Source organism: Pediococcus ethanolidurans (assembly GCF_964062635.1).
GTDB classification, from domain to species: Bacteria; Bacillota; Bacilli; order Lactobacillales; family Lactobacillaceae; genus Pediococcus; species Pediococcus ethanolidurans.
On the sequence record NZ_OZ061250.1, the window covers coordinates 865,074 to 922,744 of the forward strand.

The window sequence follows — 57,671 nt, forward strand, 5'->3', positions numbered from 1 at the left end:
AATGTGATTGGCTCAGCAGTAGGTAGTGCAATTGCGGTTGGACTTGGAGCTGTTAACCGAGCACCAATTTCAGGATTTTATGGCTGGTTTGCTGTTGAAAAATGGTGGGTTTATATCTTTGCAATTTTAGTTGGAACCTTAATTGTTACAGGGTTAACACTCCTATTCCGTAAGGATATTAAGGAAGAACAACCAGAAGAAACTGAAGAAACAAGTGATGATAACGATAGTGAGTACTTTTCTGAAGATCAGTGGGAGAATTAGTTAAAATGTCTAAGAATATACCAACAGTTTACCTTGTTAATCATACTCATTGGGATCGCGAATGGTATTTTTCTGGTCAAGATTCGATAATTTTAAGTGATCTACTTTTTACCAGTGCGATTAAAGAATTAGAGGCACATCCCAAGATGAAGTTTGTACTCGATGGTCAAATTTCTATTCTTGATGATTATCTGAATGTACGACCAGAGCTGCTGTCCAAAATCAAACAATTAGTTGCGGATGATCAGTTACAAATTGGGCCTTGGTATACGCAATCCGATGCACTGCATGTAAAAGGAGAATCTTTACTTCGAAACGGTATTATTGGTCAATTGAAAACTCAAAAATATGGTTCGCGAATGAAAGTAGGCTACTTACCTGATACATTTGGATTTAATAGTCAGTTACCAGTGATTTTGAATGAATTGGGGCTTGATAATTTCGTTTTTTGGCGAGGAATCGATCCAAATAAAACTGATGGCTTCTATTTTAACTGGCAAAGTCTGAGTGGCTCGAAAAATGTGACCGCAATTAATATGCCACAGGGATACGGAACGGGGATGTTGTTAGAACCTAGTCATCATTATGTGGATTATCGATTAGACCCGGCAGTCAATTTTATTGAAAAACATTCAGCTAATTTTGAAAAAGATGTCTTAATTCCAACTGGCAACGATCAAATGGATATTATTCATGATTTTGAGTCTAAAGTAGCCCAAATCAATAAAATCGGTAAGTATAAATATAAAATTGATGACTATGCCGGATTTGTCAAAAAAATTCAGCGTAAAGATCTTTCAAACTATGTTGGTGAATTTCTAGATCCAATTTTTGCACGCATTCACCGTAGTTGTGGATCAAGTCGCATGAATATTAAATTAGCCGTAAGTCATTTAGAAACTAAACTCATTCATGAAGTGGAACCAGTTATGGTGATTGGCAAAGCTTGCGGTATTGATTTGAGTACTGGTGTTTTAGTAGCAGCTTGGGAAAAACTATTAAAAAGTCAAGCACATGATAGCTTAGCAGGTAGTGTGGTTGATTCGGTTGCTGATGACATTATGCACCGTTTAAAAGAAGGCGAGGAGCTTGCTGACAGTATTATCAATACAGTGCAGCGAATGATTAGTCGTCAATTAAAATTAACCACTAACCAAGTTCTATTACTAAATCCTTTGCCCGAAAAAAGAGTGGACTTCCAAAAAGTACACGTAATTACTTCTCAAAAATATATAGAGTTTGATGACGTTCAAGAGTGTTATCAATTGAAACAAAGCTATGTAAAAGAGCGTAAGAATGTACTAAAAGAAGTTCCAGGAGGTACAGAAGAAGTTACAGAAGCTGGCTATTACGTGACGGATTATTTAATTAAAACGGAACTGCCATCAATGGGATATAAGATTATTAGTTTTCATAGTGTAGAAAATGAATTAAAACCCGAAATTCAGGATGAATTAAAGATTAGTGATTCGAAAGTTGAAATTTCATTTAGAAATCAAAATCTAATTTTGAGTCGATCGCACGGAGAAAAAATTGAAAACTTCCTGTTCTTAGAAGATCGAGGTAATGCGGGTGATACCTATGATTTTTCGCCTTTACCTAAAGATGAAAAAATTACTTTACATTTTGAATCAGGAAAAGTGGTTAAAAATAACCATTTTCAACAGTTGATTCTAAAGGGAAGTACATTATTACCTTTCTCGTTAGAAGACCGTCGTTTACACAAATACAATAAACAATTTAGGTACACGGTTAAGTTAACATTGCTAGAACTAGGGCAAATTGATGTTCAAATTAATTTTGATAATACAATCGAAGATCATCAACTTACGTTAGGAATTAACACAGGTGCGAAGGAAAATGCAAGAGCCTCTGTACCATTTGGATATTTGACGCGTAATTCTGAGAAAAATGTAAGTTGGCAAAAGAAATATGCAGAACGTCCTATAAATTATTGGCCACTAGATAATAATGTTTCGGTAACTGATGAACCAAATCAGAACATATCGGTTTTTACAGATGATGTGAAAGAATATCGTCAACATAATGGACAATTATTGTTTACAATGTTAGCCACAACTGATCAACTAGGGAAACCCAATTTAGTTAATCGACCTGGTCGTGCATCGGGGGATACAACTAAATTGGGACATCCATTAATTGCAGCGCCAAAAGCGGAACTGTTCCAAGAATTTCAATTTAATTTTCATATTTGTTTGACCGATCATTTTGATGAACTAGCAACCGCTAAAAAATCAGTTCAATTTTTAAGTAGCGTGTTGAGTTATCAGGTTCAAGAATTAAACCTTTTTGAAAATCGATTAGATAATAAATTACAAGACAGTTTAGTTCCAGATAAAAAATTACCTGTAAAACTTAGCTTGTTAAAAATTCCAAATGACTTAGTGATAAGTGCTTGTTATCCTGATTATTTCGATGAGGATGCAGTAATTGTGCGAGTAACCAATCCAACTAAAGATACGGTATCTTTTAATTTACCTAGAGGAGTAAAAGTCGTTGATGCGGTTGATGAACCAAAAGAATTTGAAGGAAAAGTAGACCCATATGATATTTTAACTTTGAAATATGTTACTACAGATAAGTTGATGAATATGGAATAGAAGCATAAATTTTATCAAGATATCGTTGAGTTATTTTGACGCAACGATATCTTTTTTTGTGAGGTTTTTATGATGACAATACTTATTGGATTAATTCCAGCTATTATTTGGGGAATAATGCCAACAATTTTATATTATGTCAAAGGTAGTGCAATCGAACAGTTACTTGGAACTACATTTGGAACGTTGATCGTGTCGATTATAGTGTTTGTTTACTTTAAACCGCAAATAAATTTGACGACAGGGATGTTCAGCTTAGTTTCTGGAATAGGATGGAGCATTGGTCAGTATGGTCAGTATTGGGCTTATCAACGTATTGGGGTGAGCAGAACCTTTCCTATTTCGGCAGGATTACAGATTATTGGAAATACTTTAATCGGTGGGTTGGTGTTTGGCGAATGGCAAGGTAGTGAGCAATTTGTATTCGGCGTTATCGGTATAACTACTACTGTTGTAGGATTGATTATTGGTAATATGACGCGATCTAATAAATTGGAAACGGACGGCAATTCCCATAAAATCGACTATTTAATTTTAATTCTCACAACCGTCGGTTATTGGAGTTATTCAGCTTTCCCCAAATTAATTCAAAATGGCAATGCAGTTGCAGAGCTGTTACCTCAAGCAGTTGGGATGACATTAATGGCAAGTATCCTTGCGGTAATGTTTAATCGAAATACTGGCTTACATTTCAATAAAATTCGATTAAATACACTAGTGGGAACATTGTTTGGTGTTGCTGCAGGGACTTATCTTTTGTCAATGTCGTTGAATGGGTTGGTTAATGCTTTTTTACTGTCCCAAATGAATATGGTCATTGCGACTTTACTGGGAATTGGTTGGCTTAAAGAAAAGCTGGTAGTTGGCATGCTGCGTGTTCTTCTGGGGTTGGCATTTATTTTTGTTGGGAGTGTTGTGGTGATTGTTATGACGGGTTAGATGGTAATTTGATTAAACTTATTTACTATGGTGTTCAGGACACTTAATTTAGAAATAAAAAAGCTCTTAATATATATTGTTGATCCATATCAATTAATGGAAAGCAAAATATGATTATGAGCTTTTTAAATTATGCTAACAATGATTCTGAAATCTGAAGTTTAACCGGTAAACTGTAAAGCTTGTCTAAAGTTATGGCAGGATCATCAATTTGTTTTAATAGAAGGTCAATTAATAAAGCCGAGATTTCAGCAATTGGTTGGATCACGGTAGCCAGTTTTGGATAATATTGCTGAATAAATTGCGTACCATCATAACCAATCAATTTTAATTGTTGAGGAATTTTAATGTGCTCCTCTGTTGCAATATCGGAAACCAAAATAGCATTTAAATCATCAGTACAAAAAATAGCATCAGGATGTTCATTCATTAAAAGATCCTTAATAGCTACACGTTTTAACTGAGGGGTCATACTAAAAGGCAACTCTAATTCATTTGTTGATAATTTATTTTTTTTAAGAATATCAAGATATCCCTGTAATCGTTCATTAGTTGGATTCTCGGGCGAATTAGCACCAGTTATGATAGTGATTTTTTTACTGCCAGTATTAACGAGACTGGTTGTTGCTAATCGTCCACCTTGATAATTATTTGAAGTTACAATTGGAATATGATCACCTAAATGTCGATCAGAAGAAACAATAGGTACGGAAACTTTTTCGTATTCTTCTATGCCGAGGTTATGAGTTCCCGTAATAATTCCATCAACCTGATTAGCTGACAGCATACGTAAATAAGCACGTTCCTTTTCAGCATTATTTGCCGAATTACATAAAATGACTCGATAGCCCTTGTCAAAAAGTTGGTTCTCTAGTGTTTGAACCAGTTCACCAAAGAAGGGGTTACTGACGCCAGGAAAAATTAAACCAATTAATTGAGTTTTTTTTCCTTGTAGTGACCGTGCTAAGTTATTAGGCTGATAATTTAACTCGTTGATTGCAGACCAAACTTTATCCTTTGTTTTTTGAGATAATGATCCATAGTTGTTAATGACACGTGACACCGTTGTAACAGAGACTTTTGCAAGATCTGCAACATCAGATAATTTAACCATGCTTTTTCCTCCATACTTAGATGGATTTCAAACGCCATCCTTGTACATCAAATTTTTGAGATTTTAGATGAGAAGTATCTAAGTGATAAGTATCAGCTTGATCAGGAAAATATCTGCCAGTCAAAGCTGTTGAACCACCGTTTAAGTATAGCTCAAAAATAGATTTATCTAAATAAAGAGTGAAATCAAGTTTTGTTTTTGAAGTTAATTTTACCGTTCTTGTGGTACCAAATTTACTGCCAATCTTTTTGCCAAACTTGTCTCGATCAACTTTAACAGTTGCGTTTGTGGAATCAAAAAAAATTGTTAAACGATTATCAGAATGATCAGCCTGTAATATTAATTTACCATTTGGGAAATTCTTAAAGCTAAAAGATACTTTTTCCTGTAAATCAAGTGATTCATTGATTGGATCAAAGCTAGTATCAATCAAATCAGTTGTAATAGGAGATTGAATTAAGTGAGTGCCTTGAAGTGATAGCTTTCGAACAAGACTCAAGCTACCTTGCCAGTTTTCTTGATCAGAAGGATACTTTGTTTCTGGAAGTCCGGCCCAGCCAATGGCGTATGTCTCTCCATTTGCGGTGTTAAATGCCTGCGTTGCATATAAATCAAACCCTGAATCAAAATTGTGCAAGGAACTGGGGTTAACAATAGTAAGTGTATCCCAATTGAAACTGTCTCCAACAATATAAGTATTTGGATAAATATTTTCATATGATAATTTCTGTTTTGAAAGGCCTTGAGGACAAAAAATAAAAACAGGATGTTGATTAATAAAAACTAAGTTAGGACATTCGATCATATAACCTAAGCTTGAAGATCCAAAATGAAGTTCATCAACATATGACCACGGTCCAGTAACTTTTGGGGCTTTGTAAACCAGTACATGACCAGTATCATCAGAACGACGAGCACCTAAAAAAGCAAAGTAGTTATTGCCATGATGAATAATTTTAGGATCACGAAAATGTTGAGTGAAATTAGTAAGAGGTTGATTTATTAAAGGAACTGGTAGTTTGTAAAAATCCCCCTCCTTATCCATCCAAGCCCCCAACTGATAGGCGTGACGTCCCCAATTAGCCGTTCGAACATTCCCTGTGTACATCAAAAAAAGTTGATCACCCATTGGTAGTGCGGAGCCAGAGTACGCGCCATGAGTTTCGTATTGAGTGTCTGGTAATAATGAAGTTTTCTCGTGTTTCCAGTGAGTTAGATCTGTAGAAGTCAGATGAACCCAGCTGCGAAGACCGTTTACAGCACCATATGGAAATGATTGATAAAACAGGTGCCACTTATTATTGAAAAAGGAGAAACCATTGGGATCATTCAGGAGTCCACTTTTAGGCTGAATATGATAGGCAAGATGCCAGATGGAATCTTGTTGTTGCTTTTCAAGTTTAGTTAATAAATGTTGACTATAGTGTGCATAAGGTTGATATCGTTCAATTGCTGTCCAAGTTTTCATTATAAAGACCTCCATAAGTTTGAATGATAAACGATTTCATTAGACATTATAGCATAAACATCAATAATAAAACTATTTTTGATAAACGATTGACATTTTTAAACAAGCATTATAGAATAGCCTTGTAATTAATAAAAGCGTTTACAAGGAGGATAATACATATGGATCATGAAAGAGCAGCTAAAGATATTTTAAAGCAAATTGGTCGAGATAATATTATTGCAGCGGCACATTGTGCAACTCGTTTAAGGCTAGTTATCAAAGACGAAAGTAAAATTGATCAGAAAAGTTTAGACGATAATCCTGCTGTAAAAGGGACGTTTAGGGTTAATGGACAATATCAAATTATTATTGGACCTGGGGATGTCGATAAGGTTTATGATCATTTAATTAAATTAACTGGACTTAAAGAAGTAACGCCTGATGATTTAAAAAAAGTTTCAAATAATGGCAAACGTGAAAACCCACTTATGGCTTTAATTAAGGTATTGTCAGATATTTTCATTCCGTTAATTCCAGCATTGGTTGCCGGTGGTTTATTAATGGCATTATATAATGTTTTGACTTCGGCAGGTTTGTTTGGTTCACAGTCTTTGGTGCAGATGTATCCGGGTGTTAAGGGATTTGCAGACATGGTTGATTTGTTTGCATCGGCACCATTTACCTATTTACCAATTTTACTGGGATTCTCGGCCACGAGAAGATTTGGTGGAAATGCCTATTTAGGTGCAACAATGGGGATGATTATGGTTATGCCAACTTTAGTGAATGGTTACTTAGTTTCTGAAGCTGTTGCTAAGGGGACAATGACCTACTGGAACGTTTTTGGTTGGCATATTGCACAGGCAGGCTATCAGGGACAAGTATTACCAGTATTGGTAGTAGCCTTTGTACTTGCAAATGTGGAAAAATGGTTACACAAGAAAATTCCAAGTACGCTCGATTTTCTATTTACACCAATGATTAGTATTGTAGTTGTTGCATTTTTAACCTTTTCGATTATGGGACCAATTTTACGTACGATTGGTAACGGACTGACTTCCGGCATTGTAGCTTTATATGATTCAACTGGATTTATTGGATCTGCAATTTTTGGATTCTTTTACTCTCCCATTGTTATTACTGGATTACATCAAAGTTTTCCGGCAATTGAAACTCAATTATTGGCAAATATTGCAAAAACGGGTGGTGATTTCTTCTTCCCAATTGCTTCTATGGCCAATGCAGCGCAGGGAGCTGCTGCATTAGCGGTGTTCTTCATTACTAAGAACGTAAAACAAAAAGGTTTGGCATCTTCATCAGGTTTATCAGCATTATTGGGAATTACTGAACCCGCTATTTTCGGAGTGAACCTTAAGATGCGTTATCCATTCTTTATTGCAATGGGGGCTTCATCAATTGCCAGCATCTTTATTGGACTGTTTCATGTCCGTTCTTCAGCTTTAGGAGCAGCTGGTATCATTGGATTTATTTCTTTCCCAGTTAAATATTATTTACCATTCTTCTTTAGCATTGCAATTAGTATTATTTTAGCATTCACTGCTACTTTGATTTATGGAAAAAGGTTTGCTGCTAAACAAGTAGAAGAAAACGAAGAAGGTTCTTCGACGGAATCAACCATGGTGAAGACGGTACCGTCTAGTGTGACAGATGAAGTTGTTTTTGCACCGGTGGCAGGGAAGTCAGAAAGTCTTCATAACGTAAAAGATCAAGTCTTCTCCGCAGAGATAATGGGTAAAGGAGCTGCAATTATACCAACAGAAGATGAAATCGTTTCTCCTGTAACCGGTACGGTAACAGTAGCCTATCCAACTATGCATGCCTATGGAATTAAGAGTGACGAAGGAGCGGAAATACTCATTCATTTGGGAATTGATACCGTAAATTTAAAGGGTGAATACTTCACATCTAAAGTTAAGCAAGGGGATAAGATTAAAAAAGGAGAAATGTTAGGTACTTTTGATATTAAAGCACTTAAGGAAAAAGGCTATGATTCAACTGTGATGATTGTTGTCACAAACACAAATAAGTATGCTGAAGTAGCACGCATTGATACCGATAAGGTTGCAAAACTTGATCCAGTGATTGCGTTGACGGCTCATACAGCAACTTTTTCTTCAGCAACTAATCTGGAAGCTTAAATTTAAAAATTGTGCACAAGTAGAACTTTGAAATTCTACTTGTGCATTTTTTCTGCTGAATCATAGAATGTGTCATTACAAATAGGTTTTATTTAAAAACTCAAGATTGAAAGTATCAAAATCACTTCAATAATTGCTGTTGAACTACTCAAAGAATACCAAGTGAAAAGCTTTGGTATCTTTTTCTTTCTAAATCGTCACAAACCTCACTTTATAATGTAAAATTGATACTATGGTAATTATCGTATTTGAGTAGGCCTATGAACTATAAAAAATCATCTTAAAAATTTTGGAGAGTGTGATAAAAATGTCACTTTATAAAACCAAGGGAGAAATCCCTTTCGAAAATGAATTTATTGAAACACTATGTCACAATGGATGGACGTATCTTCAAGAATTAGATGAAGCTACTCCGCAGCAATTGGAAAATCATTTTAGAGAAATTCTTAATCAAAATAATCGTGAAGTGCTTTCTGGTGTGGATATTACAGACAGAGAAATGCAAGATATTATGCGTTTTATTGAAGGAATGACACCAATTGATGTTAATCGGTTCTTAACTAAGGGCTATGTAGCTGAAATCAATTTAACACGTGAGAATCCTGACTTAGGCAGAATTCAATTGCGTGCTTTTTGGCGTGATGATGTCGCTGGAGGTCAAATGCGCTATGAGGTAATCAAACAGGCAATTCGTCCGGGAATGGAAAATAAGCCAGATGATCCTAACCGCCGCTTTGATGTTACCTTGTTATTTAATGGGATGCCACTGATTCAAGTTGAGGAGAAAAAAGTAGACGTTAGTCTTAAAACAGCTACGAATCAAATTGCTAAATATAAATCAGAACATAAATACGACGGATTATATACTTTAGTTCAAATCTTTGTTGCCCTTAAAGAAGATGCTAGTCGTTATTTTGCTAATCAAAAATCAGCTGATAGTTTTAACGATAAATTTTTCTTTGAATGGTTAGATGCTTCTAACAAAGCTGTTCGTAATTGGAAGCAATTTACAGAAGAATTTTTAATGATTCCGATGGCACATAACATTGTTAGCAATTTTACTCTTGTGAATAGTGAAAACTTAGTCGTGTTACGGCCATACCAGATTCATGCAGTTAAGGCAATTCGTGAGGCCTTCGCACAACATAAAGACGGTTACGTTTGGCATGCAACCGGTTCAGGAAAAACGATGACGGCATACAAAACTGCAACTTTATTACAACGTGATCCTGCCAATCAGGTGATTTTTTTATCTGATCGAAAAGAGCTAGATTCGCAATCTGGCAAGAATTTTGCAATGTTTTCTAGTGGTAGTGATGATAATGTTTTCGAAATCAATAATACCAATGATTTGATTCGACATCTTAAATCAAATAAAACAGGTGTTATTGTAACCACGATTAACAAAATGAAAATTGCAGTTGACCGTCATAACGCACAGATTGCAGCCGATAAAAAAGGTTTTCTTGATAAAGTGATGCAACGAAGAATGGTGTTCATTGTTGATGAGGCACATCGTTCACAATTTGGTGAAATGCAACGCACAATTAAACAAGCTTTTCCAAAGCAAAATTGGTATGGTTTCACTGGGACGCCAATTTTTGAATTTAATAAAACTTCTGAGGATCAGACAACTGAAACCCAATTTGGACCAGAATTACATCGCTACAATATTGGAAATGCTTTAAATGATGGTGCAATTCTTAAATTTAACTCTGAGTATGTAAATTTGGCACAGGTTACGGATCAAAATGGTGATGACATTCAGGAACCTGATTTACCTGATTCATTTTATGACGGAGATTCAAAAGAATCAGATCAGTACAGAAATAAGGTAGTTAAATGGATTATCAAAAATTGGCAGAAAAAATCAGAGCATGGTAGCTTTAATGCAATTCTCGCAACGAGCTCTATTCAACAGGCTCAACGTTTTTATGATATTTTCAAAAAGAAATATGAAAATGGTGAATCCAAACTCAAAGTAGCAATTACTTATTCGTTAAATGAAAATGGCGATAACAATCAAAGTCAACGTAACGGCTTGGTAGAAGCCATGAAAGACTACTCTCAGCGATATACAGACAATGATTCGACATTTAATTTGGATAATATTAATGCTTATATTGAAGATGTGGCTAAAAGAGCTGCGCGTATGGAAGGCCAATACCGTCATCTGAAGCCAGAACAATCAATTGATTTAACAATCGTTGTTGCACGGCTTCTCACTGGTTTTGATGCGCAGCGACTAAATACGCTCTATTTAGACAAATTATTGGAATATCAAGGATTGATTCAAGCGTATGCACGAACTAACCGAATTTTCGACAAAAATAAATCTCAAGGAAATATCGTTATTTTTCGGAGACCAAAACTGATGGAGGAAAGAACCAAAGATGCATTTGAAAAATATGCTGGAGAAGGTTCTTTTAAAAAGGTTTTCCGACCTGAGTTTGGTCAAATGAAAAATGAATTTCGTGAAGAAGTCTCGGATCTAAGACGTTACGTACCACAACCAGAGGATGCTAACGATTTACAAGATGAAACTCAGGATGATCAAATAGAGTTTTTGAATCGGTTTAGAAGCCTTGCTAAAAAGTTACAGTACATTGCTTCTTACTCTGAATTTAATTGGAATGAACAAGCTAATGATTATGGCATAACACAAGAAGAATATGGCTATTATCAGGGAGCATTTGAAAACATTAAAACAATTGTAACAGCAGCTCAAGAAAATGCAATTGAAGATCCTAAACAACAAGAATTACTAAACTTCGACTTTGATGATGTGGTCATCCATGAATTGGTCATTGATAAGGAGTATGTTCTTACTTTAGCAACAAAGGCTATACGAGCGCAGCATGAGTTTATGAAGTCCCAAACTGAAAGAGATCGACAACTGACAGAGGATACACAAAAAGAATTAGAGACTGCCTTAAATAAATATGCTAAGTCGGGACATTCAGCAACTGCTGAGCAAATAAAATCTTTTATTAGTGAAACTGATATAATGCAAGGAGACAAAGATTTTGACGCGATTAGCGCCTTTGCAAGTAGACAAAGTCGAGCCAAACAACGTGCTATTCTTGATTTTTGTGATGAATGGGGACTTGATCCTGATCAGTTAACACGGTTAAATACGGAATATGTTGCAAGTGGTAAGTTTGACCATGAACGTGATCTACGAAAAACAGCAGATCGACAAACGGCAGCTGCAAACGGTCATGTTTTTAAAAATGTCTTGCAGTATAAGGCGGCAGCGTCAAATGCGTGGGAAACATTTATTAAAGAAGATTTAACTAAATACTTGTAGAAAAGGAAGTTTACTATGAAGGACAGCAGTCAAACATTAGAGCAATCACTGTGGAATGCGGCTAATGTGTTACGTGGAAAAATGGATGCCAATGAGTATAAAAACTATCTGCTTGGATTAATTTTTTATCGATTCCTAAGTGAACGAACATTGCAAGCAGTGATTGCTGAAACTGAAGAAGATGGTGATCCATTAACGGTGTATAAACGCTACTGGACAGATCAGCATGAAGATATTGTTGAGGTTCTATATGATTCACTAGGATTTATTATTAAGCCAAATGAATTATTTGATAGCATGGTTACTCGAATTCAAAATCATCAGTTTCAAGTATCAGATCTAAAGAATGCACTGTTTAATTTGGAACAATCAGTTAAAGGCCATGAATCAGAAGAAGATTTTGATGGACTATTCTCAGATATTGATCTGGACTCGACACGTTTAGGTAAGAATCCTAGTCAAGTTATGAATGATACGATTATGGCGCTTAAAGATATTAATTTTAACGAAGGACGCGATGTTTTAGGCGATGCGTATGAATATTTAATTAGTGAATTTGCGATGAGTGCTGGTAAAAAGGCCGGTGAGTTCTATACTCCTAGAACAGTTAGTGAAATTATTTCTAAAATTGTGACTATTGGGCATAAAGCTGGTAAAGAACAAATTCGAAGCGTTTATGATCCTGCTTTAGGTTCAGGTTCTCTGCTATTGACCGTTGCAAGCCAAGTTACGGGTGATCTTCATATTAGTTATCACGGACAAGAATTAAATACCACTACCTTTAACCTGGCACGTATGAATCTGATGTTACATGGTGTTCATTATGAAGATATTTATGTTCGTAACGGTGATACGCTTGACGCTGATTGGCCAACTACTGAACCTTATCAATTTGATGCAGTGGTTATGAATCCACCCTATTCAGCGCATTGGGACAATAACGAAAAAAGATTGAGCGATCCGCGTTTTCGTGATTATGGGGCTCTAGCTCCTAAGTCAAAGGCGGATTATGCCTTCCTGTTGCATGGCTTATATCATTTAAAGCCTACTGGAACAATGGGAATTGTCTTACCTCATGGTGTGCTTTTCCGAGGAGCTAAGGAGGGTAAGATTCGTCAACAATTAATTGATAAAAACATGATTGATGCAGTGATTGGCTTACCTGCAAACATTTTCTATTCAACTTCGATTCCAACTTTGATTATGATTTTGAAGAAAAACCGAGAAAATAAAGATGTATTGTTTATTGATGCCTCTAATGAATTTTCGAAAGAGAAAAATCAAAACGTACTTACTGAAGACAATATTAATAAAATTGTGGATACCTACAAAGCACGAAAAAACGTGGATAAATATGCACATGTTGCGAATATAGATGAGATAAAAGAAAATGAATATAATCTCAATATTCCACGTTATGTGGATACTTTTGAAGAAGAGCCACCGGTTGATGTAGACAAATTAAGTGCAGAAATGCAAGAAACAGATACTCAAATTTCTAAGCTAGAAACTGATATTAGTGGGATGTTGGACGATTTAGTGAGCCAAAATGCTGACGCTCAACAGCAGCTTACGAAAATTAAGGAGCTGTTCAAAAAATGAGTGAAAAAATACAACCAAAAGTGCGCTTTTTCGGCTTTACTGATGCTTGGGAACAGCGTAAGTTGGAAACACTAGGTTCTACTTATTCCGGATTATCAGGCAAATCAAAAGAAGATTTTGGTCATGGGAATGCTAAATTTGTGACTTATATGAATGTATTTCAAAATTCAATATCATCTAGCAAAATGTTGGAAAAGGTTGAAGTAGATTCTAAACAGAATCAGGTTAAAAGGGGAGATGTGTTCTTTACAACTAGTTCTGAAACACCTGATGAGGTAGGTATGAGCTCGGTATGGCAATTTGAAATAAATAATACGTATTTGAATAGTTTTTGTTTTGGATGGCGTCCAAAGGCAAACGTGTTTAATTCTAAGTTTTTAGCTTATATTCTGAGAGCCCCTTCTTTAAGATTACGATTAAATGTATTGGCACAAGGTATTTCAAGGTATAATATTTCTAAAAAAGCATTAATGAAAGAAAAAATATACAAACCATCACTGCCAGAACAAACAAAAATTGGTGAATTATTAAGTACTATTGATAGCCTTATCGCTGCCAATCAGAGTAAGTTAGAAGAACTGAAAACAGTGAAAAAGCTTGCTATGCAAAAGATTTTTGATCAAGAATGGCGATTCAAGGGTTTCACTGACCCTTGGGAACAGCGTAAGTTGGGAGAGGTCGCAGATATTATCGGTGGTGGAACTCCAAGCACTAATGTTTCTGAATACTGGAACGGTGATATTGATTGGTACTCACCCGTTGAAATCGGTAACCAGATTTATATCGATGAAAGTCAAAAAAAGATCACTGGACTTGGTTTACAAAAAAGTTCAGCTCATATATTACCAGTGGGAACAGTGCTCTTTACATCACGTGCAGGTATTGGAAACACTGCTATTCTTGCAAAAGAAGGGTGTACTAATCAAGGCTTTCAATCAATTGTTCCATACAAAGACTTGCTTAATAGCTATTTTATATTTTCTCGAACTTCTGAATTAAAACGTTACGGTGAAATAAATGGTGCTGGATCGACATTTATAGAAGTATCAGGTAAACAAATGGCTAAGATGCCTATCTCAGTACCAAGTATTGAAGAACAACAAAAAATCGGTACCTTCTTCAAACAACTTGATGACACTATTACCCTTCATCAACAAAAGTGTGATCAACTAAAAAAGATCAAAAAATGGTGTATGCAAAATTTGTTTGTCTAAAATCACCAATATATACGTGATTACGCAGTGGATGAGCGAAAGTAACAAAAATATTTTTGCATTAAACCTAGTAAATATGTGCATAAATCTGTATGACTAGATAGGGGATTATTTTCCTAAATATTCATATGGAGGTGTCGTTATGACACAAGAACTAAAATTACACAAATATTTTCACCAATGGATGAAATTATATAAGCTAGATGCGGTACGACCGGTAACTTACCGAAAATACGAGATGACACATAGACAACTAATTGGACTTGTACCAGATCTAGTTATGTCTGACTTGTCACGTTTAACCTACCAACAACTGTTAAACGACTATGCTGAAACACATGAGCGTCAAACGGTTATGGATTTTCATCGACACATCAAAAGTGCGCTGATAGATGCACTTGAAGAAGGTTTAATTGATCGTGATCCAACACGTAAAGCCATTATTAAGGGTGTTCAACACCGAAAACACAAAATAAAATTTTTGAGCCAGCATGAAGTTCAAGATCTATTGAATATTTTGGTGTTAGACGAAGGTGTTAACTGGGATTACTTTATTCTCTTAATTACGAAAACTGGTTTGCGTTTTGCAGAGGCGTTGGCAGTTACACCAAAAGATTTTGACTTCGCACATCAATATCTAAATATAAGTAAAACCTGGGATTACAAGTCTGTAAAGTCTGGTTTTGCACCGACAAAGAACAAATCATCGGTACGTAAAGTACAATTAGACTGGCAAACAGTTATACAGTTTTCACAATTAACGAAAAACTTACCAGAAGACAAACCTATTTTTGTGCAATCAAAAGTCTATAACGATACAGTAAATCATTATCTTGAAAGACTGTGTAAAAAAGCCAAAATTCCAGTCATATCAATACATGGATTGCGGCATACACATGCGTCATTATTGCTATATGCAGGTGTTAGTATTGCATCAGTGGCAAGACGATTAGGCCATTCAAATATGACGACAACACAACAAACATACTTGCATATTATTCAAGAACTAGAAAACCAAGATAATGATAAAGTGATGAAGCATTTGGCAAGCTTGATATAAGATAATACTAATGAGTCATGGAGGACCACGAATCCATGGCTTTTTTTGCTGTCGTTGATTGGCAGCGATAAGGCTATCTAGTGTACTTAATAATTCACCAATTTGTACCTGTTCGTTCTTTGTTGGAAATTTCAACTTTAAAGTTGAAAAATTTTGATAACTGATTGATCTTCCATCACGTATCCCGAATGTCACTTTCTTTAATGATTCTATAAATGTATTTGTTTTAAAAAAATATTTCCAAAAACACTTATCATGCTCTTTTAAATGTTGAAGAGCAAGAATAGTATACGCTGGACTAGTTATTCCACACAAATTTGATAATTCAAAACCGCCTTGAAAAGAACGTAAACTAATTATAAAATTGCCAGAATTTACAATTTTATAATTAGTTAGAGAATTCTTATCATACTTCACATCAATATCTAGATCATCACGTAAAATAACCCCGTTTTCTTGTGTTACTGATAAAACCGGTAAATTTGTGGATCCTTTTTTTGAAATATTCATAAATAACGCTTTTGCCTTACGCTGTTCCCAAACGTACTTCCAAAAAAGTGAAATATTTTATTCTTGATTCTCAGGCTACGTTTGGGAACAGTGTAAGTTGAAGAATGTAGCGAAAATAACAATGGGACAATCACCAAGCTCAAAAAATTATACTACTAACCCTAATGACACAATTTTAGTTCAAGGAAATGCTGATATAAAAAATGGATGGGTTGTACCACGAGTCTGGACAACTCAAATAACGAAAAAGGCAAAGCAAGGATCATTAATTCTGAGTGTTAGGGCACCGGTTGGCAAAATTGGAAAAACTAAATATGACATTGTGTTAGGTCGCGGTGTCGCTGGAATTTCAGGAAATGAATTTCTTTTTCAATATTTCAAAAAAATGAATTCTCAAGGCTATTGGACAAGATATAGCACAGGCTCAACATTTGAATCTATTAATTCTCAAGATATAAGTAATGCATACTTACAGATACCCACAGTGGATGAGCAAGTAAAGGTTGGCAAATTATTAAAAACAATTGATAGCCTTATCGCTGCCAATCAACGACAGCAAAAATTCGATCAATTTATTAGTAATTATGATACCTCATGATTTATTAGACAGAACTTATGTATTATTACAAAACTGTTATTAAAGATTTAAATACTTTCAGTGAATTTTTATAAATAGTAAAAACATACAAAAACTATAGTAAAATTGATAATTGAGTAGAAAATAAAGGAGAAATCATGAAATTCAAAGAAGCCTCACAAAAAGAACGAGAAAGTATGTTGTTTCCTATTATTTTGAAAGCTTTAAAAAAATTGGGTGGACAATCCAATATTAGTGATTTAAAAAAAGAAATAGCACTTTATTCAGATGATTTAGGGGAATTTATTACATTTGAAAAAATGAGTCGTGAAAATAACTTATACCGCCCATTTGACTATGTATTAAATTTTTCAATAGCCAGTTTAGCATTTGCTGAATTTTTGTTTCATCCTGAACGTGGAGTTATAGAGCTAACCGAAAAGGGCCGTACATTTAATTTTGATCATCTTGATGTTGAAGAAGATATTCGAAAGTTATCAAACCCTAAATGGGAAGAACGAAAACAGCAAAAGAAAAATCATATAAAAGTCTCAGCTGATGATGTGGAAAATACTGATGTTGAAATTGAAGATGAACCGGAATCAGATTGGAAAGACGAATTAGCAAAATCTCTTGAAGCATTTACACCTGCAAAATTTGAGCTATTTGCCCGATTATTGGTTAAAAAAATGGGTGTGGATCTGGATGAAACCTTAGGAACAAAGCTAACGGGTGATGGCGGAATTGATGGGTTTGGTTATTTGACGACAGGTGATTTTCGAACGGCCAGGGTTGCAATTCAAGCCAAACGATGGAATGGTGCAGTATCTTCTCCAGAAATTGATAAGTTTCGAGGCGCAATGGATAAATATAATGCTGAATATGGTATTTTTATTACGACTTCAGATTATACAAAGGATGCTATTCGCGCATCTAGAGTTGGTACGCGTGTCATTACATTGATTAATGGTGATAAGATAGCAGACTTGGTTTCTAAGCTTGGAATACATGCAAAACCAGTTACCACATTTGTTCTGGATAATTTCTATGCTAGTGATAATTAAAATTTGCGTAGTTAAAATTTATTAAATTAAAAATAGCCTATCAAAGTTTTCTCGTGAACTTTGTAGGCTATTAATTTTACAACAGAGCTTTGTCCTTCAGTGTGTCATTATAAACATCTTCCATGTCAAGAATGTCAAAGTGATGATCTTCTGGATTCATTGTACGAAAGACCTGATGAGCAATGCGAATGAGAATTTCACGACAATTTTGATACTCTGATCTTGGTGAATCAGGTGACCGTGGAATGCGTGTATCAAGATAATTATCACTTGGCACAATTCTGACTTCAGAATTGAACTGACCAGCAAGGTACCTAGCGAAATCTTGTTGAAAATCATAATATTTACGCACGGTCACCAGTTTGCGATAAAAATCCTTAAAATCAATTCGAACATTGAGTCGGTAACCACCATTGAAAATTAAAAACAAACGATTTTCATCTTTTGGATCTGGGTAAATATCTTTTAAATGGTGAACTGCAATCCAGTTTGTGTACTCCTTGCTTGGTCCACTAGTTGGTGCAAACTGTGTGTTGCCTAACACATATGGCCAGCTATTGTTAACTGAAAGCTGTCTCCCCATGGCTTGCATCAATAAAAAGTTTGCCTCTTTTGATCGCGCGTATCTATTGATTAGAGCTTTCGTTGTTTTCTTGGTTTTATGAATACCTCGATGGGCATCAAAAACAATACTGTTGTACTCTGTACTCCAATGCGAAGTGTCATGGATATAAAAGGTTGTCTCTTCGCAAATGTCTGTTTTATCGATAGTCTGGGCCATATCTGCAATTTGCTCAAATCGACTAATGGTTCTTCTTTCGATAACTTCCTGCAATTCGTTTAGTTTCTCCAAATGTATCGTATCCACTCAAACACTCTCCTTATATAATTCATAACTATTTACAACAATTTATAACGTTCTTATGAGTATAACAGATTTATGTTTTTTGTGAACCCCGAAGTTTTATATTGAAAGTACGAAGTATCTAACAATTTGTCAGAAGATTATTGATGAAAGATGATTTTATTAAAATTAGCTGAGATCAAGAACGATTGAATGTATATAAATTTTATGCCTTAATGCCCTCTGTTCGATTTTTTGCGATATACTACTTATTGAAAGAACAGCAAGCATTCGGAGGAAAAATTATGACTCAAAAGCGAGTTTCAATACGTGAAATAGCCGAATTAAGTGGTGTATCTGTAGCCACTGTATCACGGGTGATCAATAATAATGGTCGTTTTTCTGAAACCACACGACAAAAAGTGATGGCTGTTATTCGTGAACAAGGATATGAAACTAATGCAATGGCAAAAGGGCTCCGGATGCATAAATCAAATACAATTGGTATTGTTGTACCAGATTTGAATAATAGTTTTTTCGCGGATTTGGTTGAAAAAATCGAACAGCAACTCTTTGAAACTGGTTATTCAACAATTATCTGTGATACTGCCAGAGATCCTCGTAAGGAAGCTGGCTACTTAAAAATGTTAGAGGCTAAATTAGTGGATGGCTTAATTGTTATATCTGGTTTAAAAGAATTTGATAGCCAGCAACTATCTCGCCACGTACCAATTGTTTGTATTGATAGAAAACCCAATACTGATATAATTAAGTATATTGGTTCTGATCATTACAAAGGGGCACAACTTGCTACTGAGAAACTAATCAGTGCTAAAACTAATCCAATCTTACTTGCTGGCTCACGAGATTCGCCTTCTTTAATTGATAGAATTAAAGGGTATCAGGATACGTTAGCTAAGAATGGGTTGCAAGCTGATAACACCTCAGTTATTCGTTTAACTGAGGAAGAAGAACAAACACCGGATACCAGACGTAGTGCCTTACGAGAAATTTTAAGAGAATTAATGACAAAAACACAACCGCCAATTGGAATTTTTGCTGTCAGTGATACTTTGGCGGCCGATGTGTTAATTGCGGCACATAGTATGTTTATAAGTGTTCCCAGCGATTTGAAGGTTATTGGATTTGATGATGCACCAATTGCAAGATATTGTTATCCAGAACTCACAACTATTCGACAAAACACGGATGAAATTGCGGTCCATGCAACGTCGTATCTTGTTTCAGCTATTCAAGGTAAAGCAGAACAGAATAGCTCTATTAATAAACTAGTGGATGTGTCATTGGTGAACCGCTCAACAGTTTAAATGAATTGATGAAAAATCCTGAAATATTCATAAAAAAAGAACTAATGCTAGTGAATCCTTGATATCACTGGCGTTAGCTCTTTTTATTTTGGCACCTTTTAAGTGCTAAAAAATGTTATGTAAAAAAGGAGTCCTTTCTGATATAGTTATTATCGTCTAAAAAACAACCAGGAAGGAAGGATCCCTTTTCATATGACAACTTTACAGGAAAACCAAGCACATTTCAATTCCAAATTACATATTTCTCACACTGGTGGTGAACTTTCAAGTGATGCGGGTTTAGTACTCATCAAAGAGGTCATACACAAACTTGATTTCGCAGACCTTGCTCAAAAATTAGTTTCATTTAAAGATCAACGACGCTATTACCAACACAGTAATGTTAGTCTAATGGAACAGCTATTACTACAGAAGATTGCTGGCTATGCCACCGATCAGGTTGCTACCAGTTTGCGTTTTGATCCTATTTTTAAATTGCTACTTGATAAGCCTGCTATAGCTTCACAGGCTTCTATTTCGCGGTTTTGGCAACGCTGTGATGAAACGACTATCACTTCTTTACAAGTGTTAAACCAGACTCTGCTTGACCGAGGACGCCTGACTACCAATCAAACGGAACTAATCATTGATGTTGATTCGACCCATTCTGATACCTTCGGTAATCAAGAAAGTAGTGATTTCAACGCTCATTATCAAACGAACGGCTTTCATCCATTGGTTGCCTTTGATGGCCAAAATGAAGCTTTTTTAGCGGCCCAATTGCGACCAGGTAATGTTTACACCAGTAAGGAAATTCACTCATTTTTAGAGCCTCTATTACAGCATTATCAAAATAGTCTACCTTGTACTGAAATCCTGGTCCGTGGAGATAGTGGCTTTGCCACGCCGGAGCTTTATGATACTTGTGAAGAACACAAAGCGTTTTATCTAGTCCGTTTAAAAGCTAACCGCCGATTGCGTGATTTGGCTGAAGGCTATGTACAAATTGACGATGAACAACAATGGGATCAAACCGAGATTCACTATTATTCAGCTAAATATCAGGCTGGTTCTTGGGATCAGCCTCGCCAAATCTATATTAAATCAACGCGTGAAGCTGGTGAATTACTCTTTAATCATGAATACGTGCTTACCAACTTAACCAAATTAACGCCAGAAACTGCCTTCGAATTATACCAACACCGTGGTCAAATGGAAAATGATATTAAAGAGGCCAAGGAGGGTTTCTTTTTCGACAAAACTAACAGCACAGGTTTTATTGAAAACCATGCGCGGATGATGCTGAGTGTCTTAGCTTATAATTTAGTGAGTCTCTTCAAACAACTATCCTTACCGCCGCAACACGCCAGTGTGCGTGTTGGGACGCTTCGTCTTTGGTTGTTCAAAATTGCGGGAAAGTTAGTTCGAAGTGGTCGAAAACTGTACTTAAAATTAAGTAGTTCACATGTTTATCAAAAATTGTTCTATCAGGTATTGGCCAAGATTCAACAATTACATTGGTAGCTATCGAATCGCTCTAAATTAATCAAAATTTTCAAAATAACTCTTTGTGAGTTTATTTGAAGCACGCAAATTTTAATTCGTACATCATTTTTGACTTAACGACATGCGATTTCCTTGTTGAAATTCAAACCCATTCAAAAACAGCCCTCGCAAGGGCTGTTTTTTTAAATACATAAACATTATATTTCGATCTATGAATATTTCAGGAAAATTAATATATATAACGTAGTGGAAATGTCTTAATATACTTTAGATGAAAAATCATTTTTGGATCCCGAATTGTCAAATTAAGTTAGAAATTTTTTAACTGTTCATCTGTAATCTGACTGATGAATGCTTCCAGAGGTGTCTGGTAACCCAAACTTTTTCGTGGGATGTGGTTTCGTCGACTGGCAACTGCTTGAACAAATCCATCTGATAGCTGGTCCATAATAAGATTGTGACGTAAACCATCTTTACGCAGCAGACCATTGGTGTTCTCATTTAAACCACGTTGATTGGGTGCTCCGACAGCGGCAAAGTAAATATTTAAATCAAATTGGTTAGCAATGGTTCGCCAACCGGCGAACTCCTTACCATTGTCAAACGTAATTGACTTAAATAGGTGTCGTGGCAGCTTCGAAAGCCATCCTGCTAAACTACGATTGACATCGTGTGCCGACTTGGTATGCGAATTCAGCACAATTGCGACCTTAGTTTGTCGTTCAACCAGCGTGGTTACCGCACCCTGATGGTTTTTACCTTGAACCGTGTCACCTTCTAAATGGCCGAATTCTTGATTAAAATTAGGATAGTCCTGATAACGATTCTTTAAATCCCTGCCCAATTGACCCGCTTTCCCACGGCGTTCAATGTAACCATTAGGGTGCCGTTTGCCGTGCATCGGTAAATCTTTGGTCGACAACCCCAAAACACCGCGTTTGAAAAGGCGGTAAAGGGTTCGAACCCCACAGCTGAAAGCCCGTTCTTGGCGATTAATAATGGTATCTGGTTGCCAACCAGCTTGAGTTTTGGCTTGAATATAGGCCAGTTCATCAGGGCGTAGTTGAATTGGTTTACGCCCACAATGTTGTTTATGCTTTCGATAGTGGCATTGGTAATCAATAATCGTACCGCCAGCGTCAAGAAACCGATAAATACGATACACAGTTTCAGCACTCCGATGGAGCGCTGGGGCCACTAGATAAGCCTTTTTACCGAGTTTCCAAAAAGAATAAATTGTGGCAAGTTCGTCTATAGTAAGATGAGTATAGGTCATTTGTGATCAGCCTTTCTTTTGATTTTGACACTCAAAAGTCTATCACAAATGGCTTTTTAAATTTCTAACTTAATTTTACAAACCGGGTTCCAAGTTCAACTGGAAACATGGAAAAACGCTACGGATTAGTGTATGTCAATCGTAGCAATCATGATTTACGAGATTTAAAAAGAGTCCCCAAGAAAAGTTATTACTGGTTTAAAAAAATGATTACTGAAGAAAAAATTTAGTTGAGGTGTAAAAATGAAAAACAATGGAGTTGGCAAGAAATTTGTTGATGGTTTTACAAAAGTATCTATTAAAATTGGTAACCAAATTCACCTGCGTTCGTTACGAGACGCGTTTGCGATGATTATGCCATTATTTATTTTAGCGGGAATCGGTGTTCTGATTAATAATGTTATTTTTACATTATTCTTCAAGGGAGCGACATTGGCCAATTTCCAAACTTTTGGAAATCTATTAGTTAATGGAACACTGAATATTGCGGGATTACTTATTGCTCCTGTAGTTGGTTATTGTTTAGCGAAGAATCGTGGTTTCAATAACGTTTTAGGATCCGCTATTATTTCATTGGCCGGTTTGGTTGTCATGATGCCTGTAACGTTGCAAGCAGTTCCAGTTGGCAAAACAGCGTCTGTTAACATTACTGGATTTTTATCGTTTTCAAATATTGGTGTTACCGGTATGTTTGCCGGAATTATTATTGGTTTAGTGGCAACAGAGTTATTTATCAGATTATCTCGTGTAAAAAAGTTCCGAATTAACCTTGGTGAAAATGTGCCACCAGCAGTCAGTGATTCATTCATGACGTTAATTCCAACGATTGTGGTTTTAAGTTTATTAGCTATTATTGCAGCACTGTTAACAGTGTTGGCACATACAGATATGATTAAGTTGATTACCATGGTTATTCAAGAACCATTACGCCGTGTAAATACCAGTTTACCAGGGTTCTTGTTGATCTATAGTGTCGGTAACTTATTGTTTGGTTTTGGTATCCATCAAGCTGTCATTAATGGAACATTACTCGATCCAGTACTTTTGATTAATACCAATAAAAATATGCAAGCATTTGCTGCTGGTCACGATGTTCCTTACATTATTACAAGCGTTTTTCGTGATACATTTGGAATGTTTGGCGGAACTGGTAGTACAATTTGTTTGTTGATTGCGACAATCATTTTTTCAAGAATGAAATCAAGTCGTCAAATTACCGGATTATCGTTTGTCCCAGGGTTATTCAACATTAACGAACCAGTTATTTATGGCTATCCAATTGTGTTTAATTTGCCATTGTTAATTCCGTTTGTTTTAACACCGGTAATTGCGTTGTTGTTTGCTTATTTCTGTACAGCGGTTGGCTTTATGAACCGGACTGTGGTGATGGTTCCTTGGACAACGCCACCTTTGATTAACGGATTTTTAGCAACTGGTGGCGATTGGCGCGCCGTTGTTGTTCAGTTAATTTCCATTGTTTTCGGCATTTTCTTCTATTTACCATTTATGAAGATTTCCGAACGGGTTATGATGCGTCAGGCAGAAGAAGAGAATTAGTTAAAGTTAGTAGAGTGAGAGAAGAAGAATTAAGAGAATTAGGCAAGACCATGTCATGACGACGTGGCCTTGTTTTTGTTGAAAGAAAGCAGGTTTTTTTACGTAGTTAGTTAATGACGGGGATAATTATTTCTAGTTGTTAATAAAATTACAGAGCTTGTTTTTATAAATAGCACGTATTATGTGGTATACTTGCTTTGATTAGGGAGTAGTTATGAAAAGACGAGACTTAATTAGAATTCTCAAACAGGATGGTTGGCGAATGATTCGTCATGGTTCAAATCATGATGTCTATGCTAAAGAAACAAAAACAGAGCCGATTGAGCGACATAATGAGATTCCAGAAGGATTGGCAAGAAGGATTTTAAAAAGAACGGGACTTAATAAAAATAAGAAAAGTTTATTTTAATCTCGATGTTATAGTAACTAATTTTCTAGTAATTACGTGAGGAAGATTATTATGCAAAAAAAATACCAAAACATTAAAGCAGCATATCCGGTGATTATTAACCAAGAAAAGGCTAATTTGTATCTGGTTCACATTATTGATTTTGATAGTGATACAAGTGGTTCTACTCTTAGTGAGGCAATTGAAATGGCACGTGACGCAATTTCAGAAGAAGGAGTAGCACGGCAAAATGTTGGGTTACCGCTGCCTAAACCGAGTTTCAATGTAAAACCTTCGAAAGATACGATTGTAACTTATGTTGACATTGATTTGGCTAAGTTTCGCAGAATGTCAGATAATAGAACGATCAAGAAAACAATTACCATCCCAAGTTATTTGAATGAATTGGGACGTGAACATGACATCAACTTTTCAGAGACGATGACTAATGCCTTGAAGGCTAAACTCGGATTGTAGATTTTGTGTTTTATGACTAATCAGAATAAAACCATCTGTAAAGTGAATTTGCAGATGGCTTTTGTTTTATCCATTTTAATGATACTGATTACTTACACAATCTTGATTTCTAATTCATGTCCCAATCCGTTTGCGTAACGGTTTAACGTCGCAAAAGTTGGAATACTATCGAGAGCTTCAATCTTTGATAGCTGAGAGGGCCTCATACCAATTTTTTTTGCAAATTTAACTGCAGAAATGCCGGAGTTAATACGTTCTGCCATTAAGTCTGTAAGAATATCAATGATTTTATCATCGTGTTTGTTAACTAAATGAAGATTTTTTTCCAAATCTTCCCATGGAACTAATTTTCTGGTTTCTGACATCCTTATCCCTTCGTTCTTATATTTTCTGTTTTTCTAGTTTATAAAACTTCATCATGCGATCCAGTCGCGAGTAAATACAGTTGTAAAGAGCTCTCATCTATTGAATATACTAAGAGCCAATCACTTAGAATGTGCAGTTCCCGTAGGCCTTGCATACCAGCTAAATGATGATCATTATATTTTGTTCTTAGTAAGTCGGTATTTTGTTCAACTGATGCTGTGATCGCAGTTTGCAAAAGCTGCATATCATAATCATAATGTTTTTTGTTTAGTCGTTTGTATTGTCGTTTAAATGTGGGCACTCGTGTAATAGTTTTAATCATCCTGATCACTGTCATTTAAATCATTCATCAGTGCTTCTACAGAGTCAAATGATTTTCCTTCGCCAGCATTCCTTTCTGATATAGCTTGGCTTAAAGGGTTACCTTCTGGACGAAATGGTAAGGCATTTTCCTGTACCATTTTGGTTAAGAAGAGAGAGATGGCAGTTGACATATCCATACCCATATTTTTAGTAACCGTTGTGGCACGTTTTTTCAGGTTAGCATCAATACGTGCGCTAACGGTGACTTTCTTTTGTTTAGTGTCCATAATTTTTGATACTCCTTTAGTTGATATTTTTCACCTATATTATAACATGATGTAGCCTGTTGTGATACAAAGTTGCACATTTGCATGCAAATTGTGTTTTTAGAAATCTATTAATGGCGATATTATCGCCATTTAGTTCAGTCACGATCTATGAGATACTTATGCACGCAAAAAGTATACTTTCATAAGTGTACTTTATTGAATATTTCAAACTAGTTTTGCATGGTATATTGAAAACGTATTCAGGAGGTGAATAACATGCATGAATCGATTGAAAATTTAACCGAACAAGAAGTTCAAATTGTTAAATTGATTCTTAACACTGGGACTGTTCATTATTCTGATATTTCCAAAAGTATTGGTAGATCACGAAAAACGATCACAAAGTATTTAGATAATATTGCTGAAACGGTTGTCACCTACAAGATTAACTTAATTCGTAAGCGCAATGTTGGTATTTACTTTGAAGGAGATACGACTGATCTACAGAACGCAATTCAAAACAAAGTTTATCCAGATACGCCTAATACAAAAAATGAACGTGTGATTGCAATATTGTCAAAACTACTACTTTCCAACTATCCACAGACAATTCAAGATCTTGCTGATAGCACGTTTGTAAGTCGAAGTACATTAGAAAGTGATTTCAAGGAAGTTAAGCGCACGTTAGCTAAGTATGATGCTTTGATTGAAACTACCCATGAAGGGATGCAGGTCATTGCATCGGAATCAGCTAAACGCAAATTAATGTCCGAGTTACTGACAATGTATTGGGGTGACACGATGTATTTGGAAAATAAGAAAGGAGAGGTACACCGCGAATTAAAAATACCAACTGATATGCGTTCATTTTTCAGTAAGGATACTTTTCAAAAAGTATTAAGTTCGTTAGATCGCTTTGAACAAGTGAGTTCGCTTCATTTTACAGATTATGAGTTTCAATCTTTAGCCATTCATTTAATTATTTCTATGGAAAGAATTATTAAAGATAAAACACTGGAGAAAAGTGATCATCCTGTAAAACTAGAAATGAATACGATCAGTTTGATCAAGATTTTAGAAGCCGCTTTTAAAGTGACAATTCCACAGTATGAGCGGCAATACATCAATATTCATATTTTGGCAGCAGAGGGACAACCAATTGGTAAGGATAATTTGGAGAAGGCTGCTTCGCCGATTCAACAAAATACGATTCATCAGTTTTTAGAGGATAACATTCGTAATCATGATGAGATGTTGTTACGGGGATTAACGGTCCACGTAACATCGGCATTAAAAAGATTGTATTTAGGTTTGAACCTGCATAATCCATATACAGCAGACATTAAGAAGTTTTTCCCATTGGCGTTTAATAATGCGATTGATATTAGTGCCAAAATCGAAAAGCAATTCAACATTACGTTGAATGAAGATGAAGTAGCGTTTATTGCGTTACACATCGAGGCCTACATTGAGCGGCAAAAAAGTATGGTAAATGCCGTAATTGTCTGCAGTACGGGACTAGGAACGGCTCGATTATTGGAGCAACGGGTGAAAAAGTTCTTTGCGGATAGTATTCAAGTGAATCGGGTGACTTCCATTCAAGAGCTAAAAAATCATCCGATTGTCGAAGATCTAGTGATTAGTACCATTCGAATTGAGGTTCCCAATGCGCTGGTCGTAGTTGTACCCCCGTTTTTGGACACGGGTTCTGCCAAGCAAATTCGTGGCGTGGTCGATGAAATCTTAACTAATCGTCAGAATTCAGGGAGCTTTAGTCGTTTGTTGGATAAGAGATTAATGTTTTTTGCAAATACGCAAGAAACACGTGCAATGGTCATTAAACGAATTGGGCTACAACTAGAGAAATATCATTTTGGCCGAAAAGGCATTGTCAACGCGGCGATAGAACGAGAAAAGTTGGCTAGTACGGCAATTGACAATATTGCGATGCCACATGCACCCATTGAATTTGTGGCTAGGCCGTGTATTGCAGTTTATATCAATCCGCATGGCATTGAGTGGGATGGTAATTCAGTGAACGTTGTGTTCTTTCTTGCCATGAATCGAGAAGTACAAACGCAAATTGAGCAAATCTACAAGTACTTTAACGACGTTCTTGAGAATAAAAAATTATTAAAAGAACTTGAGGGATGCACGACAGCTCAAGAAGTTTTAAGCAAATTAGGAGGTGATTTGATTGAGTAGTAAGTTAAGTGATTTCATTTCAGAAAAAAATATTGTCATGGATTTGCATGCCAAGACTCGTGACGAAGCCATTCATCAATTAGCTTTGATTTTACAACAAAATGGAAGCGTTTCCGATGCAGATGATTTTTATCATGATGTGTTACATCGGGAGTCCTTGACCACCACCGGTATTGGCAATAACATTGCGATTCCGCATGGCAAAAGCACCTCGGTAATTCAATCGACGATGTTGTTTGCCAAGAATTCTGAGCCATTAGCGTGGCATTCGTTAGATGGCAGCGAGGTCAATATCATCTTCTTAATGGCAGTTTCTCCGGAATCAAAAGGAGATGCGCACTTACGGATGTTAGCTAAATTATCCGGAAAGTTGATGGATGATGATTTTGTGAAGGCAATTAAATCGGCACAAACCAGTGAAGAGATTTTAAAAATACTTAAAAGTTAAATAGGAGGAGTTTATCATGGCAAAAAAAATTGTGGCTGTTACAGCTTGTATCGCAGGTATTGCCCATACTTACATGGCGGCCGAAAATTTAAAGAAGTTCGCTAAAAAAGAGGGTTATGACATTAAGGTTGAAACGCAAGGTGCAATGGGAGTTGAGAACCGACTTTCACAATCTGAAATTGATGCTGCAGACGTTGTCATTTTTGCAGTAGATACTAATGTTCAGGAACCGGATCGTTTTGAAGGAAAGAAGACTTTAAAGGTTGGAACATCTGAAGTAGTTAAGGATGGCAAATCAGCAATTGATCAGGCAATTGCACTGATAAATTAAAGGGAAGTGAAAACAATGAATTGGAAAAAATTTGGTAAAGAGTTAGCCAATCATTTTCAAACTGGTGTTTCATATATGATCCCACTGGTTACTGCAGCCGGATTATTAACATCAATTGCGGTAATCTTTGGCGGGACAAATGTTTGGAACCAAACAAGTAATATCTGGGGGAACCTCAGATTGTTAGGTCAAACTGGATTAGGATTTATTCCAGTAATTATTGCAGCTTATATTTCGTATTCTATTGCTGATCGACCAGGACTAGCGCCAGCATTCATCGTTGGTTTGGTTGCATCATCAATGGGAACTGGATTTTTAGGTGGTATGTTGGTTGGGCTATTAGTTGGATATTTAGTTCAATGGCTCAAAAAGATTCCAATGCCAGCAAATTTAACAGCTGTAAAGTCACTAATTGTGATTCCATTTTTAGCCACCTTAGTGGTAGGCCTATTCCTGATTTATGTTGTTGGAGATCCGATTAAAGCAATGACGGTTGCCCTAACAGCTTGGTTAAAGGGAATGAGTGGTGCTAATGCAGTTCTGTTAGCTGCTCTTCTTGGTGGAATGATGGCTGTTGATATGGGAGGCCCAATCAACAAAATTGCCTATGCATTTGGAATGGCTGCCTTTACATCTGGCGGTTATCAAGCAAGTACCGCAATGTTAATGGCAATTGGTATTCCACCATTAGGTATGTTTGTTGCAACGTTACTTGGTGGTAAAAAATTATACAGTGATGCTGAAATTGAAAGTGGTCGTTCAGCATTGGTAATGGGAATTGTTGGAATTACGGAAGGAACGATTCCATTTGCGGTTGCGGATCCAGTTCGAGTTATTCCAAGCATTATTGTTGGAACAGCAGCTGGTTGTGCAACGAACGCATTGTTTGGAACTTATCAAAAGACGGCACTTTCAACGGTTATGGCAATTCCGTTTTCATCAAATGTGATTCTTTATACCGTTGCTATCTTAGTTGGTGTCATTATTACGGCACTATTAGTAAACTTCTTAAAGAGATTTACGCGACATAACTCAGAAGCGAAAGAAGGGTAATTATGACTCAGACGAATCTCGTTAACCATACTCATTGGGATCGAGAATGGTATTTTACAACTATGGATGCTTTGGTATTGAGCGATCAACTGTTTACCGAGGTTCTAGATGAGTTGGAAAAACATCCAGAAGCCAACTTCTGTTTGGATGGGCAGATTTCAGTTGTTGATGAGTATGTAGAAATTCATCCGGAAGCAAAGAAGCGTATTCAAAGGTTAGTTAAAGAGGGACGTTTGTTTGTTGGACCATGGTATACGCAAACAGATGCCTTGATACCAGATACAGAGTCCATTTTAAGAAACTTGATTATTGGGGTCAATGATACTAGAGAAAAGTATGGACAACCAATGATGGTGGGCTATTTGCCAGATACTTTTGGGTTCAATGCACAATTACCAACAATTTTGCATCAAGTTGGGATTGATAACTTTGTTTTTTGGCGAGGAACTAATTTCAGAACACAAATGAACTCGGTGTACTTTAAATGGCAGGGACTTTCTGGAAAAGATGTATATGCAGCTAATTTTCCATTTGGTTATTTCACAGCACAAATTGATGTGGAATCAAAGAAGAATCTTAAAGAGTTTGTGGATAAACGATTTGACCCAGCGGCTGACTTTGAAGCAACCCATTCTAAAAATGCAGATGTTTTAATGCCTTCTGGAATTGATCAAATGAATATTATAAAAAATATTCATCAAACCATTTCGGATCTCAACAAATTAAGTAAGAATCATACCGTAATTAGTTCTTATCCGAAATTTATTGATAAGTTAAGGCAACGTACAGATCTACCAACCTATCAAGGTGAATTACGTTTACCAACATATGCGCGAGTTCATCGAACCATTGGGTCAGTTAGACACCAAATTAAAACGGACAACTTTTATTTGGAACAAAAGATTTTACGAAGAGTTGAACCTTTAATGGTAATTGCCCATAAAAATGGACTTAACATTGGTAATGGTTTGCTGATAAAGCTTTGGAAGAAACTTTTAGAATGTCAAGCTCACGATACATTAGGTGGAAGTGTTTCCGATAATGTTGCGGTGGACATCAAACATCGGTTTAAAGAGGCCAATGAAATTGCCGATGGAATTGAAAATATGATCAAAAAGAAATTGGCTGAATTTCTCAACTTGGGTGACCATGATGTGCTTGTGTTTAATACGGATCCTTTTAAATTCACTGGTAAGAAAATTATCAATCTTACAACTAGTTCAAAAAATATAGAATTTGATGGATTAGAGCGGCCTGTCATTATTGAGAGTAAGCATTATCCAGTACGTCACCATATTCTGATGATGACGCCTCGTGGACAAGAGTACACCGATGAACCCGAGTATTATGAATTAAAGTTTGAAGGGAACATTGAGTTGCCAGCCCTTGGATATAAAGTCATTCATTTCAACGAAGGCAAGCAACCTGCTGCTGAGTTATTAATCAATTCCAATGAAGAAAATGAAATTCAGTTTAAAAATCAAAGATTGAATTTTGTAAATGGGACTATTAATTATTCAAATCAGGAGTGTCAAATAACCGATGCTATTCAATTGGTGGATTCGGGTAATGATGGGGATACGTATGATTATTCACCTTTGAGTGGAGATCATGAACGTGCACTTGATTTTCAGAATGCTCAAGTTGAAGAGATCAATGGCAAAGTAGCGGTTCTGATTGTCAAAGGAACCAGTAAGTTACCATTACATTTGGAAGATCGCGTGGCTACAACTCCACAATATCAAGCGGTGAGTTATACCTTACGTTTGTCCTTTGATGAACAAGGTTTAATAGAAGGAAAATTAGATTTTGATAACCAAGTTTATTCACATCGACTGCGATTAAAATTAAATTCTCAAATTAAAAATGCCAAAGCAATTGCTCATATTCAAGATGGCTTTGTGCAAACAACCAATCATAAAATTAGTGATGATTGGGAAAAAGAATTTGTTGAAAAACCAGTGAATATCTATAGCTTTGATAAAACTGTTTCCATTGTGGGAGAAAATAAGCACATGACTTTTCTTGGCAAAGGTATGAAAGAGTACGAAGCCAAGAATAATGGTTTGTATGTTACCTTAATGGCCACAACAGGGCAGTTGGGCAAACCTAATTTAGCTTGGCGACCCGGTCGTGCATCAGGAGATACAACTAATCAAGGGCATGTGATGATGGCGACTCCATTAGCAGAAGAGTTGGGTCACAATCGGTTTGAATTTGCTTTATCATTTGCAGAAAAGAAATTTTCGGAACACGAGACAAGCATGTTGATGCATAGATGGTTATCGCCTTCAATCTCTTATCAAATGCAGAAATTAAATCTTTTTATTAATCGTTTGGATAACAAGATTTGGCCAACAGAAGATAATCCAATAATTCCAGATTCATTTTCATTGTTGGAAATCCAGGATTTATTGGTAGCAGCAGTTTATCCTTCGTACTTAGATGCAGACGCTTATATTGTGAGAATCCAAAATCCAACTAAACAAGTAGTAAAAATTCCAGAAGATCTATTGAGTAAAGCAGACGTTGTTAATGCTTTAGAGGAACCAATTCAGTCTGATAGGACGATTGGAAAGTATGACATGACTACGTTAAAACTCAAGTACTAGGAAATGAAATTATGAAGTCAGAAAAGGCAAGTTCAGAAATGAATTTGCCTTTTTTTAAAACCTTTTTTAATTAGATTAAAGGACGTTAATTTTAATTGAAAATCTAGTGGGTCTCTGTCAAATCGTATTGGTGGAGATTTTGAACGGCACATTCACTTCGGTGAATGTGCTTTTTGTTTACTCATGAATTAAACTAATCCGGATAAAGAAGTTGTCAATATTTCGAAAACCAAAACAGTTACGCTTTAATGCCTTGATTTTACGATTAAGTCCTTCAATTGGACCGTTGGAAAATGGATAACGACAACTGTTTAGAAGGGCTGAACCATTTTTGATAAACGTGTTGATCGTTATGTCCATTTGATTACTAGTGGGTTGGTAGTTAGTAAGTAAGGATTGGAACGCATTAGCATCCTTTTGGTGTATGGCACTTAAGATACCTTGATAGGTTTGATACACAGATCTAAATCTGGGAAAAGCGTCTAGAGCTAAATCAATGGCGTTTTGTTGCGTCATATACTCGTTAATTCCGCGTAAATAAACAGCCTTAGAATCATTAACTTTTATTTCATCAAGATGAAATAAACGCCATTGAGATTTTAAAATATGATAAATTCGTGAATGCTTATCTTGGATAGTACGAATGGTCTGCGTGCGTTCATTATCTAAGGCACGCCCAGCCAGTTGAATAATATGGAAACGATCGATAATCGTGGCCGCATTGGGAAATAAGCGATGAATGAAGCTGCCATATTCAGCATTCATGTCAATCGTCACTGATTGAACTTGGGCACGTTCTTGAACCGAAAAACGAGCTTCAAAGTAGTCAATGATATCTTTACTTAGCCGATCTTTTAAAGTAACAATTCGGCGATGACTAACGGCATCGCAACAATTAAAGGACATCCAGTGATTACAGGAACGAAATTCATCAAAGCAAAGATTCTCTGGGAGATGTTTAACACGATAGGCTAAGTGAATATTGGCATTTAGGATTCGTTGAACACTGCTTGGCGAAATTCCACAAAGTTTAGCAATTTCTTTACTCGTCAACATATCGCGTGCCAAAACGATCACTTGATGTTTGATATTATGTGTGAAAGTTTCGTTACGATTAACCAACTTAGTTTTAGCACCACAGGTTTTTGAACAATCTTTACATTGGTATCTTTGACGTTTTAAATGCATTTCGTAACGACCACCGGATAAGGTTCCTAAACGCAGGTGACTCATGTGAGTTCCGTTTTTAATTAAGCTTTTATGGCCACAATGTGGGCACTTTAAAAGTTGATAAGACAAAGTTGCATGGACGACATGAATACGTTGGTTTGTGGAACACCGTTCTTTAGAAATACCAGTGACAATTAAGTTTGGGTCTGTTATTTCGAATAAGCATAAGATAGAATTAGTTAGGGACATCTGAATTTCCTCTTTTCGATTTGTTTTGGCGATTAAATCGTAGCACAAAGAGGACAGATGTCCTTTTTTATTTTTCTGATTTTCAAAACAGACAAAAAACCGGTATTAGTTATTCACCAATACCAGAAAGTGTAGACCCAATCTAGTTTTATGCGTATTTTTTCTATAAGGGACATAAGATGTAAAGGACTAGGATGGAAATAGAAAAATGACACAAATGAAAAACACTAGCATCGACCGGCTTGCACCAAAAGATGTTGAGAAACTAATTCAGGAAATAAAAAAGTTTTTGAATCATTCAGTATTTCATGTTCCGAACAGGGGGCGGTTTGTTAAAGAGAAATCAATTATTGGTACAAGAAGTCAAATTTATTATAAATTTGGAATTTATCGTGGTAATCTAACTATAAAGTATAGTTTGCATATTAGATTTTTTCGTAATAATGTACACCTGATTCGTTTGTGTGTGAATGGAAGTCGCCATCATAATGAGGATGGTTCAGTAATTGGCCCCAATCACGTACATATTTATAGTTTTCATGATGAACATATCGAAAGTAAAGCATTTAATTTTAGTAACTTTCCGTTTAATGAACTTGATAGTTTAAAAGAAGCTATTATTAAATTTGAAAAGTTTGTTCAGTTAAAATGACGAAAGGAGAAAATTCAATTATGGATGTGAGTTTGAACGCTGAAAGACTCAGTGAACAGTATTTCTCTTGGTATAAGAATAATACTGACTTTAAACAGGTAAATAAAAATATCATTCAAATTAATTTACCTTTCACTGACAACTTTGCAGACGAATTAACAATTTATGCAGTGAGTTTACCAGATGGCAGAATTAAGGTAACCGATGATGGATGGACTGTTAATAATCTTGAAAGTGTTGGTGTATCAATAAGTCATTCGCCAATGCGGAAAAAATTGTTTGAGACTCAATTGCGTGCATATGGTCTCACAAGTGCAGCTAGTGAATTGTCGATTACCGCAGATATAGCTCACTTTTCAGAGGCTAAACACCGTTTGCTTCAGGGAATGTTATTTGTGAATGATATGTTTATGTTGAAAAAACAGCACACAACTAATTATTTTATTGATGATGTTAATTCGTTCTTTGAGGAAAATAATATTCGCACAATTAAAAACGTTTCGTATATGGGGAGTAGTGGGCTTTCACATAAATTTGAGTTTTCGATTCCTGAAATTCGTAATATTCCTACGCAACTTATTAAAACAATGACGAATGCCAATAATTCGATGTTTGCGATGGCTATTCTGGCTAATGTGGAGCAAACCGAAAAAATTATGCAGCAGCGTACGCGTTTTTATGTTTTTCTGAACGATTTGAACCGTGAAAAACAACAACATTCTGTAAGTCAGGATGTCGTTAATTTATTTGAACAGAATCGAATTAAGGTTGTTCGCTTTAGTGAACGGGAAAGCTATGCGGCAGAATTGGCAGAATGAAGTTTTTAAGAAAATGATTTGAATGAAAGCAGGATCAGAAATGATGCTGTTTTTTATTTTCTTAAAAATCAGCCCAATATTATGCGAATTATATAGTATAAAGCCAGTTTGTTGCTTAATGTACTAACAATTTCTATAATAATGCTATTAATTTTTAGCAATTTTATAGAAATAGCGTATAATTATTAATGAAAGGAGTGTTATCGATGGAAGAAATGGTTCAAGTTGCTGCACGTATGGATAAAAAAACCAAAGAGCAAGCAGAGAATGTGTTTGAAGAGTTGGGATTGAATGGCTCTACAGCTATAAAAATGTTTTACAAACAAGTTATTAAACAGAACGGAATTCCGTTTAAAGTAACCAATGAGACACCAAATGATAGATTACAACGAGCAATTGATCACGATGAAGGCGATGTGGTTTTCAAGAACCTCGATGACGCGATGAATTATTTGAATGACTAAACATGTTTTGTTATTTAGTCGGATAGTTCTACAGCAGATTTAAGAAAAGTTGCTAATATCTATTTAATACCGCATAACAAAAATAACTAACTATTTTAATAATCCCGAATTGTCAAATTAAGTTAGAAATTTTTTAACTGTTCATCTGTAATCTGACTGATGAATGCTTCCAGAGGTGTCTGGTAACCCAAACTTTTTCGTGGGATGTGGTTTCGTCGACTGGCAACTGCTTGAACAAATCCATCTGATAGCTGGTCCATAATAAGATTGTGACGTAAACCATCTTTACGCAGCAGACCATTGGTGTTCTCATTTAAACCACGTTGATTGGGTGCTCCGACAGCGGCAAAGTAAATATTTAAATCAAATTGGTTAGCAATGGTTCGCCAACCGGCGAACTCCTTACCATTGTCAAACGTAATTGACTTAAATAGGTGTCGTGGCAGCTTCGAAAGCCATCCTGCTAAACTACGATTGACATCGTGTGCCGACTTGGTATGCGAATTCAGCACAATTGCGACCTTAGTTTGTCGTTCAACCAGCGTGGTTACCGCACCCTGATGGTTTTTACCTTGAACCGTGTCACCTTCTAAATGGCCGAATTCTTGATTAAAATTAGGATAGTCCTGATAACGATTCTTTAAATCCCTGCCCAATTGACCCGCTTTCCCACGGCGTTCAATGTAACCATTAGGGTGCCGTTTGCCGTGCATCGGTAAATCTTTGGTCGACAACCCCAAAACACCGCGTTTGAAAAGGCGGTAAAGGGTTCGAACCCCACAGCTGAAAGCCCGTTCTTGGCGATTAATAATGGTATCTGGTTGCCAACCAGCTTGAGTTTTGGCTTGAATATAGGCCAGTTCATCAGGGCGTAGTTGAATTGGTTTACGCCCACAATGTTGTTTATGCTTTCGATAGTGGCATTGGTAATCAATAATCGTACCGCCAGCGTCAAGAAACCGATAAATACGATACACAGTTTCAGCACTCCGATGGAGCGCTGGGGCCACTAGATAAGCCTTTTTACCGAGTTTCCAAAAAGAATAAATTGTGGCAAGTTCGTCTATAGTAAGATGAGTATAGGTCATTTGTGATCAGCCTTTCTTTTGATTTTGACACTCAAAAGTCTATCACAAATGGCTTTTTAAATTTCTAACTTAATTTTACAAACCGGGAATAACTAAGTAATGAAAGCAGGATCAGAAATGATTCTGTTTTTTATTTTTTTTAAAACTCAGCCCATTATTATGCGTATCAGTATTATGTAGGCATTTTGCTGTTAGTGAGTACATAAAAGCTTTTGTTTAAATGCAATTTGTTTTTTGTGAGAAACAAAAGTGATAAAATGAAATTGAAAAGGTAATTCACATTTTGGAAAAAGTGGACGAAATTAAACGCGAATTAAAAAATATTCAAAGTAGAAGATCCAAATGGTTGATGAGTAATCGCAGGAAAAATATTCATTCTCTTTTTAATTTGGGAATTAACCCAGAGATTGCGTTGGATGAAATATACACAAATTTAAGTTGGAAAAATTATATTGCTGGACCGGAGATTGACGATCATTATCCGCCAATCCCTGGTGCAATCTGGATTTTTGGGCTTAGAATTTTAGAAACGCCTTGTTATCTTAAATTTCAAGATCGACCAAATGGAGTTGTTTTTTGGATATCAGTACATGAAGCAAAATATCCATTAAATTTTCCCTATCTCTAGTGGTTAGTGAACGATCTTGAAAAAAAGGAGAATTTTATGAAAGAGAAAAAGTTTTTCAACCCAGAAAAAGGAATCGAAGAACTATATATTGAAAAGTGGATTCCAGAAATAGTAAAAGTTAGAGATATTGATGATTTGCTTGTTATCAACCATTATTGGCAAGATGCTGAAGGTGAACTGTGGAATGATTTCGATCAACCAAATGAAAACTTTGTCAGAACTTTTGATGCTTATAGGGAGCGTAAGGGGTTTATGCAGCCTTCTCAAATTTGTGAACTACGCAAGCAACTTCATTTAAGTGTTAGAGAATTCGCGAAGCGGTTGGGTATTAGTTATTCGACAGTTTCACAAATTGAGAATAATCAACGTATTCAAGTTCTCTATCAAGAAAATCTATTTGAACACGCTAAAAAAGAATTTGAAACCACAGGTGAATTGCCAGACCATGCAGATAAAAATAGTCAAATTACGGCTAGGCTGAATTTCAGTACGAGTGGGACACCATTTTATATTTCGCATAATTCATATATAAGTGAAGAACATTGTCAATCGAAATCAAACGAATTTCACGTTATTGAAACTTTAGGAGATGGTATCTAATGAGTGTTTTAACGTTTAATGGTTATACAGTGCAAAAGATGAACTATGAGCGCAATGACAACTATAAAAAAACACAAAATAAAATGATTTTGAGCCCGAAACTAAGCGTTAAAAATCGTGTTTATGGAGATCAAATCAGAATTGTGTTAACTGTGGTTGTCGGGTCACTGACGAGATCGGATGTGCCATTTAAAGTATCGTGTAGTGTAGAAGGAAGCTTTGTTTATAATGTTGACGAGGATAGTAAACATACTGGATTAAATTCGCTTTTAGAAGAAAATTGTACAGCAATTCTCTATCCATATGTCCGTGCGTTGGTTGCAACATTAACTAATTCATCAAATGAATTTCCTGGTTATAATATGCCGACAGTTAACGTCGCAAGTGTTTTAAAAGAGGACGCTAAATAATAATAATACCGGCCAATATTTTATGGTGACTTCGCTAAGTATTCCTAGTATGTCCAGGGCAACTCATTTTCTGACGCTGCATATTGAGCAGAAGATGCAATTGCAACTAGGGATAACGATCCTTAAGTGCAAAAACCTCGTAAATGAAAACTGGTTTTGAATGATTGCCTCACATACATTATGAGGACAAGACACTGATGTATTAGCATCTAGCAGTATCAAAAACGGCAGTTAAAATTAGTTCAAAAATCTCAGTAATTACCATTTTGGTAAATTTACTGAGATTTTTTATTTGTTTTTTCCATGATTAGATTTGCAGGTATGATATCATTAACCTATGAAAGTTATGAAAGGGGTTTTATCAATTGAAACAATTTGAAATTAAGCTATCTTATGAAAATGGTCGCGTCATTACATTCTATCGGGAATTTGCTAATATCGAGGAAGCAGAAGAAGACGTTTTGGCTCATATTTCATCCGGTTCAACCATCAAATTCAATGAACAAGGTGCAGTTGGTATGTTGTCATTTCGTGGCGCACTTAGTTATTTAATTACGCAAAAAGATCGTCCTGAAGATGTAGAAGCCATTACCTGGAACTAATTAAATGGTTTAGAAAAGAGGCTAATTAAATGAGTACAAAAATTTCTATCGAAACTTTAGAAAACGGTTACAAAGCTATTTTTAAAGAACAGCCAGCTCGTTTTTATTTTGCTCCGGGCCGAATTAATTTAATCGGGGAACACACTGATTATAATGGTGGTCGCGTATTTCCTTGTGCAATCAGTTTAGGCACCTTTGCCGCGGTAAAACCGCGTACAGATAATGAATTCCATTTATATTCGGAAAATTTTGCGGAACAGGGCATTCAAGTTTTAACTTTAGGAACCGCAGAAATTCAAGAAAAAGTTGGTAATTTATGGACAAACTATCCTAAAGGGATGTTGCGCTATTTAATCGAAGCAGGTGCCAAAATTACCACTGGCTTGGATGTTTATATTTTGGGTAATTTACCTGATGGCGCAGGATTATCCTCATCGGCTTCTTTAGAAATGCTGTTTGGCAAGATTTTACAGGATGAATTTCATTTACAGATTGAACCGATCGACATGGTTAAACAAGGCGTGAAGGCGGAAAACCAGTTTATCGGTCTTAATTCCGGAATTATGGATCAGTTTGCCGTTGAAATGGGTAAAAAGGATAATGCCGTTTTACTGGATACGAATACTTTAAAGTATGAACATGTGCCTTTAAAACTGGGTAATCACGTGATTATTATCATGAATACGAATAAACGGCGTGAATTGGCAGATTCTAAATATAACGAACATCGCCAAGAATGTGATGAAGCCTTGAAACAGCTTCAAACGGGAATTGATGTCCCAACTTTAGGGGCGTTGAATAAAGAAACTTTCGATGAATATGCGTACTTAATTCAAAGTGAGCCACTACTCAAACGCGCACGGCATGCAGTATTTGAGAATCAACGCGTTGGTGAAGCAATGTCCGCACTTAAAAATCAAGATCTAGCTAAGTTTGGTCGTTTAGTAAATGCCTCACACATGTCTTTGCAATATGATTTCGAAGTCACGGGCAAAGAATTGGATACACTAGCGCATACAGCTTGGCAGCAACCAGGTGTATTAGGTGCACGAATGATTGGTGGAGGCTATGGTGGATGCGCCATTGCCCTTGTTGAAAAAGATCAGGTTGAAAACTTTGAAGCTAATGTTGGCAAAGTTTACAAAGAAAAAATTGGGTATGCGGCCGATTTTTACGTTGCTGAGATTGCCGATGGCCCAACGCAATTACAAAGAGGTAACCAAGATTGAAAAATGAACAATCAACTAGTTTAGTTGAACAGTTTGTAACTGAAATCCTTAAAAAGGGCACTTATCATGAATTAGATCGCCGCTACCTGATCAACCGAATCTATGCCATGGTGGGTGAACAACCGCTAGAAAAAACGACGGCTGTCAACGATTTGTTACAACTTCAGGATGCCTTAATAGAAGCTGCGATTCAAAATCATAAAATTGAAGCTAATCCGACTGATCGGGAAATTTTAGGTGCCGATCTTATGGACTTTATGACGCCGACGCCTTATGGAGTGAATACGAAATTCTGGGATTTGTATCAAAAAAGTCCGCAGACAGCAACGGCCTACTTTTATCGGCTGAGTCGTGACAATGACTACATTAAAACGCGGGCAATTGCTAAAAATATTGAATTTCCGGTGCCGACTGATTATGGTAATTTGGAAATCACAATTAATTTATCCAAACCAGAGAAGGATCCGCGGGCGATTGCTTTGGCTCAGAAAACTGTTTCAACAAGCTATCCGCAATGTCAATTATGTTTGGAAAATGAAGGTTATGAGGGTCGTGTGGGGTATCCGGCGCGTGGTAATCATCGAATTGTGCGTTTGCAATTAGATGGGGAGACATGGGGATTCCAGTATTCTCCTTATGCCTATTTTGCCGAGCACTGTATTTTCATTTCTGAGGTCCACCGTCCAATGCACATTGATCGCACAACATTTCAAAATTTAGTCGCGATCACGAAGCTATTTCCTGATTATTTTGTGGGCAGTAACGCTGATTTGCCCATTGTTGGTGGTTCGATGTTGAGTCATGACCATTATCAAGGCGGCAAACATGAATTTCCAATGGCCGTTGCTGCAATTGAAAAGCCGTTTGAATTAAACGGGTTTGCGAATGTGTCAGCTGGGATTGTAAAGTGGCCGATGTCAGTCATTCGTTTAAAGAGTGTCTCGGAATCAGCCTTAGTGAGTGCGGCAACCAAAATTCTGAAAGTTTGGCAAAATTATGATGATCCTAAACGTGACATTCGCCATGAAACAAACGGTGAGAACCATCACACGATTACGCCAATTGTACGTCAACGAGCAGGAAGATTCGAGATGGATCTGGTATTGCGTGATAATCAGACTTCCGAGCAATATCCGGATGGCATTTTTCATCCGCATCAAGATGTGCAGCACATTAAAAAAGAGAACATTGGCTTAATTGAAGTTATGGGCTGCGCCATTTTACCGGCAAGATTAAAGGCTGAGTTGCTTGAGGTTCAACGCTATTTATTGAAGCAATCCAACGAAATGAAGCCATACCATAAAAAATGGGCTGATCAGTTGCAAGAAAAACACCAGTTTACTGCTGATAACGTTCAAGAAATTGTGGATCAAGAAGTTGGCCGGGTCTTTTTGCGCGTTTTGGAAGATGCAGGGGTCTTTAAGCAAACTAATGATGGTCAGACTGGTTTTATGGAATTTATTCATAAAGTTAATGAGGTTTAATATTTGTAAGCCCTTTACTCGTTGAAAAAATCAAAAAATGGTAAAATTAAGGTATCAAATAATAAGATATTGGGGGAATTTTAGATGAGCGAAAGCCGCTTAGATCCAAAACGATTTTCTAAAATATTAGTTGGGGTTGATGATTCCCCAGATGCTCAGTTGGCATTTCGATTTGCGATGAACCGGGCCAAACAGGATAATGCTGAACTTGATATTGTGTCAATCTTGGAACAAGACGATATCAATGTTTATCAGGCACTAAATAAAAATTATATTCGTGACAAACGCAACGATTTGGAAAAACATTTACAAGGCTATCGAAAAATTGCCGAAGATTTTGGTATTCGCAAGGTAGAAACGTACACAGCCGAAGGAGACGCCGGTGAAACCATCGTTAAAGATGTGATTCCACACGTAAAACCAGACCTGCTGGTGATCGGTTCTTCGTCACGTTCGGGTGTTGCTCGCTACTTTGGTAGCCAAGCTTCCTACATGGCTAAGTATTCACCAGTTTCGGTTTTGGTTATCCGTTAGTTTGAGGTCGCTTGAATTTTAGTTTTTAAGTAGTTAGAATGATTATTAGAAGCAAATAATTCTAAAAGAAGGCATAAAAAAATGGCAAAGCAAGTTTATAACGATTATTTTTTTGATGAACCAGCATGGAATACGCATGATGGTGGATATGTGCCGCTAGAAGAACCGACGACACCGCAACAAAAGCTTCACGTGCCGGCAGTTTTGCAACCAGATAAAGAAACCGACACGGATATGTATTATACGGTAACGGCTGAAGAGGGCGAAACGCAATTACTACCGGGTCCCAAAACGAAGACGTGGGGCTATAATGGCAGTTTATTGGGTAAAACCATTATCTTCAAACGCGGTAAAATGATTCATATCACGTTAAAAAATGATTTGCATGAACTCACTACTTTTCACTGGCACGGTTTGAATGTACCAGGACCTTATATTGATGGTGGTTGCCATGCACCGGTTTATCCAGGTGAATCCAGTGACATTAAATTTGTCTGCAATCAACCGGCAGCGACCCTTTGGCTACACGCACATCCATGTCCATCAACTGCCCAGCAAGTTTGGCATGGTTTAGCAACCCCTGTTGTCGTCCAAGACGAGGTTGAAGCAAAACTGCCATTGCCACGTAATTACGGCGTGGATGATTTTCCACTAGTTTTACAAGACCGTAATTTCCATGAAGACAACCAATGGGATTACCAAAAAGACTACGATCCAGACGGTGTACAAGGAAAAACACCAATGATTAACGGCACAATTAATCCGTACATTGATGTGACTACCCAGCGAGTGCGTTTACGTGTATTAGATGGTGCTAACCGGCGTGAATTCCGCTTGCACTTTAGTGACGGCCTGGAGTTTGCACAAGTGGCATCCGATGGCGGTATCATGCCAGACCCCGTTTATTTCACTAAGGTCATGATGACCTGCGCGGAACGTGATGAATTTATTGTCGATTTTGGCAAGTATCACGATGGCGATGAAGTTGCCTTGATGTCAGATGATGTGCCGCTGGTTCATTTCCGAATTCATGAATTTGCAAAAGATGACACCAAGTTACCTGATCATTTAGTTGATGTTCCTGATTTACCTGTCACTACCGGAACCAAAACTCGACATGTGGTCATGTCAGGCATGGATGAAGAAGTGGCTATTGATGGTAAGAAGTTTGAAATGCAACGAATTGATGCCCGTCAAAAAGTTGGCGATGTTGTTTTGTGGGATATTACTAACACCAATGACATGGTTGGGGGAATGATTCATCCGTTCCATATTCATGGCACACAGTTCTTAGTGGTTTCGCGAAATGGACACGCACCATATGCAAATGAACATGGATGGAAGGACACGGTGAGTGTTAATCCAAACGAGCATGTGCAGATTAAGGTCCGTTTTGAGTATACCGGAGTTTATATGTATCATTGCCACATTATTGAACATGAAGATGGTGGCATGATGGCTCAGATTGAGTCCTATGATCCGCAGCATCCAAAGACTTACAAGTTGATGGATATGGATACGTTGATGAACGCCTTTGCTAAGGAAAATCACGTGAATCCTAAAGATCTCTGGCTTGGTGGTATGGGATCTTATGAAAAAATGGGTATGAAGATGTAGATCTTTTAAAACTTATGCCCTTCAAATAAGCTATCGAAAATAAATAATAGCTCGTAGTACCTAAGATTTAGATATTGCGAGCTATTATTTTATTTTTAAATAAAGGTTGAAAGCACAAAAACGCATCTCATTGTCTGATATAAAAACGTTCATAGTAACAAAATCAGATTAAATTACCGTCTTCCAGCAAATTTAGGCTGGAACGTAGTATGGACATGACTCAGAACCGGAATACACGGCTCCAATCTTGGCAGTTTTGAAACTAACGATATTTTTTATGGCATACTTAATCTTAGCTATAGAGATCAAATCTTTACAATGTACTAAATGTAATTTATATTGACATAGAAATGGCCTGATGATAAAGTTAAAACCGCTCACAAGTCAAAGATTAAGCACTCATTTTACAGTTTGACGTGTGTTCAAATGTGGACGTTGAAATCACATACACATCTTAAAAGATGGGTTAAATTTTAGGAGTAAAAAATGAGAGATCTTATTTCTGATCGAAAGTTAATCAATACGGCATTGTGGATTTTCTTGGTCGGCAGTGTGTTATTTGGCAACATCCCGTTGTTTGTGATTACTTATTTAACGGTAGCGGTGTTCATGATTTTACGAACAACACAAAGTCAACTAACTAGAAAAGTCAAACGACCCATGATTTTGACTTATGTTGTGCTAGCTATTTTTCAAATTATTTTTGTGTCAGTGTCATTTGCAAATCAGGATGCCAATATTTTTGCGAAGCTGTTAAGTAGAATCATTGCAGCAGCCAGTGTTTTGCTACCATTGGCCGTGGAAAGCAATATTATTATTCGTAAAAGAGCAGATTTCTATTTGCCTTCAGTTAAAGAACTGGCAACCATCAGTTTTGAACAGCTGCGAAACAATAAAACGGCTATTACAGACTCGCTTCAGGGTTTGGGCAAAATTAAGAGTACGCTCTCAAGCGATAATTTGAAAGAAACTTTTGAAGATTTACATCGCCACAGTTCCACAAAATATATTAACAATGGTTCGTTAACTGATGAATATTTTCAGTTAGCAAATCAAACCCTGGATGATCCTTTCATCTACTTGGTCATTTCTAACACGGGTAGTAGTGCCAGTGAGATCATTTCGTTATTTACACAAAAACAATATAATCATGCGTCGCTTAGTTTTGATGCCGATTTGAAAACAATTGTTAGTTATAATGGTGGTGAAAAGGTTTATCCACCGGGTTTGAATGCCGAAATGGTTGAAGCCTTTCATAAAAAGGATGATGCCTCAGTTTTGGTATATCAACTAGCGACAACCAGGGCACAAAAAAAGATTATTATTGATAAAATCAAAGAAATCAACGAAACGGGAAGTGCATATAACCTATTAGGTCTGGTGACCAAACATTCGTTGCGACCGAACATCATGTTTTGTTCTCAATTTGTGTATTCAATGCTGAAATTGGCTCATGTGGATTACTTTGATAAGCCAGCGGGGGATGTCCGACCGACAGATTTTATTGAATTGGACTACTATAAGAAACTCGAATTTTGTTATGAAATTAAATTTTAAATATAAATTATAAGACGATCTATTTCATTTTTTTGAATGAAATGGGTCGTTTTAGTTTAATCTGAAACGGTTTGAGCTGAAATTATAATTAGCAAGAAAAAAGATGTAAAGAAAACTCAAAATAGGATTACAATACATTAGTTCAATTTAAAAATGAGATTGAGAAAAATTTGCATTTCTCAACCTCATTTTAATTTATCCTAAATTTCAAAGTATTTATATAAATCATCAATCGTCAACCGTTGTTTTTCATCACCAGTGACATCAATTTTGATCTGCCCCTTGTCTAAAACGATCAAGCGATTGCCATATTTTAAGGCATCTTCCAAATGGTGGGTAATCATTAAACAAGTTAATTTATCTTCTTTAATCCGTTCATCAGTAGCCTGCAATAATTCTTGGCTAGTCTTGGGATCCAAGGCCGCTGTATGTTCGTCTAACAACAGAATATCAGGTCGTTTGATTGTGGCCATTAAGAAACTTAAAGCTTGTCGTTGACCACCGGAAAGTTCACCAGCAGGCGTATTTAAACGATGATTCAGGTCATTTTCCATGGTGCTAGTGATGGCTTTAAAATGCGGTATTTGGTGTTTGAGGCCTCGGAAAACTAAACCACGATGAGTACCACGTTTTTCTGCCAGCAATAGGTTTTCAGAAACGGTCATTCGTGGAGCGGTGCCTAACTTTGGATCTTGGAAAACACGACTGAGGAAACGGGTGCGTTTTTCTTCGGAAAGATGGGTGATCTCTTTATCATTTACGAGAATTTGACCTTCATCAACCGCTAAGTTTCCGCCGATCGTATTGAACAGGGTAGATTTACCAGCTCCGTTTGAACCTAGCACAGTAATAAAGTCACCGGGATAAACTTTCAAATTGATACCACGAAGAATTTTTTGTTCATCAGGAGTATGTCGATTGACATAGGTGGTGACGTTTTTTAGTTCTAAAATTGGATTAGTCATGATCGCGCACCTTCTTATCTGGGAGTGGCGTTTTAATGCCGTTTTTAATAAATCTGTCTAAGTGAAGTGCCTTTCGGAAGGTCGGCAACATCAGGCATAGTGCCAAAACGATGGAAGAAATCAAATTCAAATCGTTGGTGCTGAAACCAAGTTGTAAAACAATCAACAAGACAAAGCGGTATAAAATACTACCACAAGTTACGGCAACTAACCGTTGATTCATGGATAGATTGCCAAACACGACCTCACCGATAATGATGGAAGCAAGGCCAATTACGATGATGCCGATCCCCATATTAACATCGGCATAACCGTCGCTTTGGGCAACCAGAGCACCAGAAAGGGCAATTAAGCCGTTAGATACCATCAAGCCCATGATTTTCATACTGTCGATATGAATGCCTAGTGATTTGGCCATGGTTTCGTTATCGCCGGTAGCAATGAATGCTTGACCTAAGTTAGTCTGAAGAAACATCGCTAAAATAATAGTCACAATGATGACAATCAATAATCCAAGCGACACACTATCAAAGTATTTAGGCAGGGATTCCAGAAGGTGATTGGTAAACAAGCTCTGTTTGCCTAACAGTGAAATGTTGGAAGTTCCCATAATGCGCAAATTGATGGAATAACAAGCCGTCATAACCAAAATTCCAGCTAATAAAATGGGTATACGTCCCTTTGTATAAAGTAATCCGGTGACCAAACCGGCAACCATCCCGATGATAATAGCCAGCAAAGTGGCTAGAATGGGGGATACCCCATGACTGATGGCTGCAACACAAACGGCCGCTCCCATTGGAAAGGTGCCTTCAACTGTCATATCAGGGAAATCAAGAATTCGGAAAGTCAAAAATAATCCGATTCCTAAGATGCCCCAGAGAAATCCTTGTCCTATTGCAGAAGTAATTAAACTCATTTGAACAACTCCCCTTTCGTTTTAGCCGTTTTAATTAGTGATTCAGGAATGTGAATGCCTAATTTATTTGCTTGTTTCAAATTAATGGTAAGTTCGCCATGTTTGACGTATTCTACTGGTGTTTCGCTAACTTTTTTACCTTTGAGTAAGCGACCAGCCATCTTACCAGTCATGACCCCAAGTTTATACTGGTTCACACTGTACGTTGCCACGCCGCCTTGTTTAACCATCGAATCAACAGCAGGAAAGACGGGAATGTTAGCATTGTTGGCATTTTTAACTAGTGTTTGCATCGCACCAGCAATGGTATTATCAGTTGGCACATACACAGCATCAACATTTTGCAACATGGTTTGTGAAACTTGGTTTAAGTCGTTTGAATTTGAAATTGAGTAAGCTTTCAAAGTCACATGTTCTTGTTGACAAAGTTTTTTAAACAGTTTGTACTGAGTTACGGCTGAGTTATCACTAGAAGTGTAAATAATTCCCAGCGTTTTGAGTTTGGGCATGAGTTTCAAAAGTAAATCTAACTGCTCTTTTAACGGTGCTTGATCGGAAACGCCGGTAATGTTGGCCTCGGGATGATTTTCATTTTTAACTAAATCAGCACCCTTTGGATCGGTGACGGCACTTAAAACAATCGGAGTATTCTTGGTGACATCGGCCAATGCCTGTGAAGAAGGGGTGGTAATACCAATCATCAGGTCGGCATTTTCGTTGGCAAATTTTTCACTCATTGTCTTCAAGTTGCTTTGATTACCTTGCGCATTTTGATAGTCAATTTTGACCGTCTCACCTTTGGTGTAGCCTTCAGATTTCAAGCCGGCGATAACACCTTTTTGAATTTGTTCCAGCGCAGGTTGGCTCATTAACTGAAGGATTCCCACTGTTGGAACCTTTGCTTTGGTAGTTTTGGTACTGTTGCCTTTGAAAAAAGCAAAACCAAGAAAAATAAAAATTGCCGCGATAAACGTGATTAAGCGTTTCATATGATTCACTCTCCTATTTACAATAAAATGTTGCAGCTGGAATTGAAAAATTTTGAAAGAAAAAAGAACAATCCCATTGCAGGATTGTTCTTAATAAATCGAAACAAAACCCACATGAATATTATAAATCCATGCGGGCTTTTTTCTACGTCAAAGTTAGCCGGCACAGATACGATCTGTATGCATCCAGGTCGTATCTTGCCAAAAGACAAACACAACCTAATTACCGGCTTTGCCAACGATTATTTAGTTGTGTATTTGTCTTTGTCATGTGCGTGACCAACTTTCTTTATTAATTGTCTCTGAGTATAGATAAGTTTTTGATGAGTGTCAAGAAGAAAATATAATTTCATTGACAGAAAAAATATCAGATTGACTCGAATTGTCAAATCAAGTGCAACACTTACTAAATAAAATAGGAATTGGTCTAGGAAGCTGATCTAAAAGCTTTACTGAATGCTTTAGCACTCAGGTAGTGCAGGATCTTACGGGGCTTGTCGTTGATGGCATTTTGGATTTGAGCAATTTGGGTTTCAGTAAACTGCTTCAATGATTTTCCTTTAGGAATATACTCCCGAATCAACCCGTTGGCATTCTCATTACTACCACGTTCCCAAGGCGAGAACGGATGTGCAAAGTAAATTTTAGGACCCTTAACTTGTGCAAGCTTTGAAAATTCACTGCCATTATCAAAAGTGATAGATTTAAACCAATCTGGATGTTGATTGATGACTTTTTGAAGAGCCTCTAAGCAAGTTTGTGCGTGATAATCTGGGATCTTTATGATTATTTCAAAGCGGCTCACCCGTTCCGTTAAAGTAAGCAGGGCAGGCTCAGAAGCCACGCGTTTTCCCTTAACTAGATCACCTTCCCAGTCGCCAAACGCTGTGCGCTTGGTGACACTTTCAGGACGTTCTTCGATCGAAGTACCTAATATCTTCTTATTATAGCGATCATGATTGTGCTTGCCCTTAACTCGTCGTCTAAGTTTTTTGGGCAAATCACTATTTCGAAGGTTCAACAGGCCTTGATCAATATAACGATAAACAGTGGGAACCGAAGGACATTTGAATTGCGGATAGTCGGCTTGAAATTGGTGGACGAATCCATCGACACCAGCTGATCTAAAGTGCTTTTTTAGCGTCTTGGTTAAGAGATTAAAAAAGTATTTACACGGCTTTAATAAGCCTTTTGAATGACAGTGTGAACGATGCTTTTCATAGACAGCTTGACCAGCATCAGCATAGTAGTTAGTGAAGAATAAGTAGTTAGTATCACGTTGTTTAACCGTGCCGCGATGTAACTCACGGCTAATCGTACTAGGGCTTCTGTGAAGCTCTCTAGCAATTTCACGAACAGTAACATTTTGGCGACTTAAAGTTTGAATCATGCCTCTTTCTTCAGGTTGTAGTTGTTGATAACCGGACATAGTGCTATTCTTTGTTTGGGTCATGGAGACTCCTTTCTTGAGTTTAGTCACTTTAAGTTTAGGTCTCCATGGCCTATTTTGTCTATTTTTGGTCTAGTTGATCAGGTGTTGCACTTGAATTGTAAATCGGGCAATATCAGATTGAATAAAACTTCGGCAGTTTTAATTTTGCTTCTCATAAGAACGTGTTATAATAAATCTGTGAGAAATGGTATCAACTTAATAACACCAAAGGCCTTAACTACCGGTTATAGTTAAGGCCTTTTTTTACACTTATTTAATTCGTTTTAAATTGGACTTCGGTCAAAACTTAAAACCAAGCGGGCGGGTTGACGTTGCCTGAACGTTCTACTTCTGATTATGTTTGTTCAACCACCAAGCAAACAGCGTATTTAATAACGCCGCCAGAAGTGCCGTGAAAAATGGAACCAACAATAACACCTCCAACCTATCGCAGAATTTACTGCGTGAGATCAGCAGGCAACTGTTTTATTATATTTGACCTGCTCCACTAAAATAAAGAACTTGTTTTATTTTTAAGTTGATAGCTTTTAACCTTAATATTGGTGATCAAGTAATTTTAAAAATACTAGAATAGACGAACCCTTGCAATCATGCTATAATTTAGAAAAATTATAAAAGTGAGGGATCTGCCATTGAGAAATTAAGCTAATTCTGTTGAATCTGTAAGTGTACCTGTCATAGGGTGTACTGTGCAGTTTTTCAGGATCAGCTAATCTTTCTCGATGAGCAGGTCTTTTTGTATGCTCATTTTTAGCTGCCTGAAAAAAGCTAGAAAAATGAGGTATAAAAAATGTCTAAAATTGAAATTAAAAATCTAACGTTTGGTTACGATACACAAGGAACTTTATTATTTGACCATGTCAATTTAAATCTGGATAGTAACTGGAAATTAGGACTGATCGGACGTAATGGCCGTGGCAAAACAACTTTTCTGAACCTTCTGCAAAACAAATTGAGCTATCAAGGCAAAATCAATGCTAGTCTGAAGTTTGATTATTTCCCACAAAAAATTGAGAACAAGCAGCAATTGACGTTTTTCGTTTTAAACGATCTAGGTGTCACCGAGCAGTGGAAAGTGGAACGAGAATTGAATCTATTGGGAACTGATCCCGATATCTTGTGGCGTGAATTCACCACGTTATCTGGTGGCGAACAAACTAAAGTTCTCTTAGCCAGTTTGTTTACACAGACAGTGAATTTTCCGTTGATTGATGAACCCACGAATCATTTGGATATCAATGGTCGTAAGCAAGTGGCTAATTACTTGGAGCAGAAGAAACAGGGATTTATTGTCATTAGCCATGACCGCAAGTTTGTGGATGATGTGGCAGATCACATTTTATCGATTGAAAAATCTAATATTTTGATGTATCAGGGAAATTTTGCCACCTATGAAGAACAGAAAAAGTTGAGTGATACGCATGAAGAGATGGAAAATGCCAAACTGAAAAAGAGCATCAGCCGCTTGAAACAAACCGCTGCCGAAAAGGCGGAATGGTCGCGATCTAAAGAGGGCGAGAAGTTTGGCAATCCGCATGCTAAGGGTAGTGGCGCTATTGGAGACAAAGGAGGCATTGGTGCGCGTGCGGCAAGAACCATGAAACGGGCGTTGACTTTGCAGAAACACATGCAACGCGATATTGATGAGAAGGAAAAGCTTCTGAAAAATATTGAGTATGTAGATCCTTTATCAATGAATTTTCAGCCTGGTCATCATGAACGACTGTTGACAGTCAACAAACTAACGTTGAGTTATCCAGATGCTAAGCGACCATTGTTTGATCCGATTTCGTTTGAAATTAAGCAGGGTAAACGTGTGGGAATAGTGGGCCCTAATGGCGCTGGTAAATCCACACTGATTCATGCTATTTTAGGAGATTTTGCGGGTGAAATTACTGGTGAGGTGATTCAACCAAAAAATCTGAAAGTGAGTTATGTTCGTCAAGCTTATGAAGATAATCGCGGAACTTTACAAGAATTTGCAGAAGCACAACATTTAGATTATCAAGAGTTTTTGAACAACTTGCACAAATTGGGATTAGAGCGCAACGTGTTTACCACGCGAATTGAGCATATGAGTATGGGACAACGCAAGAAGGTTGAACTAGCCAAGTCTTTGTCGGTTCCGGCAGAACTTTATTTATGGGATGAGCCCTTGAATTACTTGGATATTTTTAATCAAGAGCAGTTAGAAACTCTAATTAAGTCTGTAGCGCCTTCTATGTTGATTGTGGAGCATGATCAAGCCTTTATTGAGCATGTGACCAATGATGTAGTGGAATTGAAAAACTAATTAAAAGTGTCTTCCAAATGTGTTAGAATTAACATAGTTATAATACTTTTTTAAGAAAAGTATATACATCTATGGAGGCGTTTGAAATGAATCATCTAGTTGCGACAACACTATTAACAATTCTTGGTCTCTTATGTATTTTCGTACCATTATGGTTGGTAATGAGAGCAAATAAATCAATATCGTTAAAAGTTAAACCTACAGACGATGATACTAAAGTGTTTTATACGTATGTTTGGTTTTACGAAACTGGTAAACTAAGTGTTTTAAACGGTGAGGCTTATCAAGTTGGTAAAGAAATTAGGTCAACTAATGGATCAAGCTATATTATTCAGAAGATCACCAAGGAGATATTATTTGTTGGAATGCAAAGAAAATATGAATTTGCTTTGAAATAAGTAGAACTAAAAGAATAAATAAACATCTAAAACAGCCCACAAATCTGTAATGATTTTTGTGGGCTGTTTTGTATTTTTATGTCTGGTTAGTCATTAAATAACCATTGAACTGCAGGAATCACTTGTTTACGCCAGTAAGGCCATTCGTGAATACCTTTTGATTCTACATAAATATGAGGAATCTGTTTGTTATTCAAGAAGGTGTCAAATTCTCTATTTTCTGCGTTTAAAAAGTCTTGTTTTCCACAAGCTAAGTAAATTGGTGGAATGGTGACGTTATTTAGTAGCATTTGTTTAATTAGAAGTTCTGGATTTTTTTTGGAAGTATCTAAATGATTTAAATTTCCAAAAATCGCATGATAAAAATTATAATCTGAAATTCCATCTGAATAATTCGGTCCTTTATCCTTAATATCATTACATATTAAAGCCGAAGATAAACCAAATATCTTGCCAAAGGTGTTGTAGTAAGTCAATCCATTTACCAAGGCTCCAAATCCACCCATTGATAGGCCACCAATAAAAGTGTCTTTTTTTTGAGTAGATAAATTAAAAGTTGAAGAAATAAAGTTAACAAGTTCTTGACCAATAAATTCACCGTATTTATTGTTACCTGCTGCGGCGTTAACATAAAAACTATTTTCACCCGACGGAAGAATGACTGCTAAGTTATATTTTACAGATAATTCACTTATGTTAGTACCAAGTAACCAATCATCCGCTTCACCTAAGTAGCCATGAAGTAAATATAAACTACGTGTTTTGTACTTATAATAAGGGTTTTCTAGCTTAGATTTTTCGTCATCATTAGGTAATAAAACAATGGCTTGAACAGTTCGAGATAAACTTTTTGAAAAAAAGCTTATATTTATTTTTGACATTTATTACACTTCCAAACCTTAAATTGAATAAATCAATAGGTAAAAAAAGAAACAGCATGGTGGCTGTTTCCTTTTTAACAACTAATCTTTAAGTTTCCAATATTTGTACAGATCATAACTGAACAAAATAAAAATTGCGATAGTACTTAACGTTGTTATAGTTAAGCCAAAGGAGATAATGTCAATAATTGAAAAAATTAACATTAAAATGGAACCAATCAAACTAAACACTAATTTTCCGTTCATAATTAATCACAACCTATGCTTTTTGTTCTTCTTCTTGAGCTTGTACAGCAGCAACTCGTTCACTAATCTTCATAAATGGTAGGTAGAAAGCAACACCGACTATAATTATAAATAACTGTACAACGGGAGCTCGCCAATCACCAGCGGTTGCAAGATAAGGACCAATTAGTGGAGGCGTTGTCCAAGGTACCAGAACTACAGTACGACTCATCCAACCCCATGCTGTTGCAAAGTAACCAATTAAACTACCAAGAGTTGGGAATAGAACGAAAGGAATCATCATTGGTAAGTTAAAGACGATAGGATATCCAAAGATCATTGGTTCGTTAATATTGAACAATCCTGGAGCCAGAGACAAACTAGCAACTTGTTTCGACGATTTAACTTTACTGAAAATTAGAATGGCAATAATTAAAGAAATTGTACTTCCTGAACCACCAATCAATGAGAATGAACTTGCAAATGAGGTGGTAATAATATTTGGAATGTGTTCATGGTTTGAGTAAGCAGCCATGTTTTGGTTCATGTTAATTAAAACAAGTGGATCAAGTAAAGTTCCTGAAATAACCGTTTGATGAATACCAAGTGTAAATAAGAAATTTGCCACGGTATAAATTACACAGTAGCCAACGATATTGGTATTAAAACCACGTAACGGTTCCTGAATCCAAGTCTTAATTAAATTGATCAAATCAGCGTTAAACAAACCAGCAAGTAGTGCCGCAATCAACGCAAAGAATGACATTAAAATAAGTGCTGGTAGTAATACACCAAATGATGATGAAACTGCAGGTGGCACATTATCACCTAAGTGGATTTGTAAACTCTTGATATTAGATAATTTCATAAAAATCCCAGTGGCAAGTAAACCAACGATAATACCGCCAAACATGCCTTATGTACCAGTGTTTAGATAACTAAGTCCGCCAGTCACAGTTGCCATTTTTGCACCAGCAGAGGCAACAGTTCCTAATGCTACATTGCCTGGCATCATAATCATCAAACAAGCTAATTACATTGCGACAGCAGCAATTGGATTATCAAAACCTTTATTTTTTGCTAAAGCATAACCAATCATTGGAGCTACTAACAGACCGGCAACATTAAGAGTACCGTTTGTGATCGCATTACCAAATACTTGAACTTTAGTTAATGTGTCACCATGGAATATCCATGTAAAGACTGTGTTGTTAAGCAATACTCCAAGTCCAGCAATGATGAAAACAGGTAAAATAACTGCGAATGCATCACGCAAAGACCGAAGATAAACCCAGTTACCAACTTTAACGGATATTTCAGTGAATTTTGCAATAAAACCCGAGTTTTCAAGTTTCTCACTTGAACTTTGGTTCTTATCCTCACTCATGAGTTTTCCTCCTTTTATTTAAAACAAGTTACTCTAAGTCGTTACCATTTGAAGCAATGACTTTTTTAAACCAACCATAACTTTTCTTTGGAATTCGTTTCATATCACGCAAATCATGATTACCACGATTGACATAAACCATTCCGTAACGTTTTTCCATGTTTCCTGATGAACTTGGAATATCAATTAATCCCCATCCGAGATAGCCGATAACTGGTACACCGTCTTCAAACATTGCATCCTTCATGGCTTGGATGTGGGCGCGGTGATAATTGATCCGATAGTCATCTTGAATTTCATGACCATCATAAGTTTCACGAACGCCGATTCCATTTTCAATTGGAAACATTGGAACACCATAACTGTTATATGTTTTTGTGAGAATATCACGGAAACCAAGCGGATCAATTGACCAGCCCCATTCAGAAACTTTTAAGAATGGATTTTCTTTTCCGCCGGCATTCAGATAGTAATTTGGGAGGGTACCATCTGGAACGACGGAACTACTAATAGTGACACTTTGATAATAGCTGAAAGCAATAAAATCGCTGGATAACTGATTGAAAATTTGTTGATCTGCCTCTGTGAGATCTAAGTTAATGTCATGATTCTTTACATAAGTTAGAACCTCGTTTGAATAATGACCATTTACAAAAACATCTAATAGATTACGGTTTAAAAATTCATCAATTTGACGAGCGTATTGCACATCTTTTGGTAATGATGAAGCAGGATAAACTTCACTGTAGGCCAACATGCCACCGATTAAATCGTCAGTTTGCTTATGTAAGTAGTTGGCAATTTCAGCATGAGCAAGCATGACATGATGAGAGATTTGATAGAGTTCATCATCGGTACGATTCCCTTTTAAATAACCAGAAATACGAAATGCTTCTGAACTAGAATAGAGATTTTGTTCGTTAAATGTAATCCAATACTTAACTCGATCTCCAAAGCAATCAATCATTTTTTTACCATACTTAACAAATGCTTCAACAACATGACGATCTAAAAAGCCGTTATACTTCTCGGCTAAATGAAGTGGCATGTCAAAATGGTATAAACAAACCATAGGTTGGATATGCCGTTTCAATAATTCATTAATGAGGTTGTCGTAGAATTTGATTCCTTCTTCATTGAACTCGCCGTCACCATCTGGATTAACTCGGCTCCAAGAAATCTGAAACCGATAGCAATTCATCCCTTGATTAGCCATAAGGTCTAAATCTTCTGGATAATTGTGATAATCATCAATTGCAACTTTCCAATCTGATGAATTTTCTGTTGCGGGAAATGTATCGTAGACGGATTTTCCCTTTCCGCCTTCGTTATAACCTCCTTCCGTTTGCATACTTGATACGGAATTTCCCCAAAGAAAGTTCTTGGGCATCTCTTTTGTCATAAATCAATCTCCACCTTTCTTGAATCCGTTTACATTATATATCCATATAATTATCTATGTAAAGTCTTTTATTTAAAAAGTATATACATTTGTTTGAAAACTTTCAGCTAAAGCACGTGATAATGGTATTCAGGAGTATTAAATTTTGTTTTAAAAGGGTAAAATATAGTTAGTAAAGATATCGGGGGAAAAAAGTGTATAAATATCAAGAAATATCAGAAAAAATTCGAAAGAAAATTGTGAATGGCAATTACGAAGCTGGTGGATTATTACCTGATCAAAACAAGCTAGCAGAGGATTTTAATACGACACGGATTACAATTCGAAAGGCAATTCAGGCTTTGATTATTGAGGGAATTGTTTATACAAAACGGGGTGCCGGTACTTTTGTGCGCAAAGATTATGTACAAAACCTTGATGATATCGGCAATGCAATTGATAAACCATTAGGAACGACGCTCACCCATCCAAACAAAAAAGTGGTAAGTAAAATTCTATTATTGGATGCACGATTGCCTAGTCAAGAAGAACAAGACAATTTGATGATTTCAGCGACTGAACCAGTCTATGTAATTGAACGTGTTCGTTACATTGATGATCAGGTGTACAGTTATGAGCACACAATTATGCCCACAGCTATTGCTAAAATCACCAAGGAAGTTTTGCTGGGTTCCATTTATAGTTTTTTAACAAAGGAATGTGGGTTAACAATTTCAGGTTCGCACCGAATTGTTAAAGCAAATAAGGCCACGGAAAAAGACGTTGAGGCAATGGGTGTTAAACATGATGATCCGGTATTAGTTATTAAGCAGGTAAGCTATCTTGAAGATG

Annotated in this window: 50 protein-coding genes and 3 pseudogenes (2 of these 53 cut by a window edge); 36 read left to right on the forward strand and 17 right to left on the reverse strand. The window is 36.6% G+C overall.

Annotated elements, in window-relative coordinates:
- The 3 genes from AB3219_RS04315 to AB3219_RS04325 form a co-directional block, all read left to right on the forward strand.
- On the forward strand, positions 1–264 hold the 3' end of the coding sequence (locus AB3219_RS04315) for a PTS fructose transporter subunit IIC (RefSeq protein ID WP_216762980.1). It extends 864 nt beyond the left edge of the window; only the last 264 of its 1,128 coding nucleotides appear in the window; its start codon lies beyond the left edge, outside the window; it ends in the stop codon at positions 262–264.
- A gap of 5 nt (positions 265–269) precedes the next feature.
- The gene (locus AB3219_RS04320; RefSeq protein ID WP_216762981.1) at positions 270–2,885 is read left to right on the forward strand and encodes a glycoside hydrolase family 38 C-terminal domain-containing protein; all 2,616 of its coding nucleotides are present in this window, start codon (positions 270–272) and stop codon (positions 2,883–2,885) included.
- A 72-nt stretch (positions 2,886–2,957) separates the two neighbouring features.
- Positions 2,958–3,824: a GRP family sugar transporter gene (locus AB3219_RS04325; RefSeq protein ID WP_216762982.1), complete on the forward strand. Its 867-nt coding sequence runs from the start codon at positions 2,958–2,960 to the stop codon at positions 3,822–3,824.
- A 130-nt stretch (positions 3,825–3,954) separates the two neighbouring features.
- On the opposite strand, the gene AB3219_RS04330 is transcribed toward AB3219_RS04325, so the two are convergent.
- On the reverse strand, positions 3,955–4,938 hold the full coding sequence (locus tag AB3219_RS04330; RefSeq protein ID WP_216762983.1) for a LacI family DNA-binding transcriptional regulator: 984 nt from the start codon (positions 4,936–4,938) through the stop codon (positions 3,955–3,957).
- A 16-nt stretch (positions 4,939–4,954) separates the two neighbouring features.
- A complete protein-coding gene (locus AB3219_RS04335; protein WP_260365834.1) occupies positions 4,955–6,406 on the reverse strand; it encodes a sucrose-6-phosphate hydrolase in 1,452 nt (483 codons plus the stop codon).
- 161 nt (positions 6,407–6,567) lie between these two features.
- On the opposite strand from AB3219_RS04335, the gene AB3219_RS04340 reads away from it, so the two are divergent.
- The 5 genes from AB3219_RS04340 to AB3219_RS04360 all read left to right on the forward strand — a co-directional run bounded on the left by AB3219_RS04340 (position 6,568) and on the right by AB3219_RS04360 (position 15,733).
- A complete protein-coding gene (locus tag AB3219_RS04340) occupies positions 6,568–8,547 on the forward strand; it encodes a sucrose-specific PTS transporter subunit IIBC (RefSeq protein WP_367369333.1) in 1,980 nt (659 codons plus the stop codon).
- 307 nt (positions 8,548–8,854) lie between these two features.
- The gene (locus AB3219_RS04345; protein ID WP_216762986.1) at positions 8,855–11,857 is read left to right on the forward strand and encodes a type I restriction endonuclease subunit R; all 3,003 of its coding nucleotides are present in this window, start codon (positions 8,855–8,857) and stop codon (positions 11,855–11,857) included.
- Between the two features lie 15 nt (positions 11,858–11,872).
- On the forward strand, positions 11,873–13,459 hold the full coding sequence (locus AB3219_RS04350) for a type I restriction-modification system subunit M (protein ID WP_216762987.1): 1,587 nt from the start codon (positions 11,873–11,875) through the stop codon (positions 13,457–13,459).
- Positions 13,456–14,673: a restriction endonuclease subunit S gene (locus tag AB3219_RS04355; protein ID WP_216762988.1), complete on the forward strand. Its 1,218-nt coding sequence runs from the start codon at positions 13,456–13,458 to the stop codon at positions 14,671–14,673. The genes AB3219_RS04350 and AB3219_RS04355 overlap by 4 nt, the downstream gene beginning before the upstream one ends.
- Before the next feature lie 142 nt (positions 14,674–14,815).
- The gene (locus AB3219_RS04360) at positions 14,816–15,733 is read left to right on the forward strand and encodes a site-specific integrase (RefSeq protein WP_216762989.1); all 918 of its coding nucleotides are present in this window, start codon (positions 14,816–14,818) and stop codon (positions 15,731–15,733) included.
- A gap of 15 nt (positions 15,734–15,748) precedes the next feature.
- Here AB3219_RS04360 and AB3219_RS04365 read toward each other — a convergent pair whose 3' ends face one another.
- A complete protein-coding gene (locus AB3219_RS04365; RefSeq protein ID WP_367119799.1) occupies positions 15,749–16,297 on the reverse strand; it encodes a restriction endonuclease subunit S in 549 nt (182 codons plus the stop codon).
- Between the two features lie 40 nt (positions 16,298–16,337).
- Between AB3219_RS04365 and AB3219_RS04370 the strand changes: the two are divergent.
- Together AB3219_RS04370 and AB3219_RS04375 are read left to right on the forward strand one after the other, a co-directional pair.
- Positions 16,338–16,841: pseudogene (locus tag AB3219_RS04370) on the forward strand (restriction endonuclease subunit S); the annotation flags it as partial.
- Between the two features lie 137 nt (positions 16,842–16,978).
- Positions 16,979–17,884 (forward strand): restriction endonuclease, encoded by a 906-nt coding sequence (locus AB3219_RS04375; protein WP_216762992.1) that lies wholly within the window; start codon positions 16,979–16,981, stop codon positions 17,882–17,884.
- A gap of 76 nt (positions 17,885–17,960) precedes the next feature.
- On the opposite strand, the gene AB3219_RS04380 is transcribed toward AB3219_RS04375, so the two are convergent.
- The gene (locus tag AB3219_RS04380; protein WP_057804921.1) at positions 17,961–18,752 is read right to left on the reverse strand and encodes a competence protein ComK; all 792 of its coding nucleotides are present in this window, start codon (positions 18,750–18,752) and stop codon (positions 17,961–17,963) included.
- A 281-nt stretch (positions 18,753–19,033) separates the two neighbouring features.
- Here AB3219_RS04380 and AB3219_RS04385 point away from each other — a divergent pair, with 281 nt between their 5' ends.
- A complete protein-coding gene (locus tag AB3219_RS04385) occupies positions 19,034–20,056 on the forward strand; it encodes a LacI family DNA-binding transcriptional regulator (protein ID WP_216762993.1) in 1,023 nt (340 codons plus the stop codon).
- Between the two features lie 192 nt (positions 20,057–20,248).
- Entirely contained in the window at positions 20,249–21,559 is a 1,311-nt protein-coding gene (locus tag AB3219_RS04390; RefSeq protein ID WP_147156990.1) for an IS1380 family transposase, read from the forward strand.
- 292 nt (positions 21,560–21,851) lie between these two features.
- Here AB3219_RS04390 and AB3219_RS04395 read toward each other — a convergent pair whose 3' ends face one another.
- Positions 21,852–22,817 (reverse strand): IS30 family transposase, encoded by a 966-nt coding sequence (locus tag AB3219_RS04395; RefSeq protein WP_016526705.1) that lies wholly within the window; start codon positions 22,815–22,817, stop codon positions 21,852–21,854.
- A gap of 86 nt (positions 22,818–22,903) precedes the next feature.
- On the opposite strand from AB3219_RS04395, the pseudogene AB3219_RS04400 reads away from it, so the two are divergent.
- The 4 genes and pseudogenes from AB3219_RS04400 to AB3219_RS04415 form a co-directional block, all read left to right on the forward strand.
- Positions 22,904–23,047 (forward strand): annotated as a pseudogene (locus tag AB3219_RS04400) (family 1 glycosylhydrolase); the annotation flags it as partial.
- A gap of 13 nt (positions 23,048–23,060) precedes the next feature.
- A complete protein-coding gene (locus tag AB3219_RS04405) occupies positions 23,061–24,374 on the forward strand; it encodes a PTS sugar transporter subunit IIC (protein WP_216754165.1) in 1,314 nt (437 codons plus the stop codon).
- A 214-nt stretch (positions 24,375–24,588) separates the two neighbouring features.
- Positions 24,589–24,783 (forward strand): type II toxin-antitoxin system HicA family toxin, encoded by a 195-nt coding sequence (locus AB3219_RS04410; protein WP_216754164.1) that lies wholly within the window; start codon positions 24,589–24,591, stop codon positions 24,781–24,783.
- Between the two features lie 51 nt (positions 24,784–24,834).
- The gene (locus AB3219_RS04415) at positions 24,835–25,239 is read left to right on the forward strand and encodes a type II toxin-antitoxin system HicB family antitoxin (RefSeq protein ID WP_216754163.1); all 405 of its coding nucleotides are present in this window, start codon (positions 24,835–24,837) and stop codon (positions 25,237–25,239) included.
- Positions 25,240–25,331: 92 nt separating this feature from the next.
- On the opposite strand, the gene AB3219_RS04420 is transcribed toward AB3219_RS04415, so the two are convergent.
- From AB3219_RS04420 to AB3219_RS04430, 3 genes are read right to left on the reverse strand one after another with little or no spacing between them, the layout of a single operon-like run.
- A complete protein-coding gene (locus AB3219_RS04420) occupies positions 25,332–25,604 on the reverse strand; it encodes a helix-turn-helix transcriptional regulator (protein WP_216763131.1) in 273 nt (90 codons plus the stop codon).
- A 38-nt stretch (positions 25,605–25,642) separates the two neighbouring features.
- Positions 25,643–25,927: a type II toxin-antitoxin system YafQ family toxin gene (locus AB3219_RS04425; RefSeq protein WP_216763130.1), complete on the reverse strand. Its 285-nt coding sequence runs from the start codon at positions 25,925–25,927 to the stop codon at positions 25,643–25,645.
- Positions 25,920–26,195: a type II toxin-antitoxin system RelB/DinJ family antitoxin gene (locus AB3219_RS04430; protein WP_263766129.1), complete on the reverse strand. Its 276-nt coding sequence runs from the start codon at positions 26,193–26,195 to the stop codon at positions 25,920–25,922. The genes AB3219_RS04425 and AB3219_RS04430 overlap by 8 nt, the downstream gene beginning before the upstream one ends.
- A gap of 258 nt (positions 26,196–26,453) precedes the next feature.
- Between AB3219_RS04430 and AB3219_RS04435 the strand changes: the two genes are divergently transcribed.
- The 5 genes from AB3219_RS04435 to AB3219_RS04455 are packed head-to-tail and all read left to right on the forward strand — an operon-like array spanning position 26,454 to position 32,826.
- Entirely contained in the window at positions 26,454–28,382 is a 1,929-nt protein-coding gene (locus AB3219_RS04435; RefSeq protein ID WP_216763128.1) for a BglG family transcription antiterminator, read from the forward strand.
- Positions 28,375–28,830 (forward strand): PTS sugar transporter subunit IIA, encoded by a 456-nt coding sequence (locus AB3219_RS04440; protein ID WP_057804869.1) that lies wholly within the window; start codon positions 28,375–28,377, stop codon positions 28,828–28,830. The genes AB3219_RS04435 and AB3219_RS04440 overlap by 8 nt, the downstream gene beginning before the upstream one ends.
- Before the next feature lie 16 nt (positions 28,831–28,846).
- Complete coding sequence (locus tag AB3219_RS04445) at positions 28,847–29,161, forward strand: PTS fructose transporter subunit IIB (protein ID WP_057804868.1); 315 nt, start codon at positions 28,847–28,849, stop codon at positions 29,159–29,161.
- A 15-nt stretch (positions 29,162–29,176) separates the two neighbouring features.
- A complete protein-coding gene (locus AB3219_RS04450) occupies positions 29,177–30,214 on the forward strand; it encodes a PTS fructose transporter subunit IIC (protein ID WP_057804867.1) in 1,038 nt (345 codons plus the stop codon).
- Between the two features lie 2 nt (positions 30,215–30,216).
- A complete protein-coding gene (locus AB3219_RS04455) occupies positions 30,217–32,826 on the forward strand; it encodes a glycoside hydrolase family 38 C-terminal domain-containing protein (protein ID WP_216763127.1) in 2,610 nt (869 codons plus the stop codon).
- 177 nt (positions 32,827–33,003) lie between these two features.
- On the opposite strand, the gene AB3219_RS04460 is transcribed toward AB3219_RS04455, so the two are convergent.
- Positions 33,004–34,245 (reverse strand): ISL3 family transposase, encoded by a 1,242-nt coding sequence (locus AB3219_RS04460; RefSeq protein ID WP_063697918.1) that lies wholly within the window; start codon positions 34,243–34,245, stop codon positions 33,004–33,006.
- Positions 34,246–34,453: 208 nt separating this feature from the next.
- Here AB3219_RS04460 and AB3219_RS04465 point away from each other — a divergent pair, with 208 nt between their 5' ends.
- The 3 genes from AB3219_RS04465 to AB3219_RS04475 all read left to right on the forward strand — a co-directional run bounded on the left by AB3219_RS04465 (position 34,454) and on the right by AB3219_RS04475 (position 36,179).
- Positions 34,454–34,897 (forward strand): DUF6978 family protein, encoded by a 444-nt coding sequence (locus tag AB3219_RS04465; protein WP_216763225.1) that lies wholly within the window; start codon positions 34,454–34,456, stop codon positions 34,895–34,897.
- A gap of 20 nt (positions 34,898–34,917) precedes the next feature.
- The gene (locus AB3219_RS04470; RefSeq protein ID WP_216763226.1) at positions 34,918–35,715 is read left to right on the forward strand and encodes a DUF1828 domain-containing protein; all 798 of its coding nucleotides are present in this window, start codon (positions 34,918–34,920) and stop codon (positions 35,713–35,715) included.
- A 206-nt stretch (positions 35,716–35,921) separates the two neighbouring features.
- Positions 35,922–36,179 (forward strand): type II toxin-antitoxin system RelB/DinJ family antitoxin, encoded by a 258-nt coding sequence (locus AB3219_RS04475; RefSeq protein ID WP_216754159.1) that lies wholly within the window; start codon positions 35,922–35,924, stop codon positions 36,177–36,179.
- Between the two features lie 122 nt (positions 36,180–36,301).
- Here AB3219_RS04475 and AB3219_RS04480 read toward each other — a convergent pair whose 3' ends face one another.
- Entirely contained in the window at positions 36,302–37,267 is a 966-nt protein-coding gene (locus AB3219_RS04480) for an IS30 family transposase (RefSeq protein ID WP_016526705.1), read from the reverse strand.
- 292 nt (positions 37,268–37,559) lie between these two features.
- Here AB3219_RS04480 and AB3219_RS04485 point away from each other — a divergent pair, with 292 nt between their 5' ends.
- The 9 genes from AB3219_RS04485 to AB3219_RS04525 all read left to right on the forward strand — a co-directional run bounded on the left by AB3219_RS04485 (position 37,560) and on the right by AB3219_RS04525 (position 45,928).
- On the forward strand, positions 37,560–37,895 hold the full coding sequence (locus AB3219_RS04485) for a hypothetical protein (RefSeq protein WP_236698945.1): 336 nt from the start codon (positions 37,560–37,562) through the stop codon (positions 37,893–37,895).
- 36 nt (positions 37,896–37,931) lie between these two features.
- Positions 37,932–38,495: a helix-turn-helix domain-containing protein gene (locus tag AB3219_RS04490; protein ID WP_216762747.1), complete on the forward strand. Its 564-nt coding sequence runs from the start codon at positions 37,932–37,934 to the stop codon at positions 38,493–38,495.
- The gene (locus tag AB3219_RS04495; RefSeq protein ID WP_216762746.1) at positions 38,495–38,905 is read left to right on the forward strand and encodes a protein-export chaperone SecB; all 411 of its coding nucleotides are present in this window, start codon (positions 38,495–38,497) and stop codon (positions 38,903–38,905) included. The genes AB3219_RS04490 and AB3219_RS04495 overlap by 1 nt, the downstream gene beginning before the upstream one ends.
- 365 nt (positions 38,906–39,270) lie before the next feature.
- Positions 39,271–39,507, forward strand: a complete 237-nt coding sequence (locus AB3219_RS04500) for a hypothetical protein (protein ID WP_057804859.1) — start codon at positions 39,271–39,273, stop codon at positions 39,505–39,507.
- Positions 39,508–39,536: 29 nt separating this feature from the next.
- Positions 39,537–40,736 (forward strand): galactokinase, encoded by a 1,200-nt coding sequence (locus AB3219_RS04505; RefSeq protein ID WP_216762745.1) that lies wholly within the window; start codon positions 39,537–39,539, stop codon positions 40,734–40,736.
- The gene (locus tag AB3219_RS04510) at positions 40,733–42,220 is read left to right on the forward strand and encodes a UDP-glucose--hexose-1-phosphate uridylyltransferase (RefSeq protein ID WP_216762744.1); all 1,488 of its coding nucleotides are present in this window, start codon (positions 40,733–40,735) and stop codon (positions 42,218–42,220) included. Before AB3219_RS04505 ends, AB3219_RS04510 begins: the two co-directional genes overlap by 4 nt.
- Positions 42,221–42,304: 84 nt before the next feature.
- Positions 42,305–42,754, forward strand: coding sequence for a universal stress protein (locus AB3219_RS04515; RefSeq protein ID WP_216762743.1), 450 nt, complete (start codon positions 42,305–42,307; stop codon positions 42,752–42,754).
- An 81-nt stretch (positions 42,755–42,835) separates the two neighbouring features.
- Complete coding sequence (locus AB3219_RS04520) at positions 42,836–44,371, forward strand: multicopper oxidase family protein (protein WP_216762742.1); 1,536 nt, start codon at positions 42,836–42,838, stop codon at positions 44,369–44,371.
- A 486-nt stretch (positions 44,372–44,857) separates the two neighbouring features.
- On the forward strand, positions 44,858–45,928 hold the full coding sequence (locus AB3219_RS04525) for a hypothetical protein (RefSeq protein ID WP_057805405.1): 1,071 nt from the start codon (positions 44,858–44,860) through the stop codon (positions 45,926–45,928).
- Between the two features lie 200 nt (positions 45,929–46,128).
- On the opposite strand, the gene AB3219_RS04530 is transcribed toward AB3219_RS04525, so the two are convergent.
- The 4 genes from AB3219_RS04530 to AB3219_RS04545 form a co-directional block, all read right to left on the reverse strand.
- Entirely contained in the window at positions 46,129–46,893 is a 765-nt protein-coding gene (locus tag AB3219_RS04530) for an ABC transporter ATP-binding protein (RefSeq protein WP_216753735.1), read from the reverse strand.
- A complete protein-coding gene (locus AB3219_RS04535) occupies positions 46,886–47,812 on the reverse strand; it encodes an ABC transporter permease (RefSeq protein WP_263766095.1) in 927 nt (308 codons plus the stop codon). The genes AB3219_RS04530 and AB3219_RS04535 overlap by 8 nt, the downstream gene beginning before the upstream one ends.
- Positions 47,809–48,801 (reverse strand): tryptophan ABC transporter substrate-binding protein, encoded by a 993-nt coding sequence (gene trpX, locus AB3219_RS04540; RefSeq protein ID WP_263766096.1) that lies wholly within the window; start codon positions 48,799–48,801, stop codon positions 47,809–47,811. The genes AB3219_RS04535 and trpX overlap by 4 nt, the downstream gene beginning before the upstream one ends.
- A gap of 427 nt (positions 48,802–49,228) precedes the next feature.
- Positions 49,229–50,254 carry an IS30 family transposase gene (locus AB3219_RS04545; protein ID WP_263794974.1) on the reverse strand — a complete coding sequence of 342 codons (1,026 nt, stop codon included), beginning with the start codon at positions 50,252–50,254 and terminating at the stop codon, positions 49,229–49,231.
- A gap of 790 nt (positions 50,255–51,044) precedes the next feature.
- Between AB3219_RS04545 and abc-f the strand changes: the two genes are divergently transcribed.
- Together abc-f and AB3219_RS04555 are read left to right on the forward strand one after the other, a co-directional pair.
- Complete coding sequence (gene abc-f / locus AB3219_RS04550) at positions 51,045–52,547, forward strand: ribosomal protection-like ABC-F family protein (RefSeq protein WP_263766005.1); 1,503 nt, start codon at positions 51,045–51,047, stop codon at positions 52,545–52,547.
- Between the two features lie 86 nt (positions 52,548–52,633).
- Positions 52,634–52,945, forward strand: a complete 312-nt coding sequence (locus AB3219_RS04555) for a hypothetical protein (protein ID WP_216753738.1) — start codon at positions 52,634–52,636, stop codon at positions 52,943–52,945.
- 86 nt (positions 52,946–53,031) lie between these two features.
- On the opposite strand, the gene AB3219_RS04560 is transcribed toward AB3219_RS04555, so the two are convergent.
- From AB3219_RS04560 to AB3219_RS04570, 3 genes and pseudogenes are all read right to left on the reverse strand, one after another.
- Entirely contained in the window at positions 53,032–53,826 is a 795-nt protein-coding gene (locus AB3219_RS04560) for an alpha/beta hydrolase family protein (RefSeq protein WP_263749716.1), read from the reverse strand.
- A gap of 259 nt (positions 53,827–54,085) precedes the next feature.
- A pseudogene (locus AB3219_RS04565) lies at positions 54,086–55,438 on the reverse strand (PTS sugar transporter subunit IIC).
- 28 nt (positions 55,439–55,466) lie between these two features.
- Positions 55,467–56,840, reverse strand: a complete 1,374-nt coding sequence (locus AB3219_RS04570) for a glycoside hydrolase family 1 protein (protein ID WP_263766007.1) — start codon at positions 56,838–56,840, stop codon at positions 55,467–55,469.
- A 194-nt stretch (positions 56,841–57,034) separates the two neighbouring features.
- On the opposite strand from AB3219_RS04570, the gene AB3219_RS04575 reads away from it, so the two are divergent.
- Positions 57,035–57,671 carry the 5' portion of a GntR family transcriptional regulator gene (locus AB3219_RS04575; RefSeq protein WP_216762740.1) on the forward strand. Its footprint extends 80 nt past the window's final position, so 637 of the gene's 717 nt are visible here — the first part of the coding sequence; its start codon is at positions 57,035–57,037; its stop codon lies off the right edge, out of view.

What these genes read in the sequence shown, in the direction of transcription:
- AB3219_RS04330 (WP_216762983.1), bottom strand. Translation starts at nt 4,938, where the DNA reads ATGGTTAAATTATCTGATGTTGCAGATCTTGCAAAAGTCTCTGTTACA.
- AB3219_RS04555 (WP_216753738.1), top strand. Translation starts at nt 52,634, where the DNA reads ATGAATCATCTAGTTGCGACAACACTATTAACAATTCTTGGTCTCTTA.
- AB3219_RS04495 (WP_216762746.1), top strand. Translation starts at nt 38,495, where the DNA reads ATGAGTGTTTTAACGTTTAATGGTTATACAGTGCAAAAGATGAACTAT.
- AB3219_RS04570 (WP_263766007.1), bottom strand. Translation starts at nt 56,840, where the DNA reads ATGACAAAAGAGATGCCCAAGAACTTTCTTTGGGGAAATTCCGTATCA.
- AB3219_RS04535 (WP_263766095.1), bottom strand. Translation starts at nt 47,812, where the DNA reads ATGAGTTTAATTACTTCTGCAATAGGACAAGGATTTCTCTGGGGCATC.
- AB3219_RS04470 (WP_216763226.1), top strand. Translation starts at nt 34,918, where the DNA reads ATGGATGTGAGTTTGAACGCTGAAAGACTCAGTGAACAGTATTTCTCT.
- AB3219_RS04415 (WP_216754163.1), top strand. Translation starts at nt 24,835, where the DNA reads ATGCAAAAAAAATACCAAAACATTAAAGCAGCATATCCGGTGATTATT.
- AB3219_RS04545 (WP_263794974.1), bottom strand. Translation starts at nt 50,254, where the DNA reads ATGACCCAAACAAAGAATAGCACTATGTCCGGTTATCAACAACTACAA.
- AB3219_RS04340 (WP_367369333.1), top strand. Translation starts at nt 6,568, where the DNA reads ATGGATCATGAAAGAGCAGCTAAAGATATTTTAAAGCAAATTGGTCGA.
- AB3219_RS04375 (WP_216762992.1), top strand. Translation starts at nt 16,979, where the DNA reads ATGAAATTCAAAGAAGCCTCACAAAAAGAACGAGAAAGTATGTTGTTT.
- AB3219_RS04410 (WP_216754164.1), top strand. Translation starts at nt 24,589, where the DNA reads ATGAAAAGACGAGACTTAATTAGAATTCTCAAACAGGATGGTTGGCGA.
- AB3219_RS04430 (WP_263766129.1), bottom strand. Translation starts at nt 26,195, where the DNA reads ATGGACACTAAACAAAAGAAAGTCACCGTTAGCGCACGTATTGATGCT.
- trpX (WP_263766096.1), bottom strand. Translation starts at nt 48,801, where the DNA reads ATGAAACGCTTAATCACGTTTATCGCGGCAATTTTTATTTTTCTTGGT.
- AB3219_RS04435 (WP_216763128.1), top strand. Translation starts at nt 26,454, where the DNA reads ATGCATGAATCGATTGAAAATTTAACCGAACAAGAAGTTCAAATTGTT.
- AB3219_RS04385 (WP_216762993.1), top strand. Translation starts at nt 19,034, where the DNA reads ATGACTCAAAAGCGAGTTTCAATACGTGAAATAGCCGAATTAAGTGGT.
- AB3219_RS04525 (WP_057805405.1), top strand. Translation starts at nt 44,858, where the DNA reads ATGAGAGATCTTATTTCTGATCGAAAGTTAATCAATACGGCATTGTGG.
- AB3219_RS04445 (WP_057804868.1), top strand. Translation starts at nt 28,847, where the DNA reads ATGGCAAAAAAAATTGTGGCTGTTACAGCTTGTATCGCAGGTATTGCC.
- AB3219_RS04335 (WP_260365834.1), bottom strand. Translation starts at nt 6,406, where the DNA reads ATGAAAACTTGGACAGCAATTGAACGATATCAACCTTATGCACACTAT.
- AB3219_RS04325 (WP_216762982.1), top strand. Translation starts at nt 2,958, where the DNA reads ATGACAATACTTATTGGATTAATTCCAGCTATTATTTGGGGAATAATG.
- AB3219_RS04480 (WP_016526705.1), bottom strand. Translation starts at nt 37,267, where the DNA reads ATGACCTATACTCATCTTACTATAGACGAACTTGCCACAATTTATTCT.
- AB3219_RS04390 (WP_147156990.1), top strand. Translation starts at nt 20,249, where the DNA reads ATGACAACTTTACAGGAAAACCAAGCACATTTCAATTCCAAATTACAT.
- AB3219_RS04395 (WP_016526705.1), bottom strand. Translation starts at nt 22,817, where the DNA reads ATGACCTATACTCATCTTACTATAGACGAACTTGCCACAATTTATTCT.
- AB3219_RS04350 (WP_216762987.1), top strand. Translation starts at nt 11,873, where the DNA reads ATGAAGGACAGCAGTCAAACATTAGAGCAATCACTGTGGAATGCGGCT.
- AB3219_RS04405 (WP_216754165.1), top strand. Translation starts at nt 23,061, where the DNA reads ATGAAAAACAATGGAGTTGGCAAGAAATTTGTTGATGGTTTTACAAAA.
- AB3219_RS04460 (WP_063697918.1), bottom strand. Translation starts at nt 34,245, where the DNA reads ATGTCCCTAACTAATTCTATCTTATGCTTATTCGAAATAACAGACCCA.
- AB3219_RS04425 (WP_216763130.1), bottom strand. Translation starts at nt 25,927, where the DNA reads ATGATTAAAACTATTACACGAGTGCCCACATTTAAACGACAATACAAA.
- AB3219_RS04465 (WP_216763225.1), top strand. Translation starts at nt 34,454, where the DNA reads ATGACACAAATGAAAAACACTAGCATCGACCGGCTTGCACCAAAAGAT.
- AB3219_RS04560 (WP_263749716.1), bottom strand. Translation starts at nt 53,826, where the DNA reads ATGTCAAAAATAAATATAAGCTTTTTTTCAAAAAGTTTATCTCGAACT.
- AB3219_RS04490 (WP_216762747.1), top strand. Translation starts at nt 37,932, where the DNA reads ATGAAAGAGAAAAAGTTTTTCAACCCAGAAAAAGGAATCGAAGAACTA.
- AB3219_RS04455 (WP_216763127.1), top strand. Translation starts at nt 30,217, where the DNA reads ATGACTCAGACGAATCTCGTTAACCATACTCATTGGGATCGAGAATGG.
- AB3219_RS04345 (WP_216762986.1), top strand. Translation starts at nt 8,855, where the DNA reads ATGTCACTTTATAAAACCAAGGGAGAAATCCCTTTCGAAAATGAATTT.
- AB3219_RS04505 (WP_216762745.1), top strand. Translation starts at nt 39,537, where the DNA reads ATGAGTACAAAAATTTCTATCGAAACTTTAGAAAACGGTTACAAAGCT.
- AB3219_RS04420 (WP_216763131.1), bottom strand. Translation starts at nt 25,604, where the DNA reads ATGTCAGAAACCAGAAAATTAGTTCCATGGGAAGATTTGGAAAAAAAT.
- AB3219_RS04515 (WP_216762743.1), top strand. Translation starts at nt 42,305, where the DNA reads ATGAGCGAAAGCCGCTTAGATCCAAAACGATTTTCTAAAATATTAGTT.
- AB3219_RS04355 (WP_216762988.1), top strand. Translation starts at nt 13,456, where the DNA reads ATGAGTGAAAAAATACAACCAAAAGTGCGCTTTTTCGGCTTTACTGAT.
- AB3219_RS04450 (WP_057804867.1), top strand. Translation starts at nt 29,177, where the DNA reads ATGAATTGGAAAAAATTTGGTAAAGAGTTAGCCAATCATTTTCAAACT.
- AB3219_RS04475 (WP_216754159.1), top strand. Translation starts at nt 35,922, where the DNA reads ATGGAAGAAATGGTTCAAGTTGCTGCACGTATGGATAAAAAAACCAAA.
- AB3219_RS04520 (WP_216762742.1), top strand. Translation starts at nt 42,836, where the DNA reads ATGGCAAAGCAAGTTTATAACGATTATTTTTTTGATGAACCAGCATGG.
- AB3219_RS04530 (WP_216753735.1), bottom strand. Translation starts at nt 46,893, where the DNA reads ATGACTAATCCAATTTTAGAACTAAAAAACGTCACCACCTATGTCAAT.
- AB3219_RS04320 (WP_216762981.1), top strand. Translation starts at nt 270, where the DNA reads ATGTCTAAGAATATACCAACAGTTTACCTTGTTAATCATACTCATTGG.
- abc-f (WP_263766005.1), top strand. Translation starts at nt 51,045, where the DNA reads ATGTCTAAAATTGAAATTAAAAATCTAACGTTTGGTTACGATACACAA.
- AB3219_RS04360 (WP_216762989.1), top strand. Translation starts at nt 14,816, where the DNA reads ATGACACAAGAACTAAAATTACACAAATATTTTCACCAATGGATGAAA.